Consider the following 56,871-nt stretch of genomic DNA (forward strand, 5'->3'; position numbering starts at 1 on the left):
GAGATGGAGGGCGACGCCCTCCTGCCGATACCGCTCGGTTTCGCGCGCAAGGGCGGGGCCGGACGCGAGCGACAGGGCGAGAAGCGCGCTGGTCACCATCATCGCAAGACGGCCAAGACCTTCGGTCGGGGCGCAGGTGCAAAACCGCCGGGACATGTCTATCTTCCTCCCATGGACCTGGAAAACATGCGTAGCCGATCGACCGACGAGACGCCTTCCCTGGAGGGCCACTTCCTGATTGCGATGCCGGGCATGCACGATGAGCGCTTCGCCCGCAGCGTGGTCTATGTCTGCGCGCATTCGCCCAACGGGGCGATGGGGTTCATCATCAACAAGGCGCAGCCTCTCAGTTTCCCGACCCTTCTGACGCAGCTCGAGATCGTCGATAGCCCCGACGATATCCGGTTGCCGCAGAAGGGACGGGAAGTGTCGGTCTGCAACGGGGGGCCGGTGGAACAGGGGCGCGGCTTCGTTCTCCATTCGGACGACTACGATTCCGAATCGACCGTGGAAGTCGACGACGGCATTTCTCTGACGCCGACGCTCGACATCCTGAAAGCCATTTCCCGGGGCGAGGGACCGTCGAGCGCGATCATGGTGCTCGGCTATGCCGGCTGGAGCGCGGGGCAGCTCGAGTCGGAGATCGCGGCCAACGGCTGGCTGACCTGCACTGCCGACCTCGACATCGTCTTCGCCAACGAACTCGACGCCAAGTATTCGCGGGCGCTGGCGATCCTCGGCGTCGATCCGGCCTTTCTCGCCGCCGAAGCCGGTCACGCCTGATATTTCCTGGCGCGGGGCGTCAGGCCGAGCCGCGCCGGCTTCCGCGCTCCTGCAAGCGGCGCCGCGCTTCCTCGGCCGAGAGCGGCTGACCGTACATGAAGCTCTGTGCGTACTCGCAGTTCAGCTTGCGGAGCTGCGCCGCGTCGGTGTCGTTGTCGACACCCTCGGCGACCACGGCCAGCCCCAGTTCGTGCGCCATGGTGACGATCGAGTGGACGAGGATCGAGCGCTGCGGCACTTGCTCGCCGCGCAGGAACGACTGGTCGATCTTCAATGTGTCGAACGGGAACCGCATCAGATACGACAGCGACGAATAGCCGGTCCCGAAATCGTCCAGCGACAGTCCGACGCCCATCTCCTTCAGCCGCTCCAGAAGCTTGGCCGAGCGTTCCGGATTGTCCATCACGAGCGACTCGGTCAGCTCCAGCTTCAGCGTCTCGGGCGCGAGATGATACCGCTTCAGGATCTGGCGTACGTCGTTCAGAAGGTCCTGACGGATCAGCTGACGGCTGGAGATGTTGACCGAGCAGAACAGCTTGGACTGCCCCGGCAGCCGCTGCCAGTCGGCCAGCCGGCGCGCCGCCTCGTCGAGCGCGAACTGGCCGAGCTGGACGATCAGGCCCGTGCTCTCGGCCAGCGGAATGAACTCCGTCGGCGAGACGAAGCCGCGCTTGGCGTGGTTCCAGCGCATCAACGCCTCGAAGCCGGCGATCTCGCCGGTCGACAGCCTGATGATGGGCTGGAAGGCCAGCGACAGCTCGTTGCGGCCGAAGGCTCGGCGCAGATCGGATTCCAGCTCGACCCGGCCGGAGCTGTGCGTCTTGTACGCCGAACGGAAGGGCTCGATGCGGTCGCCCCCGAGGCGCTTCGCCTGATACATCGCGAGTTCCGCCTCCCGCAGAACCTCGTCGGCACCGGCGCCCTCGGTCCAGCCGGTGAGGCCGATCGAGGCGGTCAGGATGATGTCCTGGTTGGCGAAGGTGATCGGCGCGCGCACGGCGTCCCGCAGCGTCTCGGCGAAGGCCCCGACGGCCGCGACGTCGCTCTCCGACATGAGAATGACGCCGAACTGGTCGCTCGACAGTCGCGCCAGCGAGTCCTGCGGCTTGAGGACGCGCTTCAGGCGGCGTCCGACGGTGAGGAGGATCGTATCGCCGGTCGCGATGCCGAACTCGTCGTTGACCTGCTTGAAGCGGTCGATATCGACCATGAAGAGGGTGGGGCGGACATCGGGGCGCGTTGCCGCGAGGCAGGAGATCGAGTCGAGCCGGTCGATGAAAAGTTCGCGGTTCGGAAGGCCCGTGAGCTGGTCGTGCAGCGCGTCGTGGAGGAGGCGTTCCTCCGCCTTCTTGCGCTCGGTCACGTCCTTCAGCGTACCGACGCAGCGCACGACCTCGCCGTTGCTGCCGAGAACGGGACGCGCCTGCAAGCTCATCCAGTGGTAGTGGCCGTTGTCGTCGCGCACCCGGAAGTCCTGCGCGATCCGGCCACGCCGGTGCTCGAGGATCGTGTCGAGCGTGATCTTGAAGCGGTCGCGGTCGTCGGGGTGAAGGATCGGCAGCCAGTCGCGCGCGGGGCCATTCATGGCCGCGACCGGCATGCCGTCGAGACCTTCGGTGTCGCAACCGGCGAAGATGCGGTCGCGGGCGACGTCCCAGTCCCAAATCGCGTCGCCCGTGCCGGCCAGCGCCAGCGAGCGCCGCTCCATGTCGGACAGAAGGCCGCCGGCGAACGAGCCGCCCGCGAAGGCGTGCTGCATCACGGTAAAACCGATCAGGAGGACGATCAGGACGAGGCCGCCGCCGAGCGCCGGCTGGATGATGTCGTTGTCGATGCGACCCGTGACCGTCAGCCATCCGGCGGCGATCCAGACGACAATCAGAAGCCATGTCGGGATCAGCATGATCGCGCGGTCGTAGCGCATCGCCGAAAGATAAAGGATCAGCAGTAGGCCGAATCCGGCCGTCGCCGTCATCGACATGCGCGCGATGCCGGCCGCCATCGGCGGATCGAACGCCGCGAGAACACCGAGCGCCCCCAGCCCGACCAGCCAGAGCGCGGTGAAGGCGGAAAGGATGCCGTGCCAGCGGTTGAGGTTGAGGTAGGCGTAGAGGAAGACGACCAGCGTGAAGGCGAGGGCGACCTCGGTGCCAGCGCGCCATATGCGCTCCTGACCCGGGACGATCGGCACCAGCTTCTGCCAGAAGTCGAAGTCGATGCAGATATAGGCGAGCACCGCCCATGCGAGCGCCGCGGTCGCCGGGAACATCGGCGATCCCTTGACCACGAAGAGGATGGTCAGGAACACGGCGAGGAGACCCGCGATCCCGAGGACGATGCCGCGATACAAGGTGAACGCGTTCACCGTGTCCTTATAAGCATTCGGCTCCCACAACCGGATTTCCGGCAGCCGGTCGGACGAAAGCTCCGTCACGAACGTGATGATGGCGCCCGGATCGAGCGTCACCAGGAAGACGTCGGCCTCGGGGCTATCCTGGCGGTCGAGCGCGAAGCCCTCGGACGGCGTGATCGCGGCGATGCGCTGCGAGCCGAGGTCGGGCCAGAGGAAGCCGGAACTCGCGAGGCGGAAATGGGGGGCGACGACGATCCGGTCGATCTGCTCGTCCGTGTTGTTGGACAGTGCGAAGACGGCCCAGTCGCCCGACGGATTGGCGGCGGTCGATTCGACCTCGATGCGGCGCACGATGCCGTCCGCGCCGGGCACCGTCGAGACCTGGAAATTGCGACCCCGATCGCGAAAGATCTCGACCGCCGGCTTGAGATCGATCGCGATGTCCTCGCGGCCGATCGACACGGGAGACAAGGCATGGCTCGGCCCTGCGGCCAGACATGCGATCAGCAGCGTCAGGAAGCACAGGATTTGGCGGGCGAGGCGGTTGGGTTGCGGCATCGAGCGCGAGTGGGCCTTTGTTCGCAAAAGCGAGGGGTCGTCAGGATGCCGACGGCATGGCGCGGCCCGGCGCCCGGTCGTCGGACAGAATCGAGTAGAGCAGGTGATCCTCCCAGACACCGGCGATTTTGAGATACTGGCGCAAGTGTCCCTCGCGGCGGAAGCCGGATTTTTCGAGAAGCCGGATCGATGCCGCGTTCCGGGGGAGGCAGGCCGCCTCCAGCCGATGAAGGCGCAGGACGTCGAAGGCGAACTCCATGACCGCTTCGACCGCCTGGGACATGATGCCCCGACCGGCGAACGGCTGCCCCATCCAGTAACCGAGCGTTCCGGTCTGCGCGACGCCGCGTTGGATACGTCCGAGCGTCAGGCCTCCCATCAGCACGGCTCCCTCGCGATCGAACACGAAGTAGGTGTAGCTGGTTCGCTGCCGCGCATCCAGTCGATAGCGACGCAGCCGCAACCTGTAGGAACTGCGGTCGAGCTCGTCCGCGGTCCAACTCGGCTCCCAGGGCGTCAGGAACCCGCGGCTGCGTTCGCGCAAGGTCCGCCATGCCTCGTAATCGGTGGCGCGCGGCAGACGCAGAAGGACGTCCGGCCCGGTCAGCACCGGCTGAGCCGCCGGCTGGACCCAGTCGAAGAAGGCCATGGCGGAGCGTTCGCCTAGATCGTGACGAGTTTGCGGACCGGCGGGGAGGCGGAACTCACGGCGACGCCCTGCGCGATCTCGCCGATATCGGGAAGGCGCGAGATCGGGCCGATCGCGGCGAGCGTCGGCGTCGTGCCGAGGAACGTGCGAGCCGCCAGATCCGTCAGGCGCGGCGCATCGATCGCGGCCAGTCGCTCGAGGAGTTCGGCATTTTCCAGGACCGCGCCCTTGAACATCAGCTGACGCGCGATCTGCCCGGCACGGGAGGCGGGGCTTTCCTGGCTCATCAGGAGGCTGGAGCGCATCTGCGCCCGGGCGCGGTTCACTTCTTTCTCGGTGATGCCCTCGGTGGCACGCACCAGTTCGGAGACGATGACCGGCGCGAGCTCGGCCATCTCCTCCTCGCCCGTCGCGGCATGAACGCCGAAGATACCGGTGTCGGAGAAGCTCCAGTGAAACGCCGAGATCGCATAGCAGAGGCCGCGCGTCTCGCGGATCTCCTGGAACAGGCGGGACGACATGCCCCCGCCCAGGATGATCGAGAGCACCTGCGCGGCATAAAAGTCGCGCTGGTAGTAGGGGCGTCCGGGAAAGCCGAGCACCATTTGCGCGTCGGCGAGATCGCGTTCCTCGCGGAAGTCGCCGCCAGTGTAGACGGCGGGCTCGCGGCTATGTGTCCCCTTGATCGAGGACGCCGACGATCCGAACGCCGCCTCGACGCGTCGCACCACGTCGTCGTGCGACACGGCGCCGGCGGCCGATACCACCATCTGGTCGGGCGAGTAGTGGCGCTGCAGGTAGCCGCGGATTTCCGCCGGTGTGAAGCCGCTGACGCTCTCGCGCGTGCCGAGGATCGGGCGACCGAGGATCTGGTCGGCGTAGGCGGCGCTCTGGAAATGGTCGAAGACGATGTCGTCCGGCGTGTCCTCGGCCGCGCCGATTTCCTGCAGGATGACGTGCTGCTCGCGGGCGAGTTCGTCCTCGTCGAAACGCGAGTCGAGAAGGATGTCGGTGAGAATGTCGATCGCGAGCGGCACGTCGTTCTTCATGACGCGCGCATAGTAGGCGGTGGTTTCGACGCTCGTCGAAGCGTTCAGCTCACCGCCGACATCCTCGATCTCCTCGGCGATCTGCCGGGCGCTGCGCCGGCTCGTGCCTTTGAAGGCCATGTGCTCGAGAAGATGGGCGATGCCGTGCTCGCCCTCGGCCTCGTCACGCGCCCCGGCCTTGACCCAGACGCCGAGCGCCGCGCTTTCCAGCGTCGGCATGGTTTCGGTGGCGATCGTCAGCCCGTTGGAAAGACGCGTGATCTCGACGCTCATGCGGCGGCCCCGAGGCGCACGGCGCGGCTGCGCTCGCGAATGTACGCCTGGAGTGCGTCCAGATCGTTGGGAAGGACGTCGAACCGCTCGCCCTTCGTCATCAGGTCGGCATGGCTGGGTGGCAGGGGCGGCTCCGTTCCGCAGGCCGCCTTGACGGACGCGGGGAACTTGGCGGGATGAGCGGTGCCGAGCGAGATCATCGGCACGTCGCCGATCCGCTTCTCCGCGACGGCCACGGCGACCGCCGTGTGGGGATCGAGAAGATAGGCGGTCGAGGCCAGCTGGTCGCGGATCGTCTCGGCCGTCTCGCCTTCTCCAGTGCGCCCCGCGTCGAACTCGGCGCGGATATAGGAAAGGATGTCGTCGGGCACGGTGAAGGCACGAGACTGCTTGAGCTGGTCCATGAGCCGGCGGATCACGCCCGCGTCGCGCCCGCTCGCCTCGAACAGCAGCCGCTCGAAGTTCGACGAGATCTCGATGTCCATCGACGGCGACATGGTGGCGTGAACGCCCTCCATTTCGTAGCGCCCGGTGCGCAGGCACCGCTCCAGAATGTCGTTCCCGTTGGTGGCGACGATCAGGCGCTCGACCGGCAGGCCCATGCGCTTGGCGGCGAAGCCGGCGAAGATGTCGCCGAAATTGCCGGTCGGCACGGTGAACGACACGGCCTTGTGGGGCGCACCGACGCTGGCGGCAGCCGTGAAGTAGTAGACGATCTGGGCCATGATGCGGGCCCAGTTGATCGAGTTGACGCCCGATAGCGCGCTTTCGCGGCGGAACGCGGCGTCGTTGAACATCGCCTTCACGAGCGCCTGGCAGTCGTCGAACGTGCCCTCGATCGCCACCGCATGCACCGTCTGCGAGCCGGCCGTCGTCATCTGCCGCTGCTGGACCGGCGAGACGCGGCCCTTCGGGAACAGGATGAACATGTCCGTCCGGTCGCTGGCAGAGAACGCCGCGATCGCCGCGCCGCCGGTGTCGCCCGAGGTCGCGCCGACCACCGTCGCGCGCTGGCCACGCTGGGCGAGGACGTGGTCCATCAGCCGTGCGAGGAGCTGCATGGCCACGTCCTTGAAGGCGAGCGTCGGGCCGTGGAAGAGCTCCAGCACGAAGTGACGGTCGCCGATCTGCACGAGCGGGGCGACCGCCGGATGGCGGAACGTCGCGTAGGCCTCGCGCACCATGCGCTCCAGCGCGTCGGGCGCGATCTCGTCACCGACGAACGGCTTCAGGATCTCGAGGGCGACTTCGGCATAGGGGCGGCCGGCGAAGGAGGCGATCGTTTCCGGCGCGATCTGCGGCCAGGTCTCGGGCACGTAGAGACCGCCGTCGCTGGCAAGGCCCGCAAGGAGAACGTCGGCGAACCCGAGGACCGGAGCTTCGCCCCGCGAACTGACATATCTCACGATAACTCCCAAACCTTCGGTTCGGCAAAACCGGGCGCCGCGGATTTCGCGTCCCGCCCGGTCGAAACCCGGATAGGGGCCTGATATAGAACGGCTCGACACCGTATGGGAAGAACCGCCGCATGCATATGTCCAAGCTGATCTTCGCACGCAACGCCGCCGGCCTCGTTCTGGCGGGCCTCGCGCTCGGCGCCTGCAGCACCTCGGGCGGCGGCGGCGCATCGGTGGCTCCGGCGCCGGTCCGTGCCGCCTCCAGCGAGGGCACGGTGCCGGACTACTGCCCGCAGGTGAGCCTGCGCGAGGGCACCGCGATCCTGCGCAAGGGCGAGGGCGGCAATCTTCAGTACATCGCCTCGATCTCGGGCACGACGCGCTCGTGCCGCGTGCGCGACGGCCAGCTCTACATGGAGGTCGGTATCGCCGGCCGGGTGGTTCCAGGACCGGCCGCACGGTCCGGCGAGATTCAGCTGCCGATCCGCGTCGCCATCCTCGACACCAACCAGCTCGTCTACAGCCAGCTCGGCCAGCAGCCCGTCGGCGTGACCCCGGCCGGCGGAGCGCAGGACTTCCGCTACGTCGACCGCGCGATCCGCATCGCGGTGCCGAAGGGCCGCTCGCTCGTGGTCTATGCCGGGTTCGACGAAGGGCCGCAGGGCGGCGCCAAGCGTCCGGGCTCCTGACGGATCAAGCCTGTTCCCAGTCGGCGAAGGCCTCGACGACCGCGGGAAACTCCGAGAGGCGCCGGATCACCGTTTCGGCGCCGGCTTCGGTCAGCGAGTCAGCGTGGCCGGGGTAGGTGTGGCTCGCGCCGACGAAGCCGACGACGCGGCAGCCGGCTGCGGCCGCCGCAGCGACGCCGTGGACGGAGTCTTCCAGGACGATCGTCTCGGCGGGCTTGGCGTCGAACTCGCGGCAGCCGTAGAGATAGACGTCCGGCGCCGGCTTGGTCTTCTTCGTGCCGACCTCGCGCGCCGGGAAGACGTACGGGCGAAAACGGTCCCAGAGCTTCACGCGCTCCAGCATCATCTTCAGCCGTTCGCCCGACGAGTTCGAGCAGATCGCCCGCGGCAGGTCGATCCGATCCAGCATCTCGTGAACGCCCGCGATCGCCTCGACCTCGGCGGCCAGGCGCTCGTCCAGCGCCGTTTTCTGGCGGTCGTTGTAGTCCTCCGGCAGGCGGATGCCCGCCTCTTCCTGCAGGAGCTCGGCGATCCGGTCCTGCGTGAGGCCCGCGAAACGCTCGGCGATCTCGGAGGGCGAGATCTCGTAGCCGACCTCCTTCAGCATCTTCGAGTCGACCTTGGCCGAGATGATCTCGGAATCGACGAGGACGCCGTCGCAGTCGAACAGCACGAGGGAAAGCGGCATGGAAATGCCCTCCGGCACAGGAAAACGAAACGGTGAGGGGAGACGCGGACCCGGTAGCACAGGGTCGGCGGGCTGAACACCCGCCCCGGCTTCACCGATCATTAAGCTCGTTCGGTAACCATGCGGCTCTGAGTTCAGTCCCGAGTCCAAGGTAGCCCGATGTCGAAACTGCAGACCCTGCACCGTCTTCCCGTCGAGCTTTCCGCCAAGCCCGAATGGTTAAACACCATCATCAAGGGCGACTGCGTTTCGCGCATGGCGGCGTTGCCCGAGAAGTCGGTCGACGCGATCTTCGCCGATCCGCCGTACAACCTTCAGCTCGGCGGCGATCTCCACCGGCCCGACCAGTCGAAGGTCGATGCGGTGGACGACGCCTGGGACCAGTTCGAAAGCTTCGCCGCCTACGACGCCTTCACCCGCGCCTGGCTGCTGGCGGCGCGGCGGCTCCTCAAGCCGAACGGAACGATCTGGGTGATCGGCTCCTACCACAACATCTTCCGCGTCGGCGCGATCATGCAGGACCTCGGCTTCTGGATCCTGAACGACGTCGTCTGGCGCAAGACCAACCCGATGCCGAACTTCCGCGGCCGGCGGTTCCAGAACGCCCACGAGACGATGATCTGGGCGTCGAAGAACGCCGACGCGAAGGCCTACACGTTCAACTACGATGCGATGAAGGCGGCCAACGACGACACGCAGATGCGGTCCGACTGGCTTTTCCCGATCTGCTCGGGCGGCGAGCGGCTGAGGGACGACGACGGGCAGAAGGTCCATCCGACGCAGAAGCCGGAAGCGCTGTTGGCGCGCGTCATCCTGTCCTCGACGAAGCCTGGCGACACGATCCTCGACCCGTTCTTCGGCACGGGCACGACGGGCGCGGTCGCCAAGCGGCTCGGGCGCAACTTCGTCGGGATCGAACGCGAGGACGACTACATCGAGGCGGCGACCGACCGCATCCTCTCGGTCGAGCCTCTGGGGGCCGACGTGCTTCGCGTCGCCGCCGGAAAGCGCGCCGAGCCGCGCGTGCCCTTCGCGAGCCTCGTCGAGTCCGGTCTGGTGACGCCCGGAACCGAGCTGACCGATGCCAAGGGACGCTGGCGGGCGAACGTTCGCGCCGACGGCACCATCGCGGTCGGCGGCGACGCGGCCTCGATCCATCGCATCGGCGCGAAGGTGCAGGGTCTCGACGCCTGCAACGGCTGGACCTTCTGGCACGTGCGAGAGAACGGGCGGTTGCGCGTCATCGACGAGCTTCGCCAGATCGTGCGCGACCAGATGGCGGGTGCGCCGGCTTAAGCCACTCCGGCGCGCTCCAGCACCCGGCGCATCAAGGTCGGCAGGGCTTCGGCAGCAAGGCTGGCGGGAGAGGCCCACCAGCCGTCGATCGGCGGATCGTCCGCCCGATTGGCGAGCCAGACTTCGAGCGTCAGATCGAAATGGGTGAAGCCGTGCGGCACGAAGCCGGCGAGATGCCAGTCGCCGGCGACGGGCGCGGCCTCGACACCGGTCGCGCCGTCGCCACGTGACGTCCACGCCGTCGTCGGCGGCTCGCTCATGCCGCCCAGCAGACCGGCGGCCGGGCGGCGGCGCAGCCAGACCGCACCATCTGCCGGTCGGCGCAGGACGAAGGCGGCGCCAACGCGGGCGGGCTTCGCACCCTTCGCCGCCTTGACCGGAAACTCCTCCTGCCGGCCCAGCCGGCGCGCCTCGCAGTGATCGGTCACGGGGCAGAGGACGCAGGCCGGCTTGCGCGGCGTACAGATCGTCGCGCCGAGATCCATCATAGCCTGCGCGAAATCGCCCGGTCTCCTCTGCGGCGTCAGTTCCTGAACGAGCGCCCGGATCGGCTTGCGGGCGGCGGGCAGGGGCGTTTCGATGCAGGCGATGCGCGTCGTGATGCGTTCGATGTTGCCGTCGATCACCGCCGCCGGCTCGTCGAAGGCGATCGCGGCAATGGCGGCGGAGGTGTATTCGCCGACGCCCGGCAGAGTACGAAGCTCCGCGGCGGTCTCGGGGAAACGGCCGCTCCGCTCGCCCGCCACCGCGCGGGCACAGGCGAGGAGGTTGCGGGCTCGCGCATAATAGCCGAGCCCCGCCCAGGCACCCATCACCTCGGCATCTTCCGCGGCCGCCAGCGCTTCGACGGTCGGCCAGCGCTCGGTGAAGGCCGCGAAGTAGCTTTTCACCGCCGCGACGGTGGTCTGCTGCAGCATGATCTCCGACATCCAGACGAGATACGGATCGGGGCGGATGCCGGCCTGAAGGTCGGCGGGGGCGACGCGCCAGGGCAGGGCACGGGCATGGCGGTCGTACCAGTCGAGCAACGCCGCCGCGAAGTGGCCATCGGCCCGGTCGGGTTGACTTCGCTCCGGGCGGCGTCCATCCAACCGCCCTTCCGGGCCTTCATCGCCCCTCGTTCGGGCCGGTATCGTGCGTATCGATTTCTTCGTCATCAATCTCGACCGGTCGCCGGAGCGTCTTGCGGACATTCGCGCCGACATGGCCGCGGCGGGCATCGACGTGATACGGATCCCCGGCGTCGATGGAAAGGCGATCCCCGAGGCCGAGCGCGGCCTGCTGGATACGCCCCGCTTCCTGCGACGACACGGCAAGCGGCCGGCCGCAGGCGAGTACGGCTGCTATCTCAGCCATCTCCGCGCGATCGAGGCGATCGCCGCCGGACCGGCCGAGGCGGGTGTCGTGTTCGAGGACGACGTTCGCCCCCGACCCGAAATGACGGCCGTGCTGGCGGACCTTGCGTCGCGGGACGACTGGGACCTCGTGCGCTTCGCCCATCACCGCCGCCCGTCGCGCCGCCGCCTGCGGGCGCTGGTCGAGGGGCGCGCGATGTCGGCCGCCTATCACGGCCCGACCGGCAGCGCGGCGGCCTACATCGTTCGTCGCTCGGCCGCTTCGAAGCTCGCGGAAGCCCTGAAGCCCATGTCCTTGCCGTTCGACGTGGCGCTGGAGCGGGGATGGGACACGGAGGTTCGGACCTTCGACATCTGGGACGATCTCGTGACCTTCAGCCCGCGCTCGAAGACCAGTCAGATCGAGGTCGGTGGGCGATATGGCGCCCGGAAACTCAAGCCGTGGCGCCGGTTGCCGACGCTTCTGTTCCGTACCGGCGAACTCGTCCGACGCATCGCTTATGCGCTCGCGGCGGAGCGTTCGCGATGACGATCGGAGCGCTTCTCCTCCACCGCAGGCGTTGGGACCCGCTGGCGCTCGCCATCGGCATGGCGTGCCTTTCCCTGCTGATCTCGGTCGGCAAGGTGGTGTTCCTGTCCTTCGCCGTCTGCGGCCTTTACCTCGGCCTCGCCCGTCCGCGCAGCTGGCGCGGCATGCCGATCGCCTTCACAGGGATGCTCGCGGCCTGGGCAATCTGGCAGATCGGTCTCAGCCTCGCGCGCGGCGAGCCGCTCGACGGCAACCGCGTCCTGTCCTACGCGGGTCTGGAGTTTGCTTGCGCGCTTCTGCCGCTGGGTCTCGGTCTCGTCCGCCATCCCGCGCATTCGCTGGCCTGGGGTGCCCGGATCGGCGTCATCGCCCTCGTGATCCTCGCGCCGATCGACTACGCGATGACCGGTGCCCGGGTCGGGCTCGGCAAGAACGAGGCGATCTTCGCCTTCGTCGTTGGCGCGTGCGCCATTGCGGCCCGCCTGCCGACGGGGAACCGGTTGCGCTTCCTGCCGGATGGACGGGTCTGGACCTACCTCGCGACCGTCCCGATCGTCCTCAGCGGCACGCGGGCGGCCATGTTCCTTTTCGTCGTGGTCGCCGTTCTCGATCTCCGCCGCGCGATGCCGCGCCTTCGCGCTAGCGGACGGCGCGGGGCGCTCGCGCTCGTTGCCGTGGTCGCGGCGGCGATGCTCGCGGTCGTGCCGGTCGGCGGTTTTCTCCTCGACCGCGTCGAGTCGGGCGTGACGGAAATCGAAGCCTACGAGGCGACGGGACTGGCGGTCGGCTCGGTCGATACCCGCATGGCCATGTGGTCGTCGGCCGTCCGGGTCCTCGCAAAGAATCCGCTCATAGGCGTCGGCGGTACGGCTCGCATGGAGCGCGTCGCGGCCGAAGCCGGACCCAATGAACGGGAAATCCTGCGATACCAGCACCTGCACAATGTCGTTCTCGACGAGGCCCTCTCGAGCGGGCTCGTCGGTGTCGCGCTGATGGTGGGGGCGATGGCGGCTTTCTTGGCGAACGCGCTGCGCCGCTCCGCCGACCCGCTGGTCCGCGACGCGAGCATCACGCTCGTCGCCTTCACGGTCATCTTCGGCCTTTTCCACGGCGTGCTTTTGAACGAATGGATGGTGCTGATCGTCTTCGCGAGCATGGCCGTCATCCTCACCGAGCTTCGCCGCGCGCGGCCCTTCGGCGCGGCGAGGGCAAGGGTGGCATGAAGCCCGCCTCGCCGAAGGGACCGGGTCGCGCGGCTCGCCCGATCGGCGATCTCGTATCGCAGTTGGTCGAGCCCGTGGTGGCGCGCAAGGCCGGCATGTCGCTCGATCTCATCGGTGCCTGGCCCGAAATCGTAGGCCCTCGGCTGGAGGAGGGGTGCCGGCCCGAGAAGCTCGTCTGGCCCAAAGGGTATGGCGACGAGACGGCGCTGCCGGCGACCCTCGTCATCGCCTGCGAGGGAGCGTTCGCGCTTCGCCTGCAGCACGAGGTCGAGACGATCCTCAGCCGCGTCAACGACTATTTTGGCTACCGCGCGGTCGACCGGATCAAGATCGTCCAGCGCGCGGTGCGACAGGTTCGCCCGAACCGCAAGCCGGCCGTCGGACCCCTGACCGCCTCCCACCGCGAGACGATCCGCGACGCCACCGCACGGATCGAGAGCGATGCCCTTCGCCGGGCGTTGGAGCGCCTCGGCGAGAGCGTGCTCCGGCGCAATGCCGCCGCGCGCGACCGCGACAAGCGCTGAGGCGCGCAACACTGCGTGACGCGGCAGGATCGGCGTGGCTCCGTACGTGGGATCGCCACATTTGACCGCCTACGTGCCATAAGCGAAACCGAATCATGGCTTCTGCGAAAGGCTGATCACTCGATGCTCGTCTCCTCGACCCGCAACCGGACCTCCAACCCAGGCGCCCGCGCGCTCTTCGCCGGCTTCCTGACCGCCGGGATCGCCCTCGGGAGCATGGCGCCCGCCTTCGCGCAGTCCGAGACCCCGGCGGCCGCTCCGGCAGCACCCGCCGCCGCCGCGCAGACCAACCCGTCCGCCGCGACGGCCCCGGCACCCGAGGGCACGGTGGACGTCGCCAAGCTGATGGCGCCGCAGGCCCTGCCGGACATCATCATCGGCAAGGCCGATGCGCCGGTGACGATCATCGAATACGCGTCGATGACCTGCAGCCACTGCCGCGACTTCCATTCCGAGACCTATCCAAAGATCAAGGCGGACTACCTCGACACGGGCAAGGCCAAGCTGATCCTGCGCGAGTTCCCGTTCGATCCGCGCGCGCTCGGCGCCTTCATGCTGGCGCGCTGCGCCGGCGACGACAAGCGCACCGCGATGGTCGATGTCCTGTTCGATCAGCAGCGCGAATGGGCAGGCGCCGAGAACGCCTCCGCCGCGCTTCTCAAGATCGCGCAGCTGGCCGGCATGACGCAGGACCAGTTCGCCGCGTGCCTCAAGGACACCGACCTGCAGGGCAAGGTCGTCGCCGTCCAGGCCGCCGGCCAGAACGAGTTCGGCGTCAACGCGACGCCGACCTTCTTTGTCAACGGCGACAAGTATGCCGGGGCCCTCTCGGCCGACGAGATGGCGGCGGTGATCGAGAAGCACCTCTGACGGACCGACCGCGCGCCCGGCCGGGATCGTGCCGGGCGCAAAACTTTTGCAGTGCAGCAATTGGCGGAGGCGTCGGTTTGACTTATGTCTGACGCCTAGAGTTCACATATCGCTCCTTCGAGCTGCGACGGCGCCGGTTTTCCATGGCCAAGAGACTGTTCACGTTCATGCGTGGAACGGCGGACCGCACTGCGGATCCGGCAGAGGCGCTTGGGCTGAAGGGCTCGAACCTCGCGCTTCTGGCCTCGCTCGACCTGCCGGTTCCGCCGGGGTTCACGATCTCGACCTCGGCTTGGCGCGAGGCCGAGGGCAGCGAGACGCTGCCGCCGGCGATCCGCAACGAGGTTCTTGCGGCGATCGAGTGGTTGGAGCGCGTCACGGGCCGCACGCTCGACGGCGCGCAGAAGCCGCTGCTCCTGGCGGTCCGCACGAGCGCCCGGGCGGTCATGCCGGGACTGGCCGATTCGGTCCTGGATCTCGGCCTCAACAGCCGCACCGTCGAGCTTCTGGCCCGCGAACTCGGCGATGTCGGCTTTGCCTTTCGCGCCTACCGCCGGTTCATCGAAAGCTATTGCAACCTCATTCATGCGGTCGATTCCAGCGACTTCGAGGAGGTCGCCGAGACCGAGCGCGCACGCGCGGGCTGGGGGGGCGACGAGCCTCATTCGCTGGTCGACTGGCGCGCGCTGATCGCGGCTTACCTGCGGTTCGTCGAGGAGGAGGTCGGCAGCCCGATGCCTCAGACTCCGCTCGAACAGCTCTATCGGGTGATCGAAGCGAGTTTCGCCAGCTGGCGCGGACCCGTGGCGCGAGCTTTCCGCCTGGCGCACGGCATCTCCGAAAATGCCGGCGTCGCGATCACCGTCCATTCCATGATCTTCAACGAGCGCGGCGAGAAGTCGGGTACGGGACGAGCGCTGTCGCGCGATCTGAAGACCGGCGAGCCGCGGCTCACCGGCGAGTTCGTCTTCGGCAACCGCGACGGCGCGGGACCGGCCGGCATCACCGAACCGCTCAGCCTCGCGCGCGTCGACGCCGAGCCGGAGCTGTTTCCCGCCGACCTCGGCGTGCTGACGGAATACGTGCGCCGGATCGAGGCCCACGTCGGCGACGCCACCGAGGTCGACTTCATGGTCGGCGATGGCGAACTGTTTTTCCTCCAGTCCCGCATCGCGCGCCGGAACGTCGCCGAGGCGATCCGCATCGCGGTCGAAATGGTTCGGGAAGGACAGATCGCCGAAGAGGATGCGCTTCTGCGGATCGAGCCGTCGTCGCTGGACCAGCTCCTTCATCCGACCATCGAGCGCGGCGAGGAGATCCTCGTCATCGCCAAGGGCATGCCGGCCTCGCCCGGCGCCGCCAGCGGTGCGATCGTGTTCTCGTCGGAGCAGGCGATCGCGATGGCGGCGGAAGGGCGCAAGACCATTCTGGTGCGCAACGAGACCTTGCCGGAGGATGTGCACGGGATGCACGTGACCGAAGGCGTGCTGACGGTGCGCGGCGGCACGACGAGCCACGCGGCCGTGGTGGCGCGCGGCATCGGCAAGCCTTGCGTGACCGGCGCCGGATCCATCCGCATCAATCAGGAGGCCGGGACCGTCATCGCTCTCGGCCGGACGCTGCGCGCCGGCGACCCGATCACGATCGACGGGACGTCCGGTGAGGTCATTCTCGGCTCGCCGAAGCTGAAGCGTCCGTCGCTGACGGGCGACTTCGCGACGCTGATGTCGTTTGCGGACCGCGCGCGGCGCATGGGAGTGCGCACGAACGCGGAAACGCCGGCCGAGGCGCGCGCCGCACGGGCCTTCGGGGCGGAGGGCATCGGCCTCTGCCGCACCGAGCACATGTTCTTCGAGGGCGAGCGCATCTCCATGATGCGCGAGATGATCCTAGCATCCGACGAGGCGGGGCGTCGCGCGGCGCTCGAGCGCCTCCTGCCGATCCAGCGCTCCGACTTCATCGAACTATTCGAGATCATGGCGGGCATGCCCGTCACGATCCGCCTGCTCGATCCGCCGCTCCACGAGTTCCTGCCGAAGGGCGAGCAGGAGATCGCCGAGACCGCTGTCATGCTCAGCATGAGCCCGGCCGTCGTCGCCGAGCGGATCGAGGCGCTCCACGAATTCAATCCCATGCTCGGCCACCGCGGCTGCCGCCTTGCGATCTCGCATCCGGAGATCGTCGAGATGCAGGCGCGCGCGATCTTCGAAGCGGCGATCGAAGCGGGCGAGCGCAAGGGCAAGGCCGTGGTTCCGGAGATCATGGTGCCCCTGGTCGGGCTGCGCCGCGAGCTCGACTTCGTGAAGGCCCGGATCGAGCTGATCGCCGAACTGGTGAAGCAGGAGCGCGGCAAGAGCGTCGACTATCTCGTCGGCACCATGATCGAACTGCCGCGCGCGATCGTGCGCGCCGACACGATCGCGGAGGTCGCCGACTTCTTCTCCTTCGGCACCAACGATCTGACCCAGACCGTTTACGGCATCTCCCGCGACGATGCGGCCAATTTCCTGTCGACCTACGAGCGACAGGGCATCATCGAGCGCGACCCGTTCCAGTCGCTCGATATCGAAGGCGTCGGCGAGCTCATCGCGATGGGCGTCGAGAAGGCGCGGCGGACGCGCCCGGATATCTCGCTCGGGGTCTGCGGCGAGCAGGGCGGCGATCCCAACTCCATCGCCTTCTTCGAGCGCACGGGCCTCGACTATGTGTCGTGCTCGCCGTACCGCGTGCCGATCGCGCGCCTGGCGGCCGCGCAGGCGGCGATCCGTTTCGAGCGCGCGCTGCGGGCCGCCGCGGCGCCCAAGACCCGCGGACGGCATTGATCCGTATTCCCGCCCCCATGTCGCCGACCGCGCAGCTGCGCTAGGATCACCGCGGCAGGTACCGGAGCAGAACGACTTGGCCGGACACTACATCAGGACGCGGGCCCGCACGGCCGGTTGGGCGTGGAGCTTCGTGGCCTTCGCGGTCGCGCTCATTCCGGTCGGCATCGTCCTGTTCCGCCTGCGCCTCCTTAACCTGCAGGACCTGTCCTGGACGCTGCTTCTGGCGGGCGGACTTGCCGCGCTCGGCCTGCTCCTGGCGCTCGCTTCGATCGTCAAGGTCTGGCGACGCGGCGCCATCGGCGGAGGCCGGGCCGTTTCGGCTCTCGTCATCGCCGCTCTCGCCCTTCTGCCGTTCGCAGGGGCGGCGTTCCTGTATCGTCAGTTCCCGGAAGGGGCGAGCGCCGAGACCGCCGGGCTGGTCGACGCGGCGCTGGCGCCCGTGGCCACGGCGTCGGGCTCGCCCGAATCGGTGCTGGCAGGGCGCGACTATCAGGCGACCGCCTCCATGGTCTACGAGGCGGCCCGGACCGCGCTCGAGCAGGAAGGCATCGAGATCACCGACGTGCAGAGCAGCCTGACGCCGCCGCGCGACAGCGAGGACCTCGGCGTCAGCGGCACGGTCGCGGTGCCGATCCCCACGCTGCGCGGCAGCATCGCCGCGGAGCCGCAGGATCGCTTCGCGTTGAAGGATGCCCGCGAATACACCATCCAGGCCGTCGCCTATGCCCCGATCTTCGCATTCCCGAGCGATGTGACGATCCGCATCGCCGAGGAAGGGGCACAGACCTTCATCGACATGCGCTCCGCCTCGCGCGACCTCGACCGGGACCTCGGGCAGAATCGGCGGATCATCGTTGCCTTTCTGAACGGCGTCGACGAGGCGATGCGCGCCGCCGAAGGCATCGTCCAGGAGGAATAGGCCCGGTCAGGCCGGACAGTATCGGCTCGTCAGCCCGAAGGGGCCGTCGAGCGCCACCAGCTCTCGCTCGATCAGGCTTTCGAGATGCGCCAGAACGGACAGCCCTGCCGCGCCGTGCAGCCGCCGGTCGGTCGTGTGATAGATCGCCGCCACCATCTCCGGCACGGTCGACAGGCCCGCACGGACCTTCTCCAGAACCGCGCTCTCTCGCATCCGCCGATGGGCGCGCAGGCCCCGCACGAACGCGGCCGGATTGTCGACCGGTCCGCCATGGCCGGGCAAATAGCGACGATCCGAGCGTTCCAGCAGCCGGTCGAGTGAGCGCATGTAGTCGGACATGGAACCGTCGGGCGGCGCGACCACGCTCGTCGCCCAGGCCATGACGTGATCGCCCGAAAAGAGGATGCCCGTGCCCTCCAGCGCGAAGGCCATGTGATTGCCGGTGTGACCGGGCGTATGGAGGCCCCGTATCACCGTCTCGCCGAATCGCGTCTCGGCGTTGTCGTGCAGGACGATATCGGGCGTGAACGCGAGATCGGACGCGGCATCCAGCAAATTGATTTCGCCGTCGAGGAGCGGCCGGGCGGTGCGATGCGGTCCTTGAGCGGCGAGGGGGGCCGACGTCTCCTGCGCGAGACGCGTCGCCAGCGCCGAATGATCGAGGTGGGTGTGCGTTACCAGGATCGCATCCACCGGACGCCCGCCGATCCCGGCCATCAGCGCTCGGAAGTGGGCGGGATCGTCCGGTCCGGGATCGACGACGATCAGACACTCCTGTCCGATCAGGTAGCTGTTCGTTCCGTGAAAGGTCATCGGGCCGGAGTTCGGCGCCGTGATCCGCACGACGGCGTCCTCGACGGGAACCGGTGTCCCGTGCTGCGGATCGAAGTGTCGGTTCAGATCGAGGCTCATGACGCTTCCCGCATGCGATTCCCTTCGCCACGCGATGCGGCTTGGCCATCTTCGTGGCTTCGCGATATAGCGGCGGACATGATCTGGACCATTGCCGCCCTCTACCGTTTCGTGCCTGTTCCCGACCCGGCCGGCCTGCGCGAGGCGCTTCTTGATCTCTGTACCCGTGAAGCGATCTGCGGGACCATCCTGGTGGCACCGGAAGGGATCAACGGCACGATTGCCGGTGAGAGAGCCGGCGTCGATGCCATTCTCGATCGTCTCGACCGCGATTTCGGCATCCGCCGAGGCGAGGTCAAGTTCTCCGAGGCTGCGGAGCAGCCGTTCGCGCGCCTGCGCATCCGCGTGCGCCCGGAAATCATCACCATGCGCGCGCCGGAAGCCGATCCGACGCGGCAGGTCGGCACCTATGTCGAACCGGAGGACTGGAACGCGCTGATCAGCGATCCCGAAACGCTCGTCCTCGACACGCGCAATGTCTACGAGACCCGCGTCGGCACCTTCGACCATGCGGTAGACCCTCGCATCGAGAGCTTCACGGAGTTCAAGGATTTCGCCGAGCGTCAGCTCGATCCCGAGCGCCATCGCAGGATCGCGATGTTCTGTACCGGTGGAGTCCGCTGCGAGAAGGCGTCGAGCTACCTGCTCGCCCACGGCTTCGAGGACGTGCGGCACCTGAAGGGGGGCATCCTCAAGTATCTCGAGGTCGTTCCGGCGGACGAGAGCCTGTGGCAGGGGGACTGCTACGTCTTCGACAACCGCACGGCCGTCGGGTCGGCGGTGCAGCCGGCGGACTGGCAATCCTGCTTCGGCTGCGGCAGCCCGCTCTCGCCCGACGATCGCGCCGATCCGCGATACGAGGACGGCGTATCGTGCCCGCATTGCGCGCCTGACCTGACCGACGCGAGGCGCAATCGCCTGCGGATGCGACATGCGCAGATCATGGGTGTGGATAAGTTTAGCCGCGACGGTTAGTCCGTCTTCACCGCATTGCAACATCTTCCGTATTGAAACGTTTCAACCGCAATCGCTCCGCTGCTGGAGAATCGCCGTGCAAGCGTTTCGCAACCGCAAACTCCATCTTGCCGGTCTCGCAGGCGTCAGCCTGACGGCCTCCGCGCTCCTCATTCGCGAACTCGACGCCAGCGGACTGTACGGTCCCGTCGGGACGGCGAGCACGCTGATCGGCGATCTTCGCTCCAGCCTGCCGACCCCCCAGGCGGACGGCTCAATTCTCGAAGGGGTCGGGTTCGACGGTCACAAGGTGACCCTCGAATTCGTCGCCGACGAGCGGGTCGATCTCCACCTCCTGCGGGATAGCGAGCGCAGCGAGCGTTGCAGCCTCTGGTATTCCGCGTTCCGCCGCGGCGAAGTGCAGGAGGTCGAATACCGGTATCGTCAGGGCGGAGCGGCCTCTTCGGCGCACCTCAATTCGGCGATCTGCGGCTGAGGGCCTGCGACACGGGGCGGAGGATCTCGCCGCCCGGTGTCAGTTTCGCGTCTGCGGCGGACCGATCAGTCCGCGCGACGAGGCTTCCCGGGACGGCTTGGCTTGCCGCCGCCTTTTCCGGGACCCTTGGCACCGAACTTCGGCGGACCCCTGCGCGGGGCATCGCTGTCCGCCTGCCGCGCAAAGGCCTTCTGTGCGCGAGGCGGGCGTCCGCCGTTGCCGCCGTCGCGATCGCGACCGGCGGGGGGAGCGCCGCCTTCCATTCGGGTCACGGTGATATCGTCGTCGCTGCCCTGCGCGGCCGAGGCGAATCGCTCTGCGGCGTCGGCGCGGATCTCGACCTTCGTTTCCTTGTCGAAGATGCGGATCGCGCCGATATCTTCGCGCGTGACCTTGCCGCGGCGGCAAAGGAGCGGCAACAGCCATTTCGGGTCGGCATTGTTGCGACGCCCGATGTCGAGGTGGAACCAGACAGCCGGTCCGATCGCATGGCGAGCGCCGCCTTCTTCACGCTCCCCGTCCCGGCGGCTGCGCGGCTCGGCGTTGGCCTTGCGGCCCGCCTTGTCGTCGCGGCCCGGACCCGGATCGTAGATGTCCTCGGGCGCCGGCAGCTTCTGGCGATAGAGCCGCGCGAAGGCGGACGCGATCTCCATCGGCGAGAAGCGTTCGACGAGGACGCCCGCGGTCGCGAGATCGTCGTCGCCCGCTTCCTCGGTGAACAGCGGGTCGGTCAGCAGCCGGTCGCGGTCGAGCGCGCGGATCTCGTCGGCCGACGGCGGAGCGCTCCAGACCGGGCGGATTTTCGCGTCCGTCAGCAGGCGATCGGCCTTGCGGCGCTTCGACAGCGGCACGAGCAAGACCGAGACGCCCTTGCGGCCGGCGCGTCCCGTGCGCCCGCTCCGATGCTGAAGCGTTTCGGCATCGTTCGGCAGTTCGGCGTGGATCACGAGCCCGAGGTTCGGCAGGTCGATGCCGCGCGCCGCGACGTCGGTCGCGACGCACACGCGCGAGCGGCCGTCACGCAGCGCCTGGAGAGCCTGATTGCGCTCCGCCTGACCGAGTTCGCCCGAGAGCGACACGGCGCCGAACCCGCGGTCGAGAAGACCGGTGTGGAGGTGGCGGACCTGCTCGCGCGTGTTGCAGAAGACGATCGCGGTCGGCGACTCGGCCTGACGCAGGAGATTGACGACCGCGTGCTCGACCTCGGTCGGCGCGACACGGATGGCGCGGTACTCGATGTCCGAATGGCTGGAACTCTGGTTGGCGACCTCGATGCGCAGCGCATTCGTCTGGTATCGCTTGGTCAGCGCGACGATCGGCTTGGGCAGGGTGGCCGAGAACAGCAGCGTTCGCCGCTCCGCCGGGGTCGCCTCGAGAATGAATTCGAGATCCTCGCGGAAGCCGAGGTTCAGCATCTCGTCGGCTTCGTCGAGGACTGCGACCTGCAGGTCCTGCGTCCGCAGATTGCCGCGCTCCAGATGGTCGCGCAGGCGGCCCGGCGTACCCACCACGAGGTGCGCGCCGCGGAACAGCGCCTTCTGCTCGGTCCGGGCATCCATGCCGCCGACGCAGGTCACGATCCGGGCTCCCGCATCGGCGAACAGCCAGCGGAGTTCGTCGCTCACCTGAAGAGCCAGTTCGCGCGTCGGCGCAATGATCAAGCCGAGCGGATTGCCGGCCTCGCCGAGCGTGTCTCGTCCCTCCAGAAGCGTCTGACCCATGGCAAGGCCGTAGGCGACCGTCTTGCCCGAGCCGGTCTGCGCGGAGACGAGAAGATCGCGGCTGTCCGCGGCGGCTTCGACCACGCTCTTCTGGACAGGGGTGGGGTCCTTGTAGTCGCGGCCTTCGAGGGCGCGAGCGAGAGCCGGATGAATGGGGGGAAAGGCCAAGCGGATCGTCCTTGGAGTGTTCGGCCCTTGCGGGCGCGGCCCTCGCGTCGGATGCGATGCCGAAAGGAAACAAGGCCCATGTTGCCGGATGGAACGGCCGCCGACGGGCATGCAACAGAAGAAACGGCGGTCTGCGAATGCAGGACCACCGTTGTGTTCGAAAGAGTCATAAGCCTTTCGCGCCGTAAAGGCGAGGGGGCCGCTCAGTCGTCGGCGACCTTGCGTCGGCGGCGGCGTCCCCACTTCACGTCGGCCCTTCGACGCCAGCGGCGCACGAAGGCGAGATCGATCGAAAGGATCAGGAGGCCGAGCGGCAGCATCCAGATTCCGAAGACGGGCAGGAAGGCCAGGAACCCGCCGATGATGAAGCCGATTCCGACCGCCATTCGCGCCGCGCGGTTGGCGGGCAGCCGGAACTTGCGTCCGAGGATGTGGACCGTGTGCCCGCGAAGCCGGAAGAACTCGCGCCGTTTCGCTGCCGTTTCCTGCACGCTGCCCATACGCCCTTGCCTGATCCGCCGATGCGGAGGATGTGATGCCGAAGGGCGTGACGGACAACCTCGTTCGAACCGAGGCGGGCAAGATTTTTTCGCCGAAAATGCCAGACCCACTTGGCAAACCGCGAACCCGTGGGTATACGCACCCTCGTTCGCAGGGCGAACTTTTCCCCGGTAGCTCAGTGGTAGAGCAATCGACTGTTAATCGATCGGTCGCTGGTTCGAATCCGGCCCGGGGAGCCACAAATCATCTTGAAATGCTGATCGTCGAGACGTCCGGTTGCCTGTGATGGCAACAGGGAGAGCGGCAGGCTGTTGTTCGCCTCGCCGCTCAGTTCGCAAAGGTCATTGCGGTACGACGCCGTCAGAACGCGTGGCGGTTCTGGCGGAAGCGCCCGGAGTCGATCTCGCGCTCGCGACGCTCGAGGTCGGCCAGCGACGTCGACTCGTTCAGGTAGGCGAGGGCGCGTTCTTCATGTGACGGGGCGCGAAGCGCGGCACGCAGGCGACGGGTGATGCTCATTGTCTTGTCTCCAGTTGGTGTTGACAAGATCAAGATGGCTGTCGATACGGCGTATTGCAATGCAACATGACGCAAGGCCGCTATGCGAGTCGTGCAACCCCCGTGGGGAATTGCCCGGTGACGCAAACAATTTGCGTCAAATTGTCTGCTTCCCGCAAATCCGGGATTGCCAGAAATCCCATGTTCCATACACTCGGCAGCAACGGACGTTCCGATAAGAAGAACGCCAGGCGGAGGGGACGGGACATGACGAACCATACGAGAGAGCCGCTCAGTGCTGCGCGCGGCATGACGCTGGGGTGCCTCTTGTCCAGCGTGATCTGGTTGGCCGGGCTGAACATCGTGTTGCTCGGCGGCAACTTCAGCTTCTAGTCCACGGCGCTTCTCGAGTTCGCGCGTTCAGTTCGGCGGCGTCTGGCGGTCCGTCAGCGCCTGCAACGCCTCCATGACGCGCTCGAACTCCACCGGCTTGGCAAACACCGGCACGTCGCGAAAGCGCGCGGCAACGAGTGACGGATCGTAGGCCGTCAGAAACACGAACGGCACGCCGCGACGAACCAGATCGTAGGCGACGGGATAGCTCATCTCGCCAGCGAGATTGACGTCCATGAGCGCGGCGTCGATGTCCGGGATGCGGGCGATCAGGGCGATCGATTCCTCGATGGTCGCGGCCGGGCCGATGACGGTCGCGCCGGCATCCTCCAGCTTCTCGGCCAGGGGGCGGGCAATCAGGAAATCGTCTTCGACCAACAGGATCTGTTTATTCTGGAGCATGGGTCCGTCACGGGCTTGATGGTGGCAGAACGGCAGGGGTGCCGTGCCAAACGCATCCGGGCGTCAACGGTTCGACACATGACCTTCGATCGACGATTGGAAAGGCCGAAGCGCCGCGACGTCCAGCCATTCCGGGAACGGCCGTCAAATGGTGCGCTCGGGGCTTGCGCAAACGCCCGGCTCCACGTACCTAGCGCGCCGTTGAGGCCTCGTGGCGGAGTGGTGACGCAGAGGACTGCAAATCCTTGCACCCGGGTTCGATTCCCGGCGAGGCCTCCAGCACCGGACGTCCGGCTTCGGACGGCGTCGCTCCCCTCCGAAATCTCATTCGTCCGCTTTCCTTCGATGAGGGTGCTTCCGCTTGTCAGCCAGCGGGGCGGCGAATATGGGATGGGTCAAGCAATCGATCCGAGGCCTGACATGGATTTCGCTGCCGCCCGCGTGAAGATGGTGGACAACCAGATTCGCACGACCGACGTGACGTCGCACGAGACGCTGCGCGCCTTCCTCAGCGTCCCGCGCGAGGCGTTCGTGCCCGACGAGCGCAAGCCGCTGGCCTACATCGATTCTGATATTCCGCTCGGCAATGGTCGCGCGCTGATTTCGCCGTCGCCGCTGGCCAAGCTGATCCAGCTGGCCGAAATCCTGCCACAGGACGTGGTGCTCGATGTCGGTTGCGGCACGGGCTATTCGTCGGCCGTCCTTTCCCATCTCGCCAGCTCGATCGTCGCGCTGGAGGAGGATGCCGATCTCGCGGCCAAGGCAACCAAGGCCTTCGACGCGCTCGGGATCGTCAACGTCGCGGTGGTCACCGGCCCGCTGAAGGACGGCTGGGCGGGCGAGGCCCCCTACGACGTCATCGTCTTCGAGGGATCGGTCGAAGCGCTTCCGAAGGCGCATATCGACCAGCTGAAGGATCGCGGGCGCCTTGTCGTGGTCGAGCGGTCCGGCGCTTCCGGCATGGCGAAGCTCTACACGAAGGAGGACGGAATCATTTCCGACCGCTTCGCCTTCAACTGCCATATCCCGGCTCTTCCCGGCTTCGCCAAGCCGCGCGAATTCGTGTTCTGACCCTTGGTGGCCAGCGCGGCTCAAGCCTGATGCGGCAGATTTTACATTCGCCAAGTGTTTGAGTCGCGCCACACCCGCCGTGCAAAACCGTCGGCCGCCGTTTTGCAGGCTGGCGTTTGGACGTCGTTCGGTACACATCCTACTCGATAAGGTTCGGGCGAGGTTCGTCTGGGCCTCTCGTGTGCCGGTGTGTTTGGCATACGTCCGATTTCGGAGAATGCATCTTGCGCAAGAAGACGTGGATCCTGGCCTCCCTCTCGGCGCTTCTGATGGCGACGAGCGTCGATCTCGCCAGCGCCGAAACCCTCCGGGAAGCGCTGGCCAAGGCCTATTCGAACAGCCAGAGCCTCAATTCCGCTCGCGCCCAGCTGCGGGCGACCGACGAGAACGTGCCGCAGGCGCGCGCCGGACTCCGCCCGCGCGTGCAGGGTGTCGTGTCGACCCAGGGGTCGCGTTCGCGCACGACGTTCGGTGACGGACTGGAGACCCAGAAGCTTCGGTCCGGCGTGATCACGACCGGCATCCAAGTCAATCAGACGTTGTTCGACGGGTTTCAAACCCCGAACAACGTCAACGCCGCGCAGGCCCAGGTCCGCGCCTCGCAGAAGAACCTCGACAACACGGTGCAGGATACGCTCCTCGACACCGTGACCGTCTTCATGAACGTGCGCCGCGATCGCGAGGTCGCAGCCTTCCGCCGTCAGAGCCTCGCCTTCCTGAACGAACAGGTCCGCGCGGCGCAGGCGCGCTTCGACGTGGGCGAGGGCACGCGCACGGACGTCGCGCAGGCGCAGGCGCAGCAGGCGCTGGCGACCGCGCTTCTCAATACCGCGCTGTCCCAGGTGGCCAGCAGCGAAGCGCAGTATCTCGACGTCGTCGGCGATCCGCCGGGCAACCTCGAGGCCGGAACGCCGCCCAACCGCGGTGCGATCCCGTCCTCGGTCGGCGAGGCGGTGCGCGTCTCGCAGGAGCAGCACCCGGCGATCCAGGCGACAAAGTTCGCCGTCGATGCCGCCTCCTTCCAGGTGAAGTCCGCCGAAGGCGCGCGCCTGCCCACGCTGGCCGTCACCGGACAGATCGACAACGCCTACGCGCTGTCGGATCGCGATCCCAATCAGCTGCCCGGCGTCGACGTGAACACGCAGAACGAGGTATCCGGAACGGTCGGCGCGCAGCTGACCGTTCCGATCTACCAGGGCGGCCTCGTCGCCTCGCGCGTCCGTCAGGCCAAGGAAACGCTGTCGCAGCGCCGGATCGAGGTGGACAACGTCCGCGATCAGGTTCGCTCGGCGGTGGCGAGCGCCTGGGCTCAGCGCCAGGCGGCCGAGGCCAACGTGCAGGGCTATCGCGCCCAGGTCGCCGCTGCGCAGCTCGCGCTGAACGGTGTCGTGGAGGAGCGCAATGTCGGCCAGCGCACGACGCTCGACGTCCTGAACGCGCAGTCCGACGTGATCACCGCCCAGATCCTGCTGGCAGGCGCGCAGCGCGACACGATCGTTGCAGCCTACACGCTGGCCTCCGCGGTCGGCAGCCTGCTTCCCGACCGGCTCGCTCTGGAGGTCGACCGCTACGAGCCGGAAGAGCATTACCAGGCCGTGCAGGACAAGTGGTACGGTCTGCGGACGCCGGACGGCCGCTGACACACGGCGGCGTCATAAGCCGTCCCGCCCGATCGCATTAAAAATTCGTTTATAAACTGCCCTTCGGACGAACTTGGGATTCCTGCGCGGACACAAGCGGCGTACTCTCCCAGCAGATTCGCGTCGGGTGGCGGCCGCGGATCCAGATCGGGTACGGGTTTCATGAGCAAGGCGAGTGTCGCGCAGGAGCCGTCCATGGACGAGATCCTCGCATCCATCCGGCGGATCATCGAGACGGGCGACGAGAAGTCGACCGGCGCGAATCGGGAAGCGGCCGTCGGCGCAGCCCGGCAGATTCCGGCTTTCCTGGCCGGCGCCTCCTTTCAGGAGCCCCTTTCGGTGAGTGTGCAGCCGGACGCGAACGGCGCGCCGGCGCCGCTCCGTTTCCCATCGCCCCCGGAACCCGTGCATGTCGCGGCGCAGGGACATCTGACCGATGACGACCATCTCACCGCCGAACTCGAGACCGAGCTAGCGGCGACTTGGGAGCGGATCGAGACGCGGTATGAGGCAGCCCAGGCGGACGCCCCGGTCGAGCGGCCGCAGGATGAACGCTTTTCGGATCCAGGACTTCGTTCCATGAGCCAAGACGTCGATCCCCACCCGTTCACCGCGCCCGCGGCCGCCGGTCAGCCCAACGCGGGCGCTCCGAATGCGCACGCCTCTGCCAACTACGAGGCTCCGATGGAGCGGAACGCCTTCGAGCCCGCCAATACCGACGCGCGCCGGGCGGACGAGGGGGCTGGCGCCTCCAGCCGCTTCGGTGACACGCCGCCCCCACTGGTCTCGCCGACGACAGGACAGCTCGTCGGCGCCTCCTTCAACGAATTGGCCGAAGCGATCCGGCAGGGCGAACTCCGCTCGCTGGAGGCCATGGCGCAGGAAATGCTGCAGCCGATGCTGCGCGACTGGCTCGACGACAACCTGCCGAAGATGGTCGAACGGCTCATCCGCGAGGAAATCGAGCGGCTCGCGCGGGGCGGCATCAAGCGCTGACATATCCATCGACATCGTGACTTCGGACGAGGGCGCGTTTCGTGGGAAGCGCGCCCTTCGTCGTATGAGGACGGGCCCGAAGGGGACCGAAGCCCGGTTCGTTGACATCGCGGACGTCTTGCTCGAAACCCGGTCGCGATTCTGATCGATCTGGATGCCCGCCCATGGAGAAGACCTACGACGCTGCCGCGATCGAGCCCCGCGTGGCCGATCGGTGGGAGGCCGCCGATGCATTTCGGGCCGGGGCGGGCGCCAAGCCCGGCGCCGATCCCTTCTCCATCGTGATTCCGCCGCCGAACGTCACGGGCTCGCTGCACATCGGGCACGCTCTGAACAACACGCTGCAGGACATCCTCGTGCGGCATCGCCGGATGCTCGGACAGAACGTCCTCTGGCAGCCCGGCCTCGACCATGCCGGCATCGCGACGCAGATGGTGGTCGAGCGTCAGCTTGCGGAACGCAAGGAGCCCGGCCGCCGGGCAATGGGCCGCGAGGCCTTCATCGAGCGCATCTGGCAGTGGAAGGGCGAATCGGGCGGCGCCATCCTCGGGCAGCTGCGGCGCCTCGGTGCGTCGTGCGACTGGTCGCGCGAGCGCTTCACCATGGACGACGGCCTGTCGCGGGCGGTCCGCCGCGTCTTCGTGCAGCTTCACCGCGAGGGCCTGATCTATCGCGACAAGCGGCTGGTCAACTGGGACCCGAAGCTCCTGACCGCGATCTCCGACATCGAGGTCGAGCAGCGCGAAATCCGCGGCCATCTCTGGCATTTCCGCTATCCGGTCGAAGGGCGCGACTACGATCCGTCGAACCCCGCGACCTTCATCACGGTCGCGACGACGCGGCCCGAGACCATGCTCGGCGATTCCGGCGTCGCGGTGAACGGCTCCGACGAGCGCTACACCGATCTTGTCGGCAAGAATGTCCGGCTACCCTTGGTCGGGCGCGTCATTCCCGTGGTGGCCGACGACTATGCCGATCCGGAGGCGGGCTCGGGCGCGGTGAAGATCACTCCCGCACACGACTTCAACGATTTCGAGGTCGGCGAGCGCCATGGGCTAGCGCGCATCTCCGTTCTTGCGGCGGATGCCACAATCTCGATCCGCGACAACGCCGAGTTCCTGGAAGGCCTGTTTCCTGCGGACGGCGAGCGGGCCGTCGGCATGTTCGAAGGCCTCGACCGCTTCGCCGCGCGCAAGCTCATCGTCGACTGGATGGAGGGCGAGGGCTATCTCGCGAAGGTCGAGGATCACGTCCACATGGTGCCGCACGGCGACCGGGGCGGCGTGCCGATCGAGCCGTTCCTGACCGACCAGTGGTATGTCGACACGAAGACGCTGGCCCAGCCGGCGATCGCCAGCGTGCGCGAAGGCCGCACGACCTTCGTTCCACGCAACTGGGAGAAGACCTATTTCGACTGGATGGAGAACATCCAGCCCTGGTGCATCTCGCGCCAGCTCTGGTGGGGTCATCAGATTCCCGCCTGGTACGGGCCGGACGGCGCGGTGTTCGTGGACGAGGACGAGGAGATCGTCGCCGGCGCGGCGCTCGCCCACTACGTCACCAACGGCACCCTGACGGATGCGCAGGCGCGGGAGATGGCCGAGACCGGATCCGTCTTTGACGGCTTCCTGCGGCGCGACGAGGACGTGCTGGACACCTGGTTCTCCTCCGCGCTCTGGCCGTTCTCGACGCTCGGCTGGCCGGACCAGACCCCGGAGCTTGCGACCTACTATCCGACCAATGTCCTCGTCAGCGGCTTCGACATCATCTTCTTCTGGGTCGCCCGGATGATGATGATGGGCCTGCATTTCACCGGCCAGGAACCGTTCGGCACCGTCTACATGCACGCTCTCGTTCGCGACAAGAACGGGGCCAAGATGTCGAAGTCGAAGGGCAACGTCGTCGATCCGCTCGACCTGATCGACGAGTTCGGCGCCGATGCCCTGCGCTTCACGCTGGCGATCATGGCGGCGCAGGGACGCGACGTGAAGCTCGATCCGCAGCGGATCGGCGGTTATCGCAACTTCGGCACCAAGCTCTGGAACGCAACGCGCTTTGCCGAGATGAACGGCGCCGAGCACAATGTCCCGGTCGATCCCGAGGCCCTGTCCCTACCGCTCAACCGCTGGCTGATAAGCGAGCTGGCGACCGCGATCTCGGAGGTCGACGCGGCGCTGGAGTCCTACCGCTTCAACGACGCGGCCGCTGCAATTTACCGCTTCACCTGGAACACGGTCTGCGACTGGTATCTGGAGCTCGCCAAGCCCGTGTTCCTGAGCGAGGACGAGGCGGCCAAGGTCGAGACGCGGCGCGTCACCGGCTTCGTTCTGGATCGGGTCTATGCGCTTCTCCACCCGTTCATGCCCTTCCTGACCGAAGAGCTCTGGACGGCGACCGCCGGATCCCGCCCGCGCGACGGACTCCTTTGCCACGGCGAGTGGCCGGCGCTCGCGTTCCATGATTCGGACGCGTCCGACGATCTGAACTGGCTCGTTGCGCTCGTCGGCGAAATCCGTTCCATCCGCGCCGAGATGAACGTGCCACCCGGCGCCGAGGCGCCGCTGGTGGCTGTGGGCGTCGATGCGAAGACGCGGGAACGGCTGGTGCGTCACGAGGCGGCTCTGAAGCGTCTGGCCCGCCTGTCGAGCATCGAGGCGGCCGAGGTCGCTCCGCCGCAGTCCGTGCAGTTCGTCCTCGACACGCGGGCCTATGCCCTGCCGCTCGCCGGGACGATCGACGTCTCCGCCGAGATCGCCCGCCTGACGAAGGCGGCCGCCAAGGCCAGGACGGAAGTCGATCGCATCGACAAGAAGCTCTCCAACGAGCGGTTCGTGGCGAACGCCCCGGAAGAGGTGGTGGTGCAGGAACGCGAGAAGCGGGCCGACTATCAGGCCGAGGCCGAGAAGCTCGACGCCGCGCTGGCCATGCTTCGCTAGCTGCGGTTCCGACCACCGTTGCCGGGCGTGTAGCGTTCCGGCAACGGTGGTTGAATTCTTCCGTTTACGGAAGGGAGAGGACAACCGAGCGTCGAGAAGCGGCTCGCACTCGATAGAGTTCGAGCTGAGAAAAATTGTAAAACGAACGCAATGCCTTGAGAGAAATCCCTGAAGCATTTTCGGGGCTTGGCATCGCGTCCTGCGCACGTTTCGCCAACCTGTCGCCGTGCTTTCGCCTGTATTCCCAACGCCTTCGCATCATGACACGGTTCGGTCATACGGACGGGCAGGGGGAATGCCCGCATGAGACGACCGGTGGGGGAAAGCATGAGCGGTTTCAAGGCGCGCCTGGCGCAGACGACAATCCTGGTCCTGTTGGGCGCCGGCGCCGCGCAGGCCGGCGGCTTCCAGCGCGGCACGGCCGATACAGACGTGCTCTATGAGGCCGCTCCGTTCAGCACGCGCCTCGGCTTCACCTACGTCAATCCGGCTCGCGGGTTCGAGCGCGTCAACGGCGTGTCGGGCGATTACGGCGACTACACCGGCACGTATCGGATCCCGAGCGCTGCCTTGAAGCTCGGAAACGAGTCGGTTGCCTGCGTCGGCAATTACGTCGAATCGTTCGCCGCCGACGGGGACTACTCCTCGCTGCCCGGCGGCGCGCAGCCTGCCGGTTTCCCGGGCGGTTCGCGCGTTCGCGATCTCAACTTCGATTCCGACGAGATCAGCGGCACCTGCCGAGTGAGTTATTCGACGAACGGGATGCGCTTCAGCCTTCTGGGCGGCGTGTTCGGCGAAGACTTCAACTTCAACGGTACGAGCCTTGCAGCGCGCAACCTCGGCTCGACGCTCCCTGGCGCCCTGCAGGGTGCTCTGGCGTCGTTCGGCGGACAGTTGCTGCTTCCCGTCGCGCTCACCGCCGATACGAGCCAGGGCTTCTCGGCCGGCTACCGGATCGGCGCCGCCTTCGAGATCCCGGAGATCGCGCTGCGGGCGCAGGTTCTCTACCGCTCCGAGGTGGAGCATGACGACATCACGGGCACCGGAACGCTGGTCGCCTCCAACAACGCCTTCGTCCAGCTCGCGGACGGTCGTCAGCTCTCGATCCCGCAGGCCGCGGCGTTTCTCGCGCAGCGTGGCATCAATATTCCGCCGCAGCTCGTCTCCGCGCTGCCGACGGGCGGCACCGTCCTCGCCAGCAACCTCCCGGCCTTCCAGAACACCGCGACCAGCCCGCAAAGCCTCTACATCAACGCCCAGACGGGCATCGCGGAAGGCACGCTTCTGCTGGCCTCGTTCCGCTGGACCGACTGGAGCACCAACCGGGCGGTGGTCACGACGGTTGCCGGCAACTCGAGCGTCAGCCCCTACTATTGGGATGACGGCTATACCGCGACCATCGGCATCGGCCGCGCCTTCAACGAGAACGTTTCGGGCAGCATCTCGATCGGCTACGACACCGGCGTCTCGACCGGTGCGGAAACCACTTACACCGATCTCTACACGCTGTCGGGCGGCCTAGCCCTCAAGAACAACGACTGGGCCGAACTGCGGGTCGGTGGCCTGATCGGCTACTGGACCGACGGCGAGCAGCGCCGCACGAGCGGCGCCGTGTTCGATGCCGACGTCGGCAACGACTGGGTCTACGCCGCGAACGTGTCGCTGAAGCTCTCGTTCTGATCCCATACGCGCATCGAGAACGGCGGCATCGGCCTAGGGGCTGGTGCCGCCGTTCGCACGACCAAGGTTCGCCGATGTGTGGAGCGACAGCAACACTATTGCAGACAAGCATCGCCTATAAGGCCCGCCAGGAAAGAATGCCGCGCTGCCGCCATAAAGGCGGACCACCCACGATCGTGAAGTGCGGGGACGGACATTCGCAGGGCATGATGGCGCAAGCTGTTTATCCGATCCTCGACACGGAGGAGCGGACGATGAAATCGACAACCGATCGGAAGGGGCCCTTTGGCCGCTCGGCCCGCGGCGTCGCCGCAGGGTCGACAATCGGTTGTGCAAGCCGTGCGGTTCGCGTCGATGCGGCATCTTAAGGCGCTCGTCCCTGTTGGACTGATGGCGCTGTCGATCGGCGCCGGGCCGGCGCTGGCGCTCGACCCGTCCGCCAACCCGGTGCTGGAGGCGCCGTCCTCCAGCCCGCGCGATGTCTTCTCCATGGGCTTTGCGGCCTACAAGCGGGGCGAGACGGCGGCGGCGATCGATGCGCTTCAGCATGCCGCCAAGCTCGGCCATCCCGGCGCTCGCTGGAAGCTCGGCCAGATGTATGCGGCGGGCGACGGCGTGGTCGAGGACGACTTCGAAGCCTTCAAGATGTTCGAGCAGATCGTGCGCGACCAGGAGGACGACACCGCGTCCTCGCCCAACGCGCCCTACGTCGTCAGCGCCGTTCTGGCTCTGGCGGAGTATTTGCGGTCCGGGATCTCGGGGACGCCGGTCAAGCCCGATGTATCGCAGGCTCGCCAGCTCTACACCCATGCCGCGACCTATTTCGGAGACGCGCGCGCGCAGTTCGAGCTCGGCAGGATGCTGCTGGCGGGCGAGGGCGGGCGGGCGAACCCGCGGCAGGCCGCACGTTGGCTGAAGCTTTCAGCCCATAAGGGCTATGTAAAGGCCGAGGCGCTTCTCGGCTACCTGATCTTCGACGGCGACGCGATCGCCATGCGAGCCGAACCCGCGCGCGGACTGGCGATGATGACGCGCGCCTACAAGCTGGCCGCGCCGAAGGACCGGGAGTGGATTCGCCCGTTGCAGGAGGAGGCGTTCTCGCTTTCCTCCGAGGACGATCGCAAGACCGCCATCGCCTTCGCCGAAAGCGGCACCGCCCCCGCGAACTAGCGCAGGGCGGCGGGGTTGATCTCCACGACCACGGGCACGTGGTCGGACGGCTTCTCCCAGGCGCGCACATGCTTGTCGATCGCGACCGAACGGAGCGCCACGGCGGCCTCGGGCGAGAGCAGGACGTGGTCGATACGGATCCCGTTGTTCTTCTGCCAGGCACCGGCCTGATAGTCCCAGAACGTATAGGTTTCCGCCTGATCGCTGGACGCGCGCACGGCGTCGGTCAGGCCGAGGTTGAGAAGCCGGCGATAGGCCTCGCGGCTTTCCGGCTGATAGAGCGCGTCTTCCGCCCAGGCCGCCGGGTTCTTCACGTCCTCCGGCTGGGGAATGACGTTGTAGTCGCCCGCCAGCAGGAACGGCAGTTCCTCGCCGAGGCGGCGCCGCGCATGCGCTTCGAGGCGCTTCATCCAGGCGAGCTTGTAGCTGAACTTCTCGGTGCCGATCGGGTTGCCGTTCGGCAGATAGAGGGAGGCGAAACGGAGCGGCTTGCCGCCGACCTCCCAGATCCCCTCGATGAAACGCGACTGCTCGTCGGTCGCGTCTCCCGGCAGGCCCCGCTCGACCGAGACCGGCGGCTGTCGCGAAAGGAGAGCCACCCCGTTGAAGCCTTTCTGGCCGTGGGTCTCGACATGCCAGCCGCGCGCCTCCAGATCGGCACGGGGGAAGCTCTCGTCGACGCTCTTGATCTCCTGCAGCCCGACAATTTCGGGCTGGCGCTCGTCCAGCCACGCCAGCAGCGCCTCGGACCGTGCCTTGACGCCGTTGATGTTCCAGGTGGCGAGCAGCATGGGCGGAGTTCCGGTCGGAAGAGGATGGCCAAGGCCATGCCCTCCGCTGGCCGGGTCTGTCAAATCGCGAAGGACGTGCCGCAGCCGCAGGAGGCGGTCGCGTTCGGGTTGCGGATCTGGAAGGACTGGCCCATCAGGTCGTCCACGAAATCCACCACCGAGCCGTCGAGATACGCCAGCGATGTCTGGTCGACGAGGACGCGCGCACCGTCCTTTTCGATCACGACGTCGTCGCTCTCGGCATCGCGCGTGAGATCGAACTTGTAGGAGAAGCCCGAGCAACCACCGCCTTCGACGGAGATTCGCAGCGCGTTTTCGGTCTCGCTCTTGGCAACGATCGCCTTGATGCGGCGGGCGGCCGCGTCGGACATGGTGATGGAATTGGCGAGCGTCTCGCTCATGGCTGACCCGGCGCCGCATCGGCGGCAGACCGGCCTCTTGTTGTTGGGGTCGTGTCGCTAAGGTATGGACGCGCAAGGGGAGGGTCAATCTCGCCCGCCTCGCGTCGCTCCGCCGGCGCTCAATTTCGCGGACGGCCATGACGGACTGGACGACCCATCGCATCGGAACCGGCCACGACGGTCTGGCACCCTTCGCCGTGCGGGCGGACGCCTCGCGAGGACGGCTCGTCCCCGAGCCCGAGAGCCGCACGCGCACGCCCTTCCAGCGCGACCGCGACCGGATCGTCCACTCCACCGCCTTCCGGCGCCTGAAGCACAAGACGCAGGTCTTCGTCGCCTACGAGGGCGACCATTACCGGACCCGGCTGACCCATACGATCGAGGTCTCCCAGATCGCGCGCGCCTTTGCCCGTGCGCTTCGGCTCGACGAGGACCTGACCGAAGCGATCGCGCTGGTCCACGATTTCGGCCACACGCCGTTCGGCCACGCCGGCGAGAGGGCGCTGGACCGCAAGCTCGCGGACTTCGGCGGCTTCGACCACAACGCCCAGTCACTGCGCATCGTCACCGCGCTGGAGCGTCGCTACGCCGAGTTCGACGGGCTGAACCTTACCTTCGAGACGCTGGAAGGACTGGTGAAGCACAACGGGCCGCTGGTCGGACCGAATGCCACGAGCCGCCACCCCGTGCCGCCGCAGATCGCGGCCTTCGACGCCCGGTTCCCGTTGGCGCTCGACAGTTTCGCCAGCCTCGAGGCGCAGGCAGCGGCGATCTCGGACGACATCGCCTACAACACCCACGATCTCGACGACGGCCTGCGCGCGGGGCTCATCGCCCTCGACGATCTGGAAGCGCTCGATCTGGCCGGCGACATCCTGCGCGAGGTGCGTGCACGCCATCCCGATCTCGACCCGGTCCGTACGGGGCACGAGATCATGCGCCGGCACATCACGCGGCTCGTCGAGGACGTCATCGCGACGACGCTGGAGAGCCTTGCTACGCAGGCTGTCGCGAGCGTCGAGGATGTGCGCTCGGCGGGGCGGACCCTCGTCGACTTCTCGCCGACGATGCGGGCGCAGGTCGCGCAGACGCGGGCGTTCCTCTTCCAGCGTGTCTATCGAAACCCGCTCGTCTTCGACACGATGCGGCAGGCCGAGCAGGTGGTCGGGGCGCTGTTCGACCGGCTGGTCGAGCGGCCGGACCTCCTGCCCGCCGGCTGGAGCGAGGCCGCGCAGGGGCTGCCGCCCGAGCGTCTGGCGCGTCATGTCGGGGACTACCTGTCCGGGATGACCGACAGCTTCGCGCTCGCCGAGCACCGCCGCTTGTTTGACGATACGCCGGATTTGCGTTAGCGCCGCCGCTCGCGGGTCATCCCCGTCGTCGTTTCCAGCGTGCGCTGCCGTCGCGTTTTTGCAGCGCCCCCGCAAGACCGGATCATGTGATGAACATCTTCGCAGACTTCGAGCAGCGTATTCGGGAACGGGTCGAAGCGGTTCTGAATGCTCGCGGGAACGAGGGCGCCGATCTCTCGCGCATCGGCGTCGAGCCGCCGCGCGACGCCTCGCATGGCGACCTGTCGACGAATGCGGCGATGGTCCTCGCCAAGCCGCTCGGCGCGAAGCCGCGCGAACTCGCCGACGCCTTTGCGGACGCCCTGCGGCAGGACAGCGATGTCGAGACCGTCGAGGTGGCCGGTCCCGGCTTCATCAACCTGCGCCTGAAGAGCGCCTACTGGACCCAGCATCTGCATGAGCTTCTGGCCCGCGGCCTCGACTACGGCCGGGGCGAGGCGACGGGTCACCGGGTGAACGTCGAATACGTCTCCGCCAACCCGACCGGGCCGCTGCATGTCGGCCATTGCCGCGGCGCGGTCGTCGGCGACGCGATCGCCAACGTCATGGCCTTCGCCGGCAACGAGGTCTCGAAGGAATATTACATCAACGACGCCGGTGCGCAGATCGAGGTGCTCGCGCGCTCGACCTTCCTGCGCTACCGCGAGGCGCTGGGCGAGGCGATCGGCGAGATCCCCGCCGGTCTATACCCCGGCGACTACCTCAAGACGGTCGGCGCCGCGCTCGCGATCCGCTACGGGCGCGGACTGCTCGACCAGGACGAGTCGGAATGGCTGCCGACCGTCAAGTCCTATGCGATCGCGGCGATGATGATGTCGATCCGCGACGACCTGAAGGCACTCGACATCACGCAGGACGTGTTCTTCTCCGAGAAGACGCTGCACGAGGGCGACCCGAGCCGGATCACCCAAGCCGTCGATGACCTTCGCGAGCGCGGCTTCGTCTACCAGGGCACGCTGCCCCCGCCGAAAGGCCAGCTGCCGGAAGACTGGGAAGACCGCGAGCAGACGCTCCTGCGCTCGACGGAAGTCGGCGACGACGTCGACCGTCCGCTCGTGAAGTCGGACGGGACCTATACCTATTTCGCGGCCGACGTCGCCTACTTCGCCGACAAGTTCGCGCGCGGCTTCGACGAGATGGTATATGTCCTCGGCGCCGACCATGGCGGTTACGTCAAGCGGCTGGAGGCGGTCGCGAAGGCTGTGGCGGGCGACAAGGCGCATGTCGACGTCGTCCTCTGCCAGCTCGTGAAGCTCTTCCGCAACGGCGAGCCGGTGCGCATGTCCAAGCGCGCGGGCGAGTTCGTGACGCTCGCCGACGTCGTGAACGAGGTGGGGCGCGATCCCGTCCGCTTCATGATGCTGTTCCGCAAGAGCGACGCGCCGCTCGACTTCGATTTCCAGAAGGTGACCGAGCAGTCCAAGGACAACCCGGTCTTCTACGTGCAGTACGCCCATGCCCGCGCGCGCTCGATCATGCGGCAGGCGGAAGGCGAGGGGATCGACGTGTCGGCGGTCGCCACGGTCGATGCCGAGACCCTGTCGCTGCTGACGGACGAGGGCGAACTGGCGCTGATCCGCAAGCTCGCCGAGTACCCGCGGCTGGTCCAGGCGGCGTCGCTCGCCAAGGAGCCCCATCGCCTCGCGTTCTATCTCTACGACCTCGCCTCGGCGTTCCACGGGCAGTACAATCGCGGCAAGGATCACCCGGAGTTACGCTTCGTTAAGGCTAACGATGCGACAACAAGCCTAGCGCGCCTCGGGCTCGTGCAGGCCGTCGCCTTCGTGATCGCCTCCGGTCTCAAGCTGATCGGAGTCCACGCGCCCGAAGAGATGCGCTGAACGGACCACGCTTTGAACAAGTTCGCGCCCTAGTGGCAGACCTCGTTCGACGGCACGGTCCAGGCGTACGGATCGTCTTGCGGAGTGGGGTCAGGTCATGAAGGACGCGAAGGATTTCGGCGGTCGCGGTGCGGGCGAGGGTGGCCGGTATTCCGATGCCGCGCGCCACATCGATCCTCCGATGACCAGCCAGCGCGGTGGTTCGTCGACCTATGGCGGGTTCGAGCCCGTCGAGGTCGAGGCGAACGAGTGGGAGAACTTCACGTATCAGCCGACCGGCGCCGCGCCGCAGGTGCAGGCCGTGTCGGCGGCTCCGCGCGCAGCCGTCGCGCCGGGCTCGTTGCCGCGCGGCATTCGCGGCAGCGGTGATGCCGATCGTCAGATCGACGAAGCGCTTCTCGGTCTGAGCATGCCGGCGCGCCCGCGCAACACCAATCCGGCGGAAACGCAGTCCTTCGCCCCCGCGCGCGATGCCGACTACGATCTCGAGCCGCGTCAGGCGATCACGCTCGACGACTTCGACGAGCTGATCAACAGCGAGCTCGCGGCCATGCAGGGCGGCCCGGCCCCGGCGCATGCGCTCTACGACGACGACGACGCCGTGGGCTACGACGAGGCCGAGCGGGACTACGAACCCTACGACGACATGCCGGTCCGCAGCCGCTCGCGCATGCGCGGCGTCATGCTGATGGGCGGCGTCGCGGTGGTGGCGATCGTCGCGATCGCGGGCGGCGCGAGCCTGATGGGCACGAGCGGCCCGACCTCGGGCGACGGCTCGATGCTGATCAAGGCCGATGCTGAGCCCTACAAGATCGCGCCGGTCGATCCCGGCGGCAAGACGATCCCGAACCAGAACAAGGCCGTCTACCAGAAGGTGGCCGGAGCCTCGTCGGCGACCACGGCGCCAAAGCAGAGCTCGCTCGTCACCGCCATGGAAGAGCCCATGGACATCGCCGAGGAGGAGGACGCCCCGGTCGATTCCCTGCCCGGCGTCGAGGTCGGCGAACAGATCCCGCTCCCCGGCGAAGAGCCCGCGCAAGAGGTGGCGGAAGCCAAGGAGCCCGCCGACGGCACGCTCCAGCCCCGCAAGGTGCGCACGCTCTCGGTTCGGCCCGACGGGACGCTGGTCGCCAGCGAGGTTCCGGTCGACGGGACCTCTCTCCTGACGGCGGCCGCATCCATGCAGGCGCACGCCGCGACACTCGATCCGGTGGCCGGCATCACGCCCCAGCTGCCGTTCGGCACCGACGAGGCCTCGCTGACGACGGCCTCCACCACGGCTCCCGCGCCCGCGGAAGACGAGGAGCCGGCGAATGTCGAAGCGACCGCCGCCCCCGCCAAGCCCGAGCCGCAGCGCGTCGCGGCGGTCGAGGCGCCGGCCGGTGCCGATGCCTACTACGTCCAGATCGCGTCGCAGCCGTCGCAGGCGGCCGCTCAAGAATCGCTCGCCAACCTCAGCAAGCGCTATTCCGGTGCCATCGGCGGGCGCAGCCTCGGCATCAAGGCGGCGGAGATCCCCGGCAAGGGCACGTTCTATCGCGTGCGCGTCGCCGCAGCGTCGAAGAGCGAAGCGAACAGCGTATGCGAAAGCGTCAAGTCGGCCGGCGGCAGCTGCTTCGTGACGCGCTGACGCTGGCCGCAGCGGCGACCATCGGAGGTCTGGCGGGCGATCGCCGGACCGGATTCCCTCGGCGCGACGCGGTTCCGGCGTCCGACGCTCCCATGCCCAGCGAGAAGACGGCGATGAACGGATCGAAGGCCTGGATCTCCGGCTGCATCGGCCAGCGTCTGAATGCGGACGAGCGAGCCTTCTTCGCCGACGAGCGCCCTTGGGGCTTCATCCTGTTCGGCCGCAACATCGGCGAACCGCAACAGGTTCGCGATCTCGTGGCGGAACTGAAGGAGGTGCGCGGCGGCGACGACGTTCCCGTCCTGATCGATCAGGAGGGCGGACGCGTCCAGCGCCTTCGACCGCCCTTCGCGCAACGATTTCCCCCGGCTGCCGAGATCGGGCGCGTCTTCGCGGCGGACGAGGCGGCAGGCCGCCGCGCGGCGTGGCTGCAGGGGCGTCTGCTGGCGGACGACCTCCTCGGCGGCTACGGCATCAACGTCAATTGCCTCCCATGCCTCGATCTTCCGGCACCGGGCTCGCATTCGGTGATCGGCGATCGCGCCTATGCGGACAGCCCGGACGTCGTCGCGACGCTGGGGCGCGCTGCTGCGTCGGGCCTTGCGGCGGGCGGGGTACTCCCGGTGATGAAGCATATTCCGGGGCACGGCCGGACCGAGGTCGACAGCCATCTGGAGCTGCCATACGTGCGCGCCAGCCGCGCGGAACTCGAAAGCCACGACTTCCTGCCGTTCGCCGAACTCGCCGATCTCCCGGCCGGAATGACGGCGCACATCCGCTATGAGACGCTCGATCCCGATCGTCCGGCAACGATTTCGCCCGTCGTTATCTCGCAAATCATCCGTGGGGCGCTGCGCTTCGACGGTCTTTTGATGAGCGACGATATGTCGATGAAGGCGCTGCAGGGCGACATGGACATGCTGGCTCGCGCTGCGATCGACGCCGGCTGCGATCTCGCTCTCCACTGCAACGGCGACATGACCGAGATGCGCGCGATCGCCTCGGGCGTACCGGAACTGACCGGCGAGAGCCTCCGGCGTGCAGAGCGCGCTCATGCCGTGATCCGGGGCGGCGCGACGGAGCCGGTCGGGGAGGGGATGCGCGAGGAGTTCGCATCGCTTCTCGCCCTCACGGCTTGAGCCGCAGCCCGCAAGACGATAGGTCCCGCCGGATGGAAGGTCCTGTCGACCTTTTGCGCTGACGGGCGGACGGAATGCGAACGGAGACCACGGATCGACAGGACCCGCGCAGCGCGGGTCGAATGAAGACCGGTGTCAGCTTCGCTGCCGATCTCGAGTTTCGCTCGATCGGGTTCCACGCGGCGGGGCGCGCGATCCTCTCAGAGATCGATATTCAGGTTCGGGCCGGGCAGATCCTCTGTCTTCTAGGCCCCTCCGGCTCGGGCAAGACCAGCCTACTGCGCATCGCATCCGGCATCGAGCGCCAGACCACTGGCCAAATCTTCATCGGCGGACAGGAGGTCGCGGGTCCCGATCGGTTCGTGCCGCCCGAGCAACGCGGCGTCGGCCTGATGTTTCAGGACTTCGCGCTGTTTCCGCACATGACGCTGGTCGACAACGTCCGTTACGGTCTCCGTAGCCTGCCGCGCGAGGTGCAGCGCGAGACGGCGACGGCGGCGCTCCGGCGCGTCGGGCTGGAGCATCTGGCCAAGACCTATCCGCACAACCTGTCCGGCGGCGAGCAGCAGCGCGTCGCCATGGCGCGCGCGCTGGTGCCGCGTCCTCAAGTTCTGTTGATGGACGAGCCGTTCTCCGGGCTCGACAGCCGGCTGCGCGACGAGATGCGGTCGGAAACCGTGGCGATCCTGCGCGAGACGCGGGCGACGGCCGTGATCGTCACCCACGACGCCGAGGAGGCCATGCGGCTCGGCGACCGGATCGCCCTCCTGCGCGCGGGCCGGCTCGTCCAGTACGGTACGGGGCGCGAACTCTACCGGCAGCCGGCGGATCTGTTCGCGGCGTCGTTCTTTTCGGAAATCAACGTCTTACCGGCGTCGGTTCGGGCGGGCACGGTGGTGTGTCCGCTGGGCGTCGTCGCAGCTTCGCCACGATCGGATGGCACAGCGATGACCGTCGGATTGCGTCTCGAAGGGGTGCGCGTCTCGCCGGACGAGGGTTCGGTTCAGGCTCGCGTCGTTTCGCGGCAGTTCGTCGGCAGGTCTGACCTCCTGTCGCTCGCCGTCGACGGCTTCGATCGGAGGATCCGGGCGCGGATCAGGCCGGGTGATCTTCCCGATGGTGTGCAAGAGGTCTTCGTATCCGTTGATCCGCAAGAGGCTTTCGTGTTTGAAGGCTCGGGTGGATCGGCTTGAACCGGATCTCGGGCGCGCCGCGCTCATAGGAGACTAGTATGGGTAGCTTCAGCATCTGGCACTGGCTCATCGTTCTCGCGGTGGTGCTGCTCCTCTTCGGCCGTGGCAAGATTCCCGAGCTGATGGGCGACGTTGCCAAGGGCATCAAGAATTTCAAGAAGGGCATGGCCGACGAGGATACGACCGTCGTGCAGGAGCGCCGCACGCTGGAGAACCGCGACGGCGAGCCGCTCGTGACCGAGACGCCCGCCGAGAAGTCGCGGATCTGAGGCCGCTGGCGGGGCGCGAGCTCCGCCACGCCTGATTCGGTACCGCCATGTTCGACATCGGTGGACTTGAACTCCTCGTCATCGCCATCGTGCTGATCGTGGTCGTCGGCCCGAAGGATCTTCCCAAGATGCTTCGGACCTTCGGCCGCGTGACGTCGCAGATGCGACGCATGGCCGGCGACTTCCGCAAGCAGTTCGACGAGGCGCTGCAGGAGGCCGAGTTCGACGAACTGCGCAAGACCGCCCAGGATGTCCGCTCGCTCGACCCGCGCGAGAGCATCTCGAAGAACCTCAACCCGATCCGCGCGGTCGGCGACGAGATCCGCTCCTCGCTGCGGGCGGCCACCGCAGCACCGGCGCCGCGCGTGCCGGAGCCCGGCGAGGCTGCCGTGCCGGCCGAGCCGCCTAGCGTGATGACGCCGATCTCAGCCAACCCGAACGGGGCTGCGGCGCGCGTCGATCTGGCGCCCGTATCGGCGGACGGCGAGACGAACGTGGCAGAGAGCGTGCCGCCATCCGTGACGAAGGTCGAAGCGCCCGCGCGCGCCGGAGAGAATACGTGAAGCGTTCGGAAGCTGACATCGAAGCCTCGTCCGCTCCGCTGATCGAACACCTGATCGAACTGCGGCGTCGCCTGATCTGGGCGATCGCCGGCTTCTTCGGCATGTTCCTGATCTGCTTCTTCTTCGCCAAGCAGATCTTCAACATCCTCGTCGTGCCCTACCAGATCGCCAGCTCGTGGGCCGGGCTCGATCCGGCTGCGGTCGAGCTGATCTACACGGCGCCGCAGGAGTATTTCTTCACGCAGGTGAAGGTCGCGGCCTTCGGCGGTTTCTTTCTCGCCTTCCCGGTGATTGCGATCCAGGTCTACAAGTTCGTAGCGCCCGGCCTCTACCGCGACGAACGCGCAGCGTTTATTCCGTTTCTGGTCGCGACGCCGCTCCTGTTCCTGCTTGGCGCGCTTCTCGTCTACTTCTTCTTCACCCCGATGGTGATGTGGTTCTTCCTCTCGATGCAGCAGTCGGGGGACGGAAGCCACGCGGCGATCTCGCTTCTGCCGCGCGTTTCGGAATATCTGTCGCTGATCATGACGCTGATCGTGGCCTTCGGTCTGGTGTTCCAGTTGCCGGTGGTCTGCTCGCTGCTGGTGCGCGCCGGCATGGTGACGGCCGATGGTCTCGCCGACAAGCGCAAGTGGGCGATCGTGCTGGCGTTCATCGTGGCGGCGGTGCTGACGCCGCCCGATCCGCTGTCCCAGATCGGCCTTGCGATCCCGGCGATCATTCTCTACGAGGTCTCGATCATCACGGCACGGTTGATCGAAAAGAAGCGAGCCGAGCGCCTGGCGGAAGCGGAAGCGCAAACGGAGTGATGCTCCGGCTCCGGTCCGTCCCGCGCGGACTGGAGAGACATGCTCGACCTCAAATGGATCCGCGATAACCCGCAAGCTCTCGACGAGGCGTTGGAGCGCCGGGGAGCGGCTGCCGCCTCGCCCGAGGTGCGCCGCCTCGACGAGGCGCGCCGCGAGCATCTGCAGGTGCTCCAGGGCTGGCAGAGTCGCCGCAACGAGGCATCCAAGGAGATCGGCAAGGCGAAGGCATCGGGCGATGCCGCGCGTGCCGACGCCGTGATGGCCGAGGTCGCGGACCTCAAGGCGAAAATCCAGGATGGCGAGCGTCAGGAGCGTCAGTTCGACGAGGAGCTGAACGGCTTCCTCGCCACGCTTCCGAACGCGCCCTTGGCCGACGTTCCGCGCGGCGCCGACGAGGCCGATAACGTCGAGGTTCGACGCTCCGGGCAGAAGCCTGCCTTCGCCTTCAAGCCGAAGGAGCACTTCGAGCTCGGCGAAGCGCTCGGTCAGATGGACTTCGATGCCGCCGCCCGCATGTCCGGGTCGCGCTTTACGGTTCTGCGCGGCAAGCTCGCCCGCCTGGAACGCGCGCTCGGTCAGTTCATGCTGGACGTCCACACCAGTGAGTTCGGCTACGAGGAAGTCTCGCCGCCGCTTCTGGTGCGCGACGACGCGCTGTTTGGCACCGGCCAGCTTCCGAAATTTGCCGAAGACCTGTTTCGGACCACCGACGGGCGCTGGATGATCCCGACGGCCGAGGTGTCGCTGACCAATCTCGTGCGCGAGCAGATCATCGACGAGGCGAAGCTGCCGATGCGCTTCACTGCGCTGACGCCCTCGTTCCGCTCCGAAGCGGGGTCGGCCGGGCGCGACACGCGCGGCATGCTGCGCCAGCACCAGTTCTACAAAGCCGAACTCGTGTCGATCACGACGCCGGAAACCTCGCTCGACGAACACGAGCGGATGACGCGGGCGGCCGAGAAGGTGCTCGAACGGCTCGGCCTGCATTTCCGAACCGTCATCCTCTGCACGGGCGACATGGGGTTCTCCTCCCAGAAGACTTACGACATCGAGGTCTGGCTGCCCGGACAGGACGCCTTCCGCGAAATCTCCAGCTGCTCCGTCTGCGGTGATTTCCAGGCGCGGCGCATGAACGCCCGCTTCCGTCCCGCAGGCGAGAAGGTGGCGCCGCGCTTCGTCCATACGCTGAACGGGTCGGGCACGGCCGTCGGCCGCGCGCTGATCGCGGTGATAGAGAATTACCAGATGGAAGCCGGCGAAATCCGCGTGCCCGAGGCGCTGCGGCCCTATATGGGCGGGCTGGAAATCATCGGGCGGGACTAACCATGCGCATTCTTCTGACGAACGACGACGGCATCCACGCGCCGGGCCTGAAGACGCTGGAAGCGATCGCCCGCCAGCTGTCCGACGACGTGTGGACCGTCGCACCGGAAACCGACCAGAGCGGACTGTCGCATTCGTTGACCCTGTCGTCACCGCTGCGGGTGCGCCGCGAGGGCGAGCGCCGTTTCGCGGTCACCGGCACGCCGACCGACTGCGTGATCATGGCCGCCAAGCACCTGATGCCCGAGGCGCCCGATCTCGTGCTGTCCGGCGTCAATGCCGGGCAGAACGTCTGTGACGACGTCAGCTATTCGGGCACCGTCGCCGGAGCGATCGAGGGGATGATGCTCGGTTTTCGCTCGATCGCGATGAGCCAGACGTTCCGCGTAGATGGCGGACGCGAGCTTCAGTGGGCGACCGCCGAGCGCCACGGCGCCGAGATCGTTCGCAAGCTTCTCACGATCGCCGCGCCGGAGGGCACGCTCTTCAACGTGAACTTCCCCGCGGTGGACGCCGATGCCGTTCGCGGCACCAAGGTGACGCGCCAGGGCAAGCTCGACTACGCGCTCGGCATCGAGGAGCGGCAGGATGGTCGCGGCCTGCCGTACTACTGGCTGAAGTTCGGCCGCCAGTCCGGGCCGGACATGGAGGGCTCCGATCTCGCCGCGCTGCGCGACGGGTTCATCTCGGTTACGCCGCTTCAGCTCGACCTGACACACCATGCCCTGCGCGAGGACATGCGCTCCGTCTTCGCGGCCGGCTGACCGCAGATGGACATGTCGGGCGACAGGGAAGGGCTCGCGGCGCTCCTCATGCGCGTGCGCTCGGAGGATTTCGTCGCGGGTCGCCTCATGGAGGCGGTCGAGGCGATCCCGCGGCGGCTCTTCGTGCCCGACGGCGTCGCCGACCCCTACGGCGAACACACGTTCCCGCTGCCCTGCGGCCAGACGATGCCGAGCGCGCGGACGGCGGTTCGCATCGCCGCCGCTCTCCGCGTGCAGCCCGAGCATCGCGTGCTCGAAATCGGCACCGGCAGCGGCTACGTGACGGCGCTGCTCGCCCGTCTCGGCGTCCACGTCGTCACGCTGGAGCGCTACCGCACCCTGTCGTCGGCCGCCAACGAGCGGCTGCGCGCCTGCTCGCTCAGCAACGTGACCTTCCTTCAGGAGGACGGACGCGCCGGCTATGCCGAGGCCGCGCCCTACGACCGGATCGTGGTGCATGGTTCATTCGATGAACTGCCGAAGGCCTTCGTCGACCAGATGGCGTCGGGCGCGATGCTCGTTGCTGCCATCGGGGCAGGGGACGGCGTTCAGCAGATGGTCCGCCATCATCGGCAGGGGAGCCGCTTCGAGTTGACCCCGCTCTTCCCGGTCCGTCTCCAGCCGCTGGAAATCGGAAAAGCGTCACTCCTGTAAAGGAATACCTCGCTTTCGCTCCTTCGTTTAACCGGCGGGTAACATTAACGCGGTTGAATAGGCGAAGGTTGGTGAAGGCATGGGGATTGAGATGCGCACGCACGTTATGCGGCTTTTTCGGCAGAAGCTGATTCGCTCCGCCGCGCTGGTTTCGGTTGTCTCGATCACGGCAGGCTGCAGCGCCGATGCGACGCGGCTTCAGGACGGCTTCTACACGGGGGCGATTCCCAAGGCGCCGATCGCGAGCACGCAGGTTGCCGCCGCGCCGGCCGCGCCCGCCTACCAGCCGCCGCAGCAGACCTACGCCGCCGTCGAGACGCCTGCCGTCAGCCGTTCCTCGCTGCCGCCTCCGCCGGCCTCGTCCTACGGCAACGCGCCGACGGCGCCTTCCTCCTATCCCGCGCCCGCGCCCGTCCAGAGCACGGCGTCCGCGCCGATCGGCCAGGCCCAGGTCGCGCAGTCGTCGATGGGCCGCGCCGCACCAGTGGCATCCGGCGTCCGCTCCGCGAGCGTGAAGGTCGAGCCGGGCGACTCGCTTCTCGGGATCGCTCGCCGCTCGGGCGTCAGCGTCGCGGAACTGCGCGCCGCCAACGGCCTCAGCAGCGACAACATTCGCATCGGCCAGACGCTGACGCTGCCGGGCGGCGCTGCGGCTCCGGCCGCCGCAAACACCCGCGTCGCTTCGCTCGGCGCTCCGCCGACGACCCTCCAGGCGCAGGCCGCCGCCATCCCGGCGCCGCGCGCCGCTCCCGCCAACCGCCCGATCGCGGCCGCGACCCCGGCCGCTCCGGCAGCCGCCGCGCCGGCTCATGCCGCCGCACAGGCGCCGAAGCCCGCGCAGCCGGCGGTGGCGGCTGCGACTTCCACTCCTGCGGCGCCGGCGGCGCATGCCGCGCCGAAGGCGAGCGATACCGCAGTCGCCGCCGCCGCACCGGCCCCCGCCACCACGGTTGCGCAGGAAGAGGAGAAGGAAGAGGCGTCGCTCGCGCCCGCCTCGACCGGAATCGATCAGTTCCGCTGGCCGGTGCAGGGCCGCGTGGTCAAGAACTTCGGCGACAAGGTCGGCTCGCGCCGCAACGACGGCCTGAACATCTCGGTGCCGCGCGGCACCCCGATCAAGGCGGCCGAGAACGGCGTCGTGATCTATGCCGGCGAGGGCCTGAAGGAGTTCGGCAAGACCGTTCTCGTCAAGCACGACAACGGCCTCGTCACCGTCTACGGCTATGCCGACGACATCCTCGTGCAGCGCGGCTCGACCGTGAAGCGCGGACAGGAGATCGCCAAAGCGGGCATGACCGGCGAAGCGGACTCGCCGATGGTCCACTTCGAAGTGCGCAAGGACTCCTCGCCGGTGAACCCGATGACCTATCTGCGCTGACAGCATCGACTGCAGCCTGATCCGAAGCGAGGTCCCGATGCTGATGCGTCGGGACCTTTTCGCGTTTCAGAGATCGAAGCGTTTTCCGAGTCGTCCGGCGAGATCCTGGACGAACTGGTAGGCGACGCGGCCCGACCGGTTACCGCGGGTGGTCGACCATTCCAGCGCCTCGGCCCGCCACGCGTCCGCATCGACGCCGAGCCCGCCCTCGCGAACGTAGCCCGCGACCATCGCGAGATAGTCGTCCTGCGAACACTTGTGGAAGCCGAGCCAGAGGCCGAACCGGTCGGACAGCGAGACCTTTTCCTCGACCGCCTCGGCGGGATTGATCGCGGTGGACTGCTCGTTTTCCATCATCGTGCGGGGGAGAAGATGCCGCCGGTTCGACGTCGCGTAGAATAGGACGTTGGCCGGGCGTCCCTCGACGCCGCCGTCGAGCGCCGCCTTCAGCGACTTGTACGACGTGTCGTCGTGGTCGAACGAGAGGTCGTCGCAGAAGAGGAGGATCTGGAAGGGCTGCGCGCGCAGGACCTGCATCAGCGCCGGCAGGTGGTCGATGTCCTCGCGGTGGATCTCGATCAGCTTGAGGGGGGCGGTGCCGGCGGCGGCTTCCCGGTTCGACCACTCGTGCGCGGCCTTGACCAACGACGACTTGCCCATGCCGCGCGCGCCCCAGAGAAGGGCGTTGTTGGCCGGCAAGCCGGCCGCGAAGCGGCGGGTGTTCTCCAGGAGGATCTCGCGCGATCGGTCGATCCCGCGAAGCAGCTCGACGGGTACCCGGTTCACCTTCGGCACAGAGTGCAGCGCTAGCGGCGGCTGGAAGACGAAACAGTCGGCGCGCGTGAGATCGGCGGGCGGCACGGGGGCAGGGGCCAATCGATCCAGGGCATCGGCGATGCGGCGAAGAAGGGCGGTCCGGTCGTCTTCGAGCGCGGTCACAGTCTCGCTATGTCCTTCTGGGGGCGGCGAAACACTCGTTCATGCCGCGTCGGCTTGTGTTGCAATCAGGCCGACCGTTCGTATATTGCGGCCGACTTGTGAAGGGCGCGATTGCCCGTTTCCGTCCTGTCCTAGGAGTAGTTGATGTTCGTCACGCCGGCTTTCGCCCAGACCGCCGCCGCAGCCGGGGGGCCGGAGAGCATCCTCATCAGCATCCTGCCGTTCATCGCGGTTTTCGCGATCATGTACTTCCTGATCATCCGCCCGCAGCGCGGCGCGGCCAAGAAGCGCGACGAGATGCTGCGCAACATCCGCCGGGGTGACACGGTCGTGACCGGCGGCGGCATCATCGCCAAGGTGACCAAGGTCATGGACAACGGCGAGCTCGAGGTTCAAATCTCCGAGCAGACCAAGATCCGCGTCCTCCAGTCGATGATCGCGGACGTGCGCACCAAGGGCGAGCCGGTCGCCGCCAACACGAAATAACCTCTTTCGAGGTTGCATTCCGAAGGCCGGGGGTTCTCGGCCTTCTTCACGTCGATCCGCCTTCGGGCGGCAACGGGCGAGGGCGCAGGCCACTCGCCCCCTCGCCATGATTCGAGGACGTCATGCTTCATTTCTCCCGCTGGAAAACCGTCCTCATCTGGCTCGCGGTGGTCGCCGGCATCCTGTTCGCGATGCCGAATCTCCTGACGCAATCCCAGCGGGAGGCGCTGCCGGGCTTCCTGCCGCATCGGCCGATGACGCTCGGCCTCGATCTGCAGGGCGGCTCCTACGTCCTTCTCGAGGTCGATCGCGCGTCGCTGGTCAACGACCGGCTCCAGAGCCTTCGCGACGACGTGCAGCTGTCGCTGCGCAATGCCAATGTCGGCTTTGCGAACCTTGCCGAGCGCGACGGCGGCGTCGTGTTCACCTTGCGCGATCCCTCGCAGGGCGCGGCGGCACGCACGGCGCTTCAGAACATCACCTCGCCGGTCTCCACGAGCCTCCTCGCCGGCGGCTCCGTCACCGAGACGGAGCTCACCGAGACCGAGCCGGGCAGCTTTCGCCTGACGCTCACCGACGCCGGCATCAATTACCGACTCTCGACCGCCGTGGGCCAGTCGATCGAGGTGGTGCGCCGCCGCGTCGACGAGCTCGGCACGACCGAGCCGGTGATCCAGCGCCAGGGCGTCGATCGCATCATGGTGCAGGTGCCGGGCCTCCAGGATCCGGCGCGCCTCAAGGCGCTCCTGAACCAGACCGCGCGGCTGACCTTCCGCCTTGTCGACGTCAACAATTCGCCGGATGCGGTGAAGGCCGGGCAGCAGCCGGTCCCCGCGGGCTCCGAGCTTCTGGAGACGAACGACACGCCGCCCGTGCCGGTCCTCGTCCAGCGGCAGGTGATGATCTCGGGCGACAATCTCACCGACGCGCAGGCCGGCTTCGACCAGCAGAACAACCAGCCGGTCGTGAACATTCGCTTCGATGCGCGCGGCGCCCAGCGCTTCGGCGAGGTGACGCAGCAGAACGTCGGCCGACCCTTCGCCATCGTCCTCGACAACAAGGTGCTTTCGGCGCCGAACATCCGCGAGCCGATCCTCGGCGGCCAAGCGCAGATCTCGGGCAATTTCACGGTTCAGACCGCGAACGACCTGTCGGTCCTCCTCCGCGCGGGCGCGCTGCCCGCGACGCTCGACATCATCGAGGAGCGGACGGTCGGGCCGGGACTCGGCGCGGACTCGATCTCCGCCGGCCAGAACGCGGGCATCATCGGCGGTGTCTTCGTCATCGCCTTCATGTTCATCGCCTACGGCTTCCTCGGCATCATCGCCAACATCGCGCTCCTGGTGAACGTTATCATCTTGGTGGCGCTGCTCTCCGTGCTGGGCTCGACGCTGACCTTGCCCGGCATCGCCGGCATCGTGCTCACCATGGGCATGGCGGTGGACTCGAACGTCCTGATCTATGAGCGCATTCTGGAAGAGCGGCGGAACGGGCGATCGGTCGTCCAGTCGATCGATGCCGGCTTCCATAAGGCGCTCGGCACGATCATGGACGCGAACGTCACGACGCTGATCGCGGCCGTTATTCTGTTCTTCCTCGGCTCCGGACCGGTTCGCGGCTTCGCCGTGACGCTGGCTCTCGGCATCTTCACGACGATCTTCACGGCTCTGACGCTGACGCGCTGGATGGTGGCGTTCTGGGTGAAGAAGCGTCGTCCGAAGGAGGTGCCGAAGGGCTGGGTGTCCTTCGTGCCGCACGGCACGAACATCCGCTTCATGGCGATCCGCAAATGGGCCTTCGCGATCACGATCGGCCTGTCGATCGCCTCGATCGGCAGCCTGTTCGTGGGCGGCCTCAACTTCGGCATCGACTTCACTGGCGGCACGGTGCTCGAGGTGAAGTCGAAGGCGCCGCAGGCGGACGTCGCGAAGATCCGTGAGGATCTTTCGCCGATCATCGAAGGCGACGTCCAGGTGCAGGAGTTCGGCTCGCCGCAGGACGTGCTGATCCGCTATGCCGTACAGGAGCAGGACCTCCAGACGCCGCAGACGAGCGTCAACGCCGTTCGCGCGTCGCTGCAGAACGACTATACGTTTGAGCGCGTCGAGGTCGTCGGCCCGACGGTGTCCGGCGAACTCGCCTGGGCCGCGATCTTCGGCGTCGGAGCCTCGCTGCTGGCGATCGCCGCCTATGTCTGGATCCGCTTCGAGTGGCAGTTCGCGATCGGTGCACTGCTCGCCACGGCGCACGACGTCGCGATGACCATGGGCTTCCTCGTGGTCTCGCAGCTCGAGTTCAACCTGACCTCGATCGCCGCGCTGCTGACGATCGTCGGCTACTCGCTGAACGACACGGTCGTCGTGTTCGACCGCATCCGAGAGAACCTGCGCAAGTACAAGAAGATGCCGATCTCGGAGATCATCGACCGCTCGCTGAACGAAACGCTGTCGCGCACCATGCTGACCGCGGTCACGCTGGTGCTCGCGCTGGTGGCGCTCTACGGCTTCGGCGGCGACGTCATCCGCGTCTTCGTAGCGCCGATGCTGGCGGGCGTTCTCGTTGGCGTTTACTCGTCGATCTTCATCGCGGCCCCGGTCCTCATCTACTTCAAGCTCCGGCCGGAGACGATCCGTGGCGGCGACCCGAAGGACGCGCTGGAGGCCGAGAAGAAGGCCCGTATCGGCAACACGCCGCGCGCCGGGCAGGCGTGAGGTGAGCGGCGAAATCCGCGACGCGCACTACCCGCGCCGCGCACCCATCGATGCCTACGGCAACGGTGGGTTCCGCTTCGCCGACATGTCGCACAGGGGCTCGATCCTGTGCCTGCCGTCCGGCATCTACGGCTGGACGGCGACCGAGGAGCAGCCGTTCACAGGCGACCGTCTGATGAAGGTGCTGGAAGAGGCGGACGATATCCGCTTCCTTCTGTTCGGGACGGGCCGGGACATCCGGCGTCCGCCGGTAGCGCTTCTGACGCGGCTTCGCGATCGCGGCATCTCCTGCGATCCGATGTCGACGGGCGCGGCGGTCCGCACCTACAACATCATGCTCCTCGAAGGACGCCCCGTCGCCGCCGCACTCGTGGCCGTCGAATGACGGGGGACGGGGCGCAGGAAAGTGCCTACGCCGAGTGCGCGCGGATCGTGCAGGACGGCGACGCCGATCGAGCCGTTTCCGTCGGCTTCGCCCCGGAGGATCGGCGGGACGGCCTTTGGGCGCTGTATGCGTTCGCGATCGAGACCGCGCGCATCCGCGATCACGTCAGCCAGCCGATGCCGGGCGAGATCCGGCTGCAGTGGTGGCGCGATCGGCTGACCTCCAAGGAAGCCGAGGCCGAGGCGGCGGGGCAGGGCTCGCCCGTGGCCACCGCGCTGGTCGAGACGGTGCGCCGCTACGACCTGCCGGTTGATGCCTTCGAACGCTACCTCGACGCCCGCATCTTCGATCTCTACTCCGATCCCATGGGAGACCGGCAGGAATTCGAGGCCTATGCCGGCGAGACCCAGTCGGCCATCGCCATGCTGGCGGCGATGATCCTCGATCGGTCGGCGGCACCGGTCGCAGCCGAGGCGGCGGGTCATGCGGGCGTCGCCGCCTGTGCGGCCCTCGTCCTGCGTGACGCGGAGCGTCACCGCGCCCGCCATCAGATTTTCGTCCCGTCCGACATTCTGGGCGCCACCGGCCTCGACGCGTCCGCCTGGCTTGCCGGCGGTCCGGCCGCCGAACCCGCTCGCGAGGCGATGGTCGCCTTCGGGCGCGATCATCTGGCGAGGGCCGAGGCGCAGATCGATCGTCTCGGCGCCTCGGTCCGTCCGGCGCTACTCCCCGTCCTGTTCGCCGCGCGCGGTATCGGACAAAAGTCTCGGTCGCCGACGGAACCTCTTCGCCGGCTCTGGTTCTACTGGCGAACGATGCGCCGCTAGGCGCTGCCTGAGACCGAAGAAAAGTTCCCCCATGCGTTTCAACGCGTCCCGCCTCGCCGGCCTCCTGAGATCGCTCGTGGTCCGATCCGGCGAAGCCACGTTCCGCTTCCCCGCAGCCGCGCTCGCGATCCTGGCCATCTCGGCGATCGCCAATTGGGTGGTCGCGACCGATCTCGAAGCCGCCGACACGGTGAGCCGCTGGCTTCTTGGTCTGGTCGCGGGCGCCTCGGCGTCGGTGGCGCTCACTCTGTGGGCGGAAAGCCGGGGTGTGTCCGGTTTGGCGGCTCGTGTCGCGGGCTTCGGCGGGCTTGCGATCGTCGGCACGATCGTCGCCTACGCACACCCGTTCCTGCTTCACGGCCCTGCGCTGACGCTCGCGATCCTGACCGCCGTGCCCTTGGCGCCGTTCATCGGGCGCGGCAGTTCGCGCGACTTCTGGGAGTTCGCGCTGTGGACGGCGCTCGGGCTGACGCTTGGCTGGTTCTCGGTCCTCATCTTCCTCCTCGGTTTCACCGCCATCTTCGAGATGGTTCGGACCCTGTTCGGCGTCGGGCTGACCAGCCGTGCCTATGCGCATCTCTTCACGACCGGCCTCACCCTGGTCGGCCCTCTCTTCGCGCTGGGCCGAGTGCCGCAACCGGACGCGGTCGCGGTGCGCGATCGAACCGGGGAGCGACTGGAGCGCGCCGTGCGGCCGCTCTTCGAATGGGTGACCGCGCCGCTCGTGCTCGTCGCGAGCGCCGTCATCTACGTCTACGCCGCGAAGATTCTGCTGACAGGCGACGTTCCGAAGAACGAAATCGGCTGGATCGTCCTCCTGTATTCGGCCTTCGTCCTGTCGCTGCGTGTCGGGCTGGAGCCCTATCTCCACGATCTCGCCCCGGCCGCGCGGGTCTTCGCGCGGGCGTGGGCCGTGCTTATGGTCGTGCCGCTCGCGCTCTTCGCCTACGCCCTGGGTTTACGCGTCGCCAACGAAGGGTGGACCGTCGAGCGATACTTCTCGGCTGCCTACGGCTTGGCTGCCGCCATCGCGGCGCTGCTGCAACTGCTGCCTCGGACGCGATCGGACATTCGCCTGATCGTCGGCGTCCTGCCGGTGCTGCTGACGCTCTCGACGGTCGGCCCCTGGGGTGTCGTCGCGACGGTCGGGCGGAGCCAGACCGGCCTGATCGAGCGCGATTTCGGGGCGCATCTGCGCGGCGGCGTAGAGGGAATGCGCGATCTCGACGGATCGCAGCGAAGCGTCCTCACCTCACGCCTCGACGCGCTCGACGACGTGGAGGAGGGCGACCGCCTTGCGAGCCGCCTCGACGCTTTCGCGGATACGCCGCCCGAGGAGCGATTGGCGCGGATCCGAAGCTTGATGGGTGAGGTTGCCGCCCGCGAGGCCGAGGCGACCCGAAGCGTCGACCAGAGTTTCTCGACCGAAGGCGCCTGGGATGTCGGCGGGTTCGATCGCGTCGTGCCGTTGCTCGGCACGATCACCGGAACCGACGAGATCGATCCGGCCCTCCATCTCGAAGGGCAGACGCTGGCCGTCACCTATCGAGGGCTGACGGACCGGTTCGACTTGATCGCCGCGCTTCCCGGCGACCGTTCATCTACGAACGCCGGAAGCCTTCCCGCGCTCGCGGTCGACCTGCGATCGGCAGATGGCCGGACCGTCCGGCTCCGCGTCGCGCACCTGCGATGGAGTGCGACGGGCGAGCTTCTGTGGATGCAGGCCGGCGTTGCCCTGCGTCACGGCGAATGGGCGAGCATGCGCTGACGAGGCGCGGCTATTCCGCCGCGACGGGCAGCGCGACGGGTTCGGCGGCGAGCCAACCGGAGAAGTCCGCCAGCGCCCGCCGTGCCATCGCGCGCTTCTTGGCGATCGTCTTCTCCTTGCCGCGCAGGCGCTTGCCCTCTTCGCGGGGCACATCGACCGGCGGGAACAGGCCGAAGTTGACGTTCATCGGCTGGAACGAACGCTTGCCGCCTTCCTCTTCCGTGGCGAGGTGGCCCCCGGTGATATGGGCGAGGAGGGCACCCATGGCCGTCGTCTGGGGCGGCGGGACCGCCGTTTCCCCACGCGCTTCCGCGGCCGCGAACCGGCCGGCCATCAGCCCGACGGACGCGGACTCGACATAACCTTCGCAGCCGGTGATCTGCCCGGCGAAGCGCAGTCCCGGACGGCTCCTGAGCTGCAGCGTACGGTCGAGCAGCGTCGGGGAATTCAGGTAGGTGTTGCGGTGGAGGCCGCCGAGACGGGCGAACTCGGCGTTCTCCAAGCCGGGGATCGTGCGGAAGACACGGACCTGATCGGCGTATTTCAGCTTCGTCTGGAAACCGACCATGTTGTAGAGCGTGCCGAGCGCATTATCCTGCCGCAACTGCACGACGGCGTAGGCCTTCACGGTCGGATTGTGGGCGTTCGTCAGGCCCATCGGCTTCATCGGCCCGTGACGCAGGGTCTCGGAACCGCGCTCGGCCATCACCTCGATCGGCAGGCAGCCGTCGAAGTAGGGCGTGCCCTCCCACTCGCGGAACTCCGTCTTGTCGCCGGCCACGAGGGCAGCGACGAAGGCTTCATACTGCTCGCGGTCCATCGGGCAGTTGATGTAGTCTTTGCCCGTGCCGCCCGGGCCGACCTTGTCGTAGCGGGACTGGAACCAGGCCGTGTTCATGTCGATCGAGTCGAAATGGACGATCGGCGCGATGGCATCGAAGAAGGCGAGGGCGTCCGCCCCCGTCTCGGCGCGGATAGCCTCGGCGAGCCGCTCGGCGGTGAGGGGGCCGGTGGCGATGATCGTGTGCCCCCAGTCGGCGGGCGGCAGGGCGGCGATTTCCTCGCGCACCACGCTGACGAAGGGGTGAGCAGCCAGCGTGGCCGTCACCGCCTGCGCGAAGCCATCGCGATCGACCGCCAGCGCGCCGCCCGCCGGCACCTGGTTGGCATCGGCGCAGCGCATGATGAGAGAGCCGGCGAGGCGCATCTCGGCGTGCAGAACGCCGACCGCGTTCGTCTCGGCGTCGTCGGATCGAAACGAATTGGAGCAGACGAGCTCGGCGAGGTCGTCGGTCTTGTGGGCGTCGGTTCCGCGCGTGCCGCGCATCTCGTGCAGGATCACGGGGATGCCGCTGTTCGCCAACTGCCAGGCGGCTTCGGAGCCGGCGAGCCCGCCGCCGACGATGTGAATGGGATCGTGTGACATGCCGCTTGATATCATTGGCGGCACCGTCGCGAAACACCCCTCGAAACGACGACACCCGCCGGGGGAGGACCGGCGGGTGTCGGGATGAAGCCTGCGAATGGGAGGAGAAGATCGCAGGCTTGGATCCGCTCGGGCCCTTTGGGAGGAGGATGGGCCGTCGCGAAAGGGATCGTTCGGATCAGCGCGTGGCCTGACGCGCGAGGGTGCGGATATCGGAGCGGGCGATGCCGAGGTCCGAGAGCTCGCGGCTCGACAGCCGGTTGAGCTCGGCGCAGGTCTCGCGGTAGCGGCGCCAGGTGTTGTAGGAGCGGACGATATTCATGGTTTTGCCGATGGCTCGAACGTTGGATCTGGGAAGCGCTGGTTGAAGTCCCGAGCTTCGATAAGCCAGATATAATCGGTTTAACCTTGGCTGGTCAGGGCCCGAACTGCATGGCAGCCTTGCGGATTGTGCAATGCACAATGCTGCGAGACCGGCATGGAAAGCGGCCTGCGTTAACGGTCTTGAAAGGACGTCGTGATCCGAGCCTGATCCGAGCCAAAGGCCGTAGCGAGCCTTCGGCGCAGCCCCTTTTCGTCGTGGCGTGCCCGGACGGGCGATGCTATAGCGACGCGGCGCACCGCATGTCGTGGCGCGACCGTGCGGGTGTGGCGAAACTGGTAGACGCACTAGATTTAGGTTCTAGCGCCAAAAGCGTGGGGGT

Annotated in this window: 52 protein-coding genes and 3 tRNA genes (2 of these 55 cut by a window edge); 38 read left to right on the forward strand and 17 right to left on the reverse strand. The window is 67.4% G+C overall.

Annotation, left to right across the window (positions count from 1 at the left end):
• Positions 1-156 carry the 5' end (the start) of a protein-disulfide reductase DsbD domain-containing protein gene (locus tag ASF65_RS01140; RefSeq protein WP_082505084.1) on the reverse strand. 687 nt of this gene lie to the left of the window's left edge, so the window shows 156 of its 843 coding nt (coding positions 1-156); the start codon lies at positions 154-156; its stop codon lies beyond the left edge, outside the window.
• Positions 157-186: 30 nt separating this feature from the next.
• Between ASF65_RS01140 and ASF65_RS01145 the strand changes: the two genes are divergently transcribed.
• Complete coding sequence (locus ASF65_RS01145; protein ID WP_055884966.1) at positions 187-783, forward strand: YqgE/AlgH family protein; 597 nt, start codon at positions 187-189, stop codon at positions 781-783.
• Between the two features lie 19 nt (positions 784-802).
• Here the strand turns inward: ASF65_RS01145 and ASF65_RS01150 are convergent, their stop codons facing one another.
• The 4 genes from ASF65_RS01150 to thrC are packed head-to-tail and all read right to left on the reverse strand — an operon-like array spanning position 803 to position 7,071.
• Positions 803-3,694: an EAL domain-containing protein gene (locus tag ASF65_RS01150; protein WP_055883908.1), complete on the reverse strand. Its 2,892-nt coding sequence runs from the start codon at positions 3,692-3,694 to the stop codon at positions 803-805.
• 40 nt (positions 3,695-3,734) lie between these two features.
• Entirely contained in the window at positions 3,735-4,343 is a 609-nt protein-coding gene (locus ASF65_RS01155) for a GNAT family protein (protein WP_055883911.1), read from the reverse strand.
• Between the two features lie 14 nt (positions 4,344-4,357).
• Positions 4,358-5,665, reverse strand: a complete 1,308-nt coding sequence (locus ASF65_RS01160) for a pitrilysin family protein (protein WP_055883914.1) — start codon at positions 5,663-5,665, stop codon at positions 4,358-4,360.
• Positions 5,662-7,071 carry a threonine synthase gene (gene thrC, locus ASF65_RS01165; RefSeq protein ID WP_055883917.1) on the reverse strand — a complete coding sequence of 470 codons (1,410 nt, stop codon included), beginning with the start codon at positions 7,069-7,071 and terminating at the stop codon, positions 5,662-5,664. Before thrC ends, ASF65_RS01160 begins: the two co-directional genes overlap by 4 nt.
• Positions 7,072-7,193: 122 nt before the next feature.
• On the opposite strand from thrC, the gene ASF65_RS01170 reads away from it, so the two are divergent.
• Complete coding sequence (locus ASF65_RS01170) at positions 7,194-7,751, forward strand: hypothetical protein (protein WP_055883920.1); 558 nt, start codon at positions 7,194-7,196, stop codon at positions 7,749-7,751.
• A gap of 4 nt (positions 7,752-7,755) precedes the next feature.
• Here ASF65_RS01170 and ASF65_RS01175 read toward each other — a convergent pair whose 3' ends face one another.
• Positions 7,756-8,439, reverse strand: a complete 684-nt coding sequence (locus tag ASF65_RS01175; protein WP_055883923.1) for an HAD family phosphatase — start codon at positions 8,437-8,439, stop codon at positions 7,756-7,758.
• 159 nt (positions 8,440-8,598) lie between these two features.
• On the opposite strand from ASF65_RS01175, the gene ASF65_RS01180 reads away from it, so the two are divergent.
• A complete protein-coding gene (locus ASF65_RS01180; protein ID WP_055883926.1) occupies positions 8,599-9,735 on the forward strand; it encodes a site-specific DNA-methyltransferase in 1,137 nt (378 codons plus the stop codon).
• On the opposite strand, the gene mutY is transcribed toward ASF65_RS01180, so the two are convergent.
• Positions 9,732-10,826, reverse strand: a complete 1,095-nt coding sequence (mutY, locus tag ASF65_RS01185; RefSeq protein ID WP_055883928.1) for an A/G-specific adenine glycosylase — start codon at positions 10,824-10,826, stop codon at positions 9,732-9,734. The genes ASF65_RS01180 and mutY overlap by 4 nt on opposite strands.
• Positions 10,827-10,869: 43 nt before the next feature.
• On the opposite strand from mutY, the gene ASF65_RS01190 reads away from it, so the two are divergent.
• From ASF65_RS01190 to ASF65_RS01215, 6 genes are all read left to right on the forward strand, one after another.
• Positions 10,870-11,619, forward strand: coding sequence for a glycosyltransferase family 25 protein (locus tag ASF65_RS01190; protein WP_055883931.1), 750 nt, complete (start codon positions 10,870-10,872; stop codon positions 11,617-11,619).
• Entirely contained in the window at positions 11,616-12,842 is a 1,227-nt protein-coding gene (locus tag ASF65_RS01195; protein ID WP_055883934.1) for an O-antigen ligase family protein, read from the forward strand. Before ASF65_RS01190 ends, ASF65_RS01195 begins: the two co-directional genes overlap by 4 nt.
• Positions 12,839-13,366, forward strand: a complete 528-nt coding sequence (locus tag ASF65_RS01200; protein ID WP_055883937.1) for a DciA family protein — start codon at positions 12,839-12,841, stop codon at positions 13,364-13,366. The genes ASF65_RS01195 and ASF65_RS01200 overlap by 4 nt, the downstream gene beginning before the upstream one ends.
• 123 nt (positions 13,367-13,489) lie before the next feature.
• Positions 13,490-14,236, forward strand: coding sequence for a DsbA family protein (locus ASF65_RS01205; protein WP_082505089.1), 747 nt, complete (start codon positions 13,490-13,492; stop codon positions 14,234-14,236).
• Between the two features lie 143 nt (positions 14,237-14,379).
• The gene (gene ppdK, locus ASF65_RS01210) at positions 14,380-17,058 is read left to right on the forward strand and encodes a pyruvate, phosphate dikinase (protein WP_055883940.1); all 2,679 of its coding nucleotides are present in this window, start codon (positions 14,380-14,382) and stop codon (positions 17,056-17,058) included.
• Positions 17,059-17,134: 76 nt separating this feature from the next.
• Positions 17,135-17,980, forward strand: a complete 846-nt coding sequence (locus ASF65_RS01215) for a DUF1499 domain-containing protein (RefSeq protein ID WP_162239437.1) — start codon at positions 17,135-17,137, stop codon at positions 17,978-17,980.
• A 6-nt stretch (positions 17,981-17,986) separates the two neighbouring features.
• On the opposite strand, the gene ASF65_RS01220 is transcribed toward ASF65_RS01215, so the two are convergent.
• A complete protein-coding gene (locus ASF65_RS01220) occupies positions 17,987-18,892 on the reverse strand; it encodes an MBL fold metallo-hydrolase (protein ID WP_055883948.1) in 906 nt (301 codons plus the stop codon).
• 78 nt (positions 18,893-18,970) lie between these two features.
• On the opposite strand from ASF65_RS01220, the gene ASF65_RS01225 reads away from it, so the two are divergent.
• Both ASF65_RS01225 and ASF65_RS01230 read left to right on the forward strand, forming a co-directional pair.
• A complete protein-coding gene (locus ASF65_RS01225) occupies positions 18,971-19,867 on the forward strand; it encodes a rhodanese-related sulfurtransferase (protein ID WP_055883951.1) in 897 nt (298 codons plus the stop codon).
• Positions 19,868-19,943: 76 nt separating this feature from the next.
• Entirely contained in the window at positions 19,944-20,342 is a 399-nt protein-coding gene (locus ASF65_RS01230; RefSeq protein ID WP_055883953.1) for a hypothetical protein, read from the forward strand.
• Between the two features lie 65 nt (positions 20,343-20,407).
• Here ASF65_RS01230 and ASF65_RS01235 read toward each other — a convergent pair whose 3' ends face one another.
• Both ASF65_RS01235 and ASF65_RS01240 read right to left on the reverse strand, forming a co-directional pair.
• Complete coding sequence (locus ASF65_RS01235; RefSeq protein WP_082505091.1) at positions 20,408-22,231, reverse strand: DEAD/DEAH box helicase; 1,824 nt, start codon at positions 22,229-22,231, stop codon at positions 20,408-20,410.
• 203 nt (positions 22,232-22,434) lie between these two features.
• Positions 22,435-22,731 carry a hypothetical protein gene (locus ASF65_RS01240; RefSeq protein WP_244486522.1) on the reverse strand — a complete coding sequence of 99 codons (297 nt, stop codon included), beginning with the start codon at positions 22,729-22,731 and terminating at the stop codon, positions 22,435-22,437.
• 165 nt (positions 22,732-22,896) lie between these two features.
• Between ASF65_RS01240 and ASF65_RS01245 the strand changes: the two genes are divergently transcribed.
• Positions 22,897-22,971, forward strand: a tRNA-Asn gene (locus tag ASF65_RS01245).
• A 121-nt stretch (positions 22,972-23,092) separates the two neighbouring features.
• Here the strand turns inward: ASF65_RS01245 and ASF65_RS21160 are convergent.
• Positions 23,093-23,251, reverse strand: a complete 159-nt coding sequence (locus ASF65_RS21160; RefSeq protein ID WP_156369118.1) for a DUF3563 family protein — start codon at positions 23,249-23,251, stop codon at positions 23,093-23,095.
• A 246-nt stretch (positions 23,252-23,497) separates the two neighbouring features.
• Here ASF65_RS21160 and ASF65_RS22220 point away from each other — a divergent pair, with 246 nt between their 5' ends.
• The gene (locus tag ASF65_RS22220; RefSeq protein ID WP_280137605.1) at positions 23,498-23,623 is read left to right on the forward strand and encodes a hypothetical protein; all 126 of its coding nucleotides are present in this window, start codon (positions 23,498-23,500) and stop codon (positions 23,621-23,623) included.
• Between the two features lie 27 nt (positions 23,624-23,650).
• On the opposite strand, the gene ASF65_RS01250 is transcribed toward ASF65_RS22220, so the two are convergent.
• Complete coding sequence (locus tag ASF65_RS01250) at positions 23,651-24,025, reverse strand: response regulator (RefSeq protein ID WP_055883956.1); 375 nt, start codon at positions 24,023-24,025, stop codon at positions 23,651-23,653.
• A gap of 205 nt (positions 24,026-24,230) precedes the next feature.
• Between ASF65_RS01250 and ASF65_RS01255 the strand changes: the two genes are divergently transcribed.
• From ASF65_RS01255 to ASF65_RS01285, 7 genes are all read left to right on the forward strand, one after another.
• Positions 24,231-24,304, forward strand: a tRNA-Cys gene (locus tag ASF65_RS01255).
• A 141-nt stretch (positions 24,305-24,445) separates the two neighbouring features.
• Entirely contained in the window at positions 24,446-25,096 is a 651-nt protein-coding gene (locus tag ASF65_RS01260) for a protein-L-isoaspartate O-methyltransferase (RefSeq protein ID WP_055883961.1), read from the forward strand.
• A gap of 224 nt (positions 25,097-25,320) precedes the next feature.
• Positions 25,321-26,736, forward strand: coding sequence for a TolC family outer membrane protein (locus tag ASF65_RS01265; protein WP_244486523.1), 1,416 nt, complete (start codon positions 25,321-25,323; stop codon positions 26,734-26,736).
• A 195-nt stretch (positions 26,737-26,931) separates the two neighbouring features.
• Positions 26,932-27,732 (forward strand): DUF2497 domain-containing protein, encoded by an 801-nt coding sequence (locus ASF65_RS22225; protein ID WP_055883964.1) that lies wholly within the window; start codon positions 26,932-26,934, stop codon positions 27,730-27,732.
• 164 nt (positions 27,733-27,896) lie between these two features.
• Positions 27,897-30,668, forward strand: coding sequence for a valine--tRNA ligase (locus ASF65_RS01275; RefSeq protein WP_055883967.1), 2,772 nt, complete (start codon positions 27,897-27,899; stop codon positions 30,666-30,668).
• A 327-nt stretch (positions 30,669-30,995) separates the two neighbouring features.
• Positions 30,996-32,348 carry a hypothetical protein gene (locus ASF65_RS01280; RefSeq protein ID WP_055883970.1) on the forward strand — a complete coding sequence of 451 codons (1,353 nt, stop codon included), beginning with the start codon at positions 30,996-30,998 and terminating at the stop codon, positions 32,346-32,348.
• A gap of 354 nt (positions 32,349-32,702) precedes the next feature.
• Entirely contained in the window at positions 32,703-33,518 is an 816-nt protein-coding gene (locus ASF65_RS01285) for a tetratricopeptide repeat protein (RefSeq protein ID WP_055884979.1), read from the forward strand.
• Here ASF65_RS01285 and xth read toward each other — a convergent pair.
• On the reverse strand, positions 33,515-34,309 hold the full coding sequence (gene xth / locus ASF65_RS01290; protein ID WP_055883972.1) for an exodeoxyribonuclease III: 795 nt from the start codon (positions 34,307-34,309) through the stop codon (positions 33,515-33,517). The genes ASF65_RS01285 and xth overlap by 4 nt on opposite strands.
• A gap of 59 nt (positions 34,310-34,368) precedes the next feature.
• Positions 34,369-34,710 (reverse strand): iron-sulfur cluster insertion protein ErpA, encoded by a 342-nt coding sequence (gene erpA / locus ASF65_RS01295; protein ID WP_055883975.1) that lies wholly within the window; start codon positions 34,708-34,710, stop codon positions 34,369-34,371.
• A 137-nt stretch (positions 34,711-34,847) separates the two neighbouring features.
• Between erpA and ASF65_RS01300 the strand changes: the two genes are divergently transcribed.
• From ASF65_RS01300 to ASF65_RS01355, 12 genes are all read left to right on the forward strand, one after another.
• The gene (locus ASF65_RS01300; protein WP_055883979.1) at positions 34,848-36,062 is read left to right on the forward strand and encodes a deoxyguanosinetriphosphate triphosphohydrolase; all 1,215 of its coding nucleotides are present in this window, start codon (positions 34,848-34,850) and stop codon (positions 36,060-36,062) included.
• Between the two features lie 89 nt (positions 36,063-36,151).
• On the forward strand, positions 36,152-37,903 hold the full coding sequence (gene argS / locus ASF65_RS01305) for an arginine--tRNA ligase (RefSeq protein ID WP_055883982.1): 1,752 nt from the start codon (positions 36,152-36,154) through the stop codon (positions 37,901-37,903).
• 97 nt (positions 37,904-38,000) lie between these two features.
• Complete coding sequence (locus ASF65_RS01310) at positions 38,001-39,533, forward strand: SPOR domain-containing protein (RefSeq protein ID WP_055883983.1); 1,533 nt, start codon at positions 38,001-38,003, stop codon at positions 39,531-39,533.
• Positions 39,534-39,646: 113 nt separating this feature from the next.
• Positions 39,647-40,672 (forward strand): beta-N-acetylhexosaminidase, encoded by a 1,026-nt coding sequence (gene nagZ, locus ASF65_RS01315; RefSeq protein ID WP_055884982.1) that lies wholly within the window; start codon positions 39,647-39,649, stop codon positions 40,670-40,672.
• A 122-nt stretch (positions 40,673-40,794) separates the two neighbouring features.
• A complete protein-coding gene (locus tag ASF65_RS01320) occupies positions 40,795-41,865 on the forward strand; it encodes an ABC transporter ATP-binding protein (protein WP_055883986.1) in 1,071 nt (356 codons plus the stop codon).
• Between the two features lie 38 nt (positions 41,866-41,903).
• On the forward strand, positions 41,904-42,134 hold the full coding sequence (locus tag ASF65_RS01325) for a twin-arginine translocase TatA/TatE family subunit (RefSeq protein WP_055883989.1): 231 nt from the start codon (positions 41,904-41,906) through the stop codon (positions 42,132-42,134).
• Positions 42,135-42,181: 47 nt separating this feature from the next.
• Complete coding sequence (gene tatB / locus ASF65_RS01330) at positions 42,182-42,697, forward strand: Sec-independent protein translocase protein TatB (protein ID WP_055883991.1); 516 nt, start codon at positions 42,182-42,184, stop codon at positions 42,695-42,697.
• The gene (gene tatC, locus ASF65_RS01335; protein WP_055883995.1) at positions 42,694-43,506 is read left to right on the forward strand and encodes a twin-arginine translocase subunit TatC; all 813 of its coding nucleotides are present in this window, start codon (positions 42,694-42,696) and stop codon (positions 43,504-43,506) included. Before tatB ends, tatC begins: the two co-directional genes overlap by 4 nt.
• Before the next feature lie 39 nt (positions 43,507-43,545).
• Positions 43,546-44,829: a serine--tRNA ligase gene (gene serS / locus ASF65_RS01340; protein WP_055883998.1), complete on the forward strand. Its 1,284-nt coding sequence runs from the start codon at positions 43,546-43,548 to the stop codon at positions 44,827-44,829.
• A 2-nt stretch (positions 44,830-44,831) separates the two neighbouring features.
• The gene (gene surE / locus ASF65_RS01345) at positions 44,832-45,593 is read left to right on the forward strand and encodes a 5'/3'-nucleotidase SurE (RefSeq protein ID WP_055884001.1); all 762 of its coding nucleotides are present in this window, start codon (positions 44,832-44,834) and stop codon (positions 45,591-45,593) included.
• 12 nt (positions 45,594-45,605) lie between these two features.
• Positions 45,606-46,247 (forward strand): protein-L-isoaspartate(D-aspartate) O-methyltransferase, encoded by a 642-nt coding sequence (locus tag ASF65_RS01350; RefSeq protein ID WP_162239438.1) that lies wholly within the window; start codon positions 45,606-45,608, stop codon positions 46,245-46,247.
• Between the two features lie 91 nt (positions 46,248-46,338).
• The gene (locus ASF65_RS01355) at positions 46,339-47,625 is read left to right on the forward strand and encodes a M23 family metallopeptidase (RefSeq protein WP_244486524.1); all 1,287 of its coding nucleotides are present in this window, start codon (positions 46,339-46,341) and stop codon (positions 47,623-47,625) included.
• A gap of 66 nt (positions 47,626-47,691) precedes the next feature.
• On the opposite strand, the gene ASF65_RS01360 is transcribed toward ASF65_RS01355, so the two are convergent.
• Positions 47,692-48,564, reverse strand: a complete 873-nt coding sequence (locus tag ASF65_RS01360) for an ATP-binding protein (RefSeq protein WP_055884008.1) — start codon at positions 48,562-48,564, stop codon at positions 47,692-47,694.
• 144 nt (positions 48,565-48,708) lie between these two features.
• Here ASF65_RS01360 and yajC point away from each other — a divergent pair, with 144 nt between their 5' ends.
• From yajC to ASF65_RS01385, 5 genes are all read left to right on the forward strand, one after another.
• Positions 48,709-49,050 carry a preprotein translocase subunit YajC gene (gene yajC / locus ASF65_RS01365; RefSeq protein ID WP_055884011.1) on the forward strand — a complete coding sequence of 114 codons (342 nt, stop codon included), beginning with the start codon at positions 48,709-48,711 and terminating at the stop codon, positions 49,048-49,050.
• A gap of 122 nt (positions 49,051-49,172) precedes the next feature.
• Positions 49,173-51,761: a protein translocase subunit SecD gene (gene secD, locus ASF65_RS01370; RefSeq protein ID WP_055884014.1), complete on the forward strand. Its 2,589-nt coding sequence runs from the start codon at positions 49,173-49,175 to the stop codon at positions 51,759-51,761.
• Position 51,762: 1 nt separating this feature from the next.
• Positions 51,763-52,146 (forward strand): Mth938-like domain-containing protein, encoded by a 384-nt coding sequence (locus ASF65_RS01375; RefSeq protein WP_055884016.1) that lies wholly within the window; start codon positions 51,763-51,765, stop codon positions 52,144-52,146.
• A complete protein-coding gene (locus ASF65_RS01380) occupies positions 52,143-52,973 on the forward strand; it encodes a phytoene/squalene synthase family protein (RefSeq protein WP_055884019.1) in 831 nt (276 codons plus the stop codon). The genes ASF65_RS01375 and ASF65_RS01380 overlap by 4 nt, the downstream gene beginning before the upstream one ends.
• 31 nt (positions 52,974-53,004) lie before the next feature.
• Positions 53,005-54,741 carry a DUF4153 domain-containing protein gene (locus ASF65_RS01385; protein WP_055884022.1) on the forward strand — a complete coding sequence of 579 codons (1,737 nt, stop codon included), beginning with the start codon at positions 53,005-53,007 and terminating at the stop codon, positions 54,739-54,741.
• Positions 54,742-54,751: 10 nt separating this feature from the next.
• Here ASF65_RS01385 and trmFO read toward each other — a convergent pair whose 3' ends face one another.
• Together trmFO and ASF65_RS20670 are read right to left on the reverse strand one after the other, a co-directional pair.
• Entirely contained in the window at positions 54,752-56,167 is a 1,416-nt protein-coding gene (trmFO, locus tag ASF65_RS01390) for a methylenetetrahydrofolate--tRNA-(uracil(54)-C(5))-methyltransferase (FADH(2)-oxidizing) TrmFO (protein ID WP_055884025.1), read from the reverse strand.
• 178 nt (positions 56,168-56,345) lie between these two features.
• Positions 56,346-56,489, reverse strand: coding sequence for a DUF1127 domain-containing protein (locus ASF65_RS20670; protein WP_082505095.1), 144 nt, complete (start codon positions 56,487-56,489; stop codon positions 56,346-56,348).
• 320 nt (positions 56,490-56,809) lie between these two features.
• Between ASF65_RS20670 and ASF65_RS01395 the strand changes: the two genes are divergently transcribed.
• Positions 56,810-56,871: transfer RNA gene (locus ASF65_RS01395), tRNA-Leu, on the forward strand (it continues 22 nt past the right edge of the window).

The sequence above is a fragment of the Aureimonas sp. Leaf324 genome (assembly GCF_001423245.1).
GTDB lineage: Bacteria > Pseudomonadota > Alphaproteobacteria > Rhizobiales > Rhizobiaceae > Aureimonas.

Bases quoted from the DNA above. Each gene is read 5' to 3' on its own strand.
- ASF65_RS01145 (WP_055884966.1), top strand. From the start codon at position 187: ATGCGTAGCCGATCGACCGACGAGACGCCTTCCCTGGAGGGCCACTTC.
- ASF65_RS01150 (WP_055883908.1), bottom strand. From the start codon at position 3,694: ATGCCGCAACCCAACCGCCTCGCCCGCCAAATCCTGTGCTTCCTGACG.
- ASF65_RS01155 (WP_055883911.1), bottom strand. From the start codon at position 4,343: ATGGCCTTCTTCGACTGGGTCCAGCCGGCGGCTCAGCCGGTGCTGACC.
- ASF65_RS01160 (WP_055883914.1), bottom strand. From the start codon at position 5,665: ATGAGCGTCGAGATCACGCGTCTTTCCAACGGGCTGACGATCGCCACC.
- ASF65_RS01170 (WP_055883920.1), top strand. From the start codon at position 7,194: ATGCATATGTCCAAGCTGATCTTCGCACGCAACGCCGCCGGCCTCGTT.
- ASF65_RS01175 (WP_055883923.1), bottom strand. From the start codon at position 8,439: ATGCCGCTTTCCCTCGTGCTGTTCGACTGCGACGGCGTCCTCGTCGAT.
- ASF65_RS01180 (WP_055883926.1), top strand. From the start codon at position 8,599: ATGTCGAAACTGCAGACCCTGCACCGTCTTCCCGTCGAGCTTTCCGCC.
- ASF65_RS01195 (WP_055883934.1), top strand. From the start codon at position 11,616: ATGACGATCGGAGCGCTTCTCCTCCACCGCAGGCGTTGGGACCCGCTG.
- ASF65_RS01200 (WP_055883937.1), top strand. From the start codon at position 12,839: ATGAAGCCCGCCTCGCCGAAGGGACCGGGTCGCGCGGCTCGCCCGATC.
- ASF65_RS01205 (WP_082505089.1), top strand. From the start codon at position 13,490: ATGCTCGTCTCCTCGACCCGCAACCGGACCTCCAACCCAGGCGCCCGC.
- ppdK (WP_055883940.1), top strand. From the start codon at position 14,380: ATGGCCAAGAGACTGTTCACGTTCATGCGTGGAACGGCGGACCGCACT.
- ASF65_RS01220 (WP_055883948.1), bottom strand. From the start codon at position 18,892: ATGAGCCTCGATCTGAACCGACACTTCGATCCGCAGCACGGGACACCG.
- ASF65_RS01225 (WP_055883951.1), top strand. From the start codon at position 18,971: ATGATCTGGACCATTGCCGCCCTCTACCGTTTCGTGCCTGTTCCCGAC.
- ASF65_RS01240 (WP_244486522.1), bottom strand. From the start codon at position 22,731: ATGGGCAGCGTGCAGGAAACGGCAGCGAAACGGCGCGAGTTCTTCCGG.
- ASF65_RS21160 (WP_156369118.1), bottom strand. From the start codon at position 23,251: ATGAGCATCACCCGTCGCCTGCGTGCCGCGCTTCGCGCCCCGTCACAT.
- ASF65_RS22220 (WP_280137605.1), top strand. From the start codon at position 23,498: ATGACGAACCATACGAGAGAGCCGCTCAGTGCTGCGCGCGGCATGACG.
- ASF65_RS01250 (WP_055883956.1), bottom strand. From the start codon at position 24,025: ATGCTCCAGAATAAACAGATCCTGTTGGTCGAAGACGATTTCCTGATT.
- ASF65_RS01260 (WP_055883961.1), top strand. From the start codon at position 24,446: ATGGATTTCGCTGCCGCCCGCGTGAAGATGGTGGACAACCAGATTCGC.
- ASF65_RS22225 (WP_055883964.1), top strand. From the start codon at position 26,932: ATGGACGAGATCCTCGCATCCATCCGGCGGATCATCGAGACGGGCGAC.
- ASF65_RS01275 (WP_055883967.1), top strand. From the start codon at position 27,897: ATGGAGAAGACCTACGACGCTGCCGCGATCGAGCCCCGCGTGGCCGAT.
- ASF65_RS01280 (WP_055883970.1), top strand. From the start codon at position 30,996: ATGAGCGGTTTCAAGGCGCGCCTGGCGCAGACGACAATCCTGGTCCTG.
- ASF65_RS01285 (WP_055884979.1), top strand. From the start codon at position 32,703: ATGCGGCATCTTAAGGCGCTCGTCCCTGTTGGACTGATGGCGCTGTCG.
- xth (WP_055883972.1), bottom strand. From the start codon at position 34,309: ATGCTGCTCGCCACCTGGAACATCAACGGCGTCAAGGCACGGTCCGAG.
- erpA (WP_055883975.1), bottom strand. From the start codon at position 34,710: ATGAGCGAGACGCTCGCCAATTCCATCACCATGTCCGACGCGGCCGCC.
- ASF65_RS01300 (WP_055883979.1), top strand. From the start codon at position 34,848: ATGACGGACTGGACGACCCATCGCATCGGAACCGGCCACGACGGTCTG.
- argS (WP_055883982.1), top strand. From the start codon at position 36,152: ATGAACATCTTCGCAGACTTCGAGCAGCGTATTCGGGAACGGGTCGAA.
- ASF65_RS01310 (WP_055883983.1), top strand. From the start codon at position 38,001: ATGAAGGACGCGAAGGATTTCGGCGGTCGCGGTGCGGGCGAGGGTGGC.
- nagZ (WP_055884982.1), top strand. From the start codon at position 39,647: ATGAACGGATCGAAGGCCTGGATCTCCGGCTGCATCGGCCAGCGTCTG.
- ASF65_RS01320 (WP_055883986.1), top strand. From the start codon at position 40,795: ATGAAGACCGGTGTCAGCTTCGCTGCCGATCTCGAGTTTCGCTCGATC.
- ASF65_RS01325 (WP_055883989.1), top strand. From the start codon at position 41,904: ATGGGTAGCTTCAGCATCTGGCACTGGCTCATCGTTCTCGCGGTGGTG.
- tatB (WP_055883991.1), top strand. From the start codon at position 42,182: ATGTTCGACATCGGTGGACTTGAACTCCTCGTCATCGCCATCGTGCTG.
- serS (WP_055883998.1), top strand. From the start codon at position 43,546: ATGCTCGACCTCAAATGGATCCGCGATAACCCGCAAGCTCTCGACGAG.
- surE (WP_055884001.1), top strand. From the start codon at position 44,832: ATGCGCATTCTTCTGACGAACGACGACGGCATCCACGCGCCGGGCCTG.
- ASF65_RS01350 (WP_162239438.1), top strand. From the start codon at position 45,606: ATGTCGGGCGACAGGGAAGGGCTCGCGGCGCTCCTCATGCGCGTGCGC.
- ASF65_RS01355 (WP_244486524.1), top strand. From the start codon at position 46,339: ATGCGCACGCACGTTATGCGGCTTTTTCGGCAGAAGCTGATTCGCTCC.
- yajC (WP_055884011.1), top strand. From the start codon at position 48,709: ATGTTCGTCACGCCGGCTTTCGCCCAGACCGCCGCCGCAGCCGGGGGG.
- secD (WP_055884014.1), top strand. From the start codon at position 49,173: ATGCTTCATTTCTCCCGCTGGAAAACCGTCCTCATCTGGCTCGCGGTG.
- ASF65_RS01380 (WP_055884019.1), top strand. From the start codon at position 52,143: ATGACGGGGGACGGGGCGCAGGAAAGTGCCTACGCCGAGTGCGCGCGG.
- ASF65_RS01385 (WP_055884022.1), top strand. From the start codon at position 53,005: ATGCGTTTCAACGCGTCCCGCCTCGCCGGCCTCCTGAGATCGCTCGTG.
- trmFO (WP_055884025.1), bottom strand. From the start codon at position 56,167: ATGTCACACGATCCCATTCACATCGTCGGCGGCGGGCTCGCCGGCTCC.
- ASF65_RS20670 (WP_082505095.1), bottom strand. From the start codon at position 56,489: ATGAATATCGTCCGCTCCTACAACACCTGGCGCCGCTACCGCGAGACC.